General features: G+C 69.9%; 54 protein-coding genes and 2 pseudogenes (1 of these 56 running past the window's edge). 40 read left to right on the top strand and 16 right to left on the bottom strand.

Translation table 11 applies throughout. The features are described from left to right. A protein-coding gene (locus GVL03_RS10095) for a bifunctional nuclease family protein (RefSeq protein ID WP_159500867.1) crosses the window boundary here: on the top strand, positions 1-362 show its 3' portion. The gene continues 172 nt to the left of window position 1, outside the view; only the last 362 of its 534 coding nucleotides appear in the window; the start codon falls outside the window, past its left edge; the stop codon is at positions 360-362. 206 nt (positions 363-568) lie between these two features. Continuing rightward, positions 569-2,029 (top strand): 30S ribosomal protein S1, encoded by a 1,461-nt coding sequence (gene rpsA, locus GVL03_RS10090; protein ID WP_159500866.1) that lies wholly within the window; start codon positions 569-571, stop codon positions 2,027-2,029. 160 nt (positions 2,030-2,189) lie between these two features. Here the strand turns inward: rpsA and GVL03_RS10085 are convergent. After that, positions 2,190-2,630 (bottom strand): annotated as a pseudogene (locus tag GVL03_RS10085) (ClpP family protease); the annotation flags it as partial. After that, positions 2,606-3,302 (bottom strand): annotated as a pseudogene (locus GVL03_RS10080) (ClpP family protease). The pseudogenes GVL03_RS10080 and GVL03_RS10085, both read right to left, overlap by 25 nt. Positions 3,303-3,825: 523 nt before the next feature. Between GVL03_RS10080 and GVL03_RS10075 the strand changes: the two are divergent. The 6 genes from GVL03_RS10075 (at position 3,826) to uvrB (ending at position 12,562) form a co-directional block, all read left to right on the top strand. Next, positions 3,826-5,613, top strand: coding sequence for a cell wall metabolism sensor histidine kinase WalK (locus GVL03_RS10075; protein WP_159500864.1), 1,788 nt, complete (start codon positions 3,826-3,828; stop codon positions 5,611-5,613). Then, the gene (locus GVL03_RS10070) at positions 5,610-6,821 is read left to right on the top strand and encodes a hypothetical protein (protein ID WP_159500863.1); all 1,212 of its coding nucleotides are present in this window, start codon (positions 5,610-5,612) and stop codon (positions 6,819-6,821) included. The genes GVL03_RS10075 and GVL03_RS10070 overlap by 4 nt, the downstream gene beginning before the upstream one ends. An 81-nt stretch (positions 6,822-6,902) precedes the next feature. Next, positions 6,903-8,624 carry a PAS domain-containing sensor histidine kinase gene (locus tag GVL03_RS10065; protein ID WP_159500862.1) on the top strand — a complete coding sequence of 574 codons (1,722 nt, stop codon included), beginning with the start codon at positions 6,903-6,905 and terminating at the stop codon, positions 8,622-8,624. Continuing rightward, complete coding sequence (locus GVL03_RS10060; protein ID WP_159500861.1) at positions 8,621-9,808, top strand: diguanylate cyclase; 1,188 nt, start codon at positions 8,621-8,623, stop codon at positions 9,806-9,808. The genes GVL03_RS10065 and GVL03_RS10060 overlap by 4 nt, the downstream gene beginning before the upstream one ends. Before the next feature lie 36 nt (positions 9,809-9,844). After that, positions 9,845-10,441: a dephospho-CoA kinase gene (gene coaE, locus GVL03_RS10055; RefSeq protein WP_159500860.1), complete on the top strand. Its 597-nt coding sequence runs from the start codon at positions 9,845-9,847 to the stop codon at positions 10,439-10,441. A 54-nt stretch (positions 10,442-10,495) separates the two neighbouring features. Next, entirely contained in the window at positions 10,496-12,562 is a 2,067-nt protein-coding gene (gene uvrB, locus GVL03_RS10050) for an excinuclease ABC subunit UvrB (protein ID WP_159500859.1), read from the top strand. 2 nt (positions 12,563-12,564) lie between these two features. Here uvrB and GVL03_RS10045 read toward each other — a convergent pair whose 3' ends face one another. Continuing rightward, complete coding sequence (locus GVL03_RS10045) at positions 12,565-12,807, bottom strand: hypothetical protein (RefSeq protein WP_159500858.1); 243 nt, start codon at positions 12,805-12,807, stop codon at positions 12,565-12,567. A 39-nt stretch (positions 12,808-12,846) separates the two neighbouring features. Between GVL03_RS10045 and GVL03_RS10040 the strand changes: the two genes are divergently transcribed. The 16 genes from GVL03_RS10040 to GVL03_RS09965 all read left to right on the top strand — a co-directional run bounded on the left by GVL03_RS10040 (position 12,847) and on the right by GVL03_RS09965 (position 30,474). Beyond that, complete coding sequence (locus tag GVL03_RS10040; protein WP_159500857.1) at positions 12,847-13,278, top strand: MarR family winged helix-turn-helix transcriptional regulator; 432 nt, start codon at positions 12,847-12,849, stop codon at positions 13,276-13,278. A 110-nt stretch (positions 13,279-13,388) separates the two neighbouring features. After that, entirely contained in the window at positions 13,389-16,286 is a 2,898-nt protein-coding gene (uvrA, locus tag GVL03_RS10035) for an excinuclease ABC subunit UvrA (protein ID WP_159500856.1), read from the top strand. Between the two features lie 2 nt (positions 16,287-16,288). Further along, positions 16,289-18,214, top strand: coding sequence for an excinuclease ABC subunit UvrC (gene uvrC, locus GVL03_RS10030; RefSeq protein ID WP_159500855.1), 1,926 nt, complete (start codon positions 16,289-16,291; stop codon positions 18,212-18,214). A 403-nt stretch (positions 18,215-18,617) separates the two neighbouring features. Next, a complete protein-coding gene (gene rapZ, locus GVL03_RS10025) occupies positions 18,618-19,499 on the top strand; it encodes an RNase adapter RapZ (protein ID WP_159500854.1) in 882 nt (293 codons plus the stop codon). Between the two features lie 44 nt (positions 19,500-19,543). Then, positions 19,544-20,521, top strand: a complete 978-nt coding sequence (gene whiA, locus GVL03_RS10020; protein ID WP_159500853.1) for a DNA-binding protein WhiA — start codon at positions 19,544-19,546, stop codon at positions 20,519-20,521. Between the two features lie 159 nt (positions 20,522-20,680). Beyond that, a complete protein-coding gene (locus tag GVL03_RS10015; RefSeq protein WP_159500852.1) occupies positions 20,681-21,307 on the top strand; it encodes a superoxide dismutase in 627 nt (208 codons plus the stop codon). A gap of 147 nt (positions 21,308-21,454) precedes the next feature. After that, positions 21,455-22,462, top strand: a complete 1,008-nt coding sequence (gene gap / locus GVL03_RS10010) for a type I glyceraldehyde-3-phosphate dehydrogenase (protein ID WP_159500851.1) — start codon at positions 21,455-21,457, stop codon at positions 22,460-22,462. A 9-nt stretch (positions 22,463-22,471) separates the two neighbouring features. Beyond that, on the top strand, positions 22,472-23,689 hold the full coding sequence (pgk, locus tag GVL03_RS10005) for a phosphoglycerate kinase (RefSeq protein WP_159500850.1): 1,218 nt from the start codon (positions 22,472-22,474) through the stop codon (positions 23,687-23,689). Continuing rightward, positions 23,677-24,468: a triose-phosphate isomerase gene (gene tpiA / locus GVL03_RS10000; RefSeq protein ID WP_159500849.1), complete on the top strand. Its 792-nt coding sequence runs from the start codon at positions 23,677-23,679 to the stop codon at positions 24,466-24,468. Before pgk ends, tpiA begins: the two co-directional genes overlap by 13 nt. Positions 24,469-24,575: 107 nt before the next feature. Further along, a complete protein-coding gene (secG, locus tag GVL03_RS09995) occupies positions 24,576-24,827 on the top strand; it encodes a preprotein translocase subunit SecG (RefSeq protein ID WP_159500848.1) in 252 nt (83 codons plus the stop codon). Positions 24,828-24,829: 2 nt separating this feature from the next. Continuing rightward, positions 24,830-25,186 carry an RNA polymerase-binding protein RbpA gene (locus GVL03_RS09990; RefSeq protein WP_159500847.1) on the top strand — a complete coding sequence of 119 codons (357 nt, stop codon included), beginning with the start codon at positions 24,830-24,832 and terminating at the stop codon, positions 25,184-25,186. A 75-nt stretch (positions 25,187-25,261) separates the two neighbouring features. Then, positions 25,262-26,230 (top strand): phosphodiester glycosidase family protein, encoded by a 969-nt coding sequence (locus GVL03_RS09985; protein ID WP_159500846.1) that lies wholly within the window; start codon positions 25,262-25,264, stop codon positions 26,228-26,230. Beyond that, the gene (locus GVL03_RS09980; protein WP_159500845.1) at positions 26,227-27,351 is read left to right on the top strand and encodes a bifunctional glycosyltransferase family 2/GtrA family protein; all 1,125 of its coding nucleotides are present in this window, start codon (positions 26,227-26,229) and stop codon (positions 27,349-27,351) included. The genes GVL03_RS09985 and GVL03_RS09980 overlap by 4 nt, the downstream gene beginning before the upstream one ends. Beyond that, a complete protein-coding gene (locus GVL03_RS09975) occupies positions 27,348-27,953 on the top strand; it encodes a DUF4956 domain-containing protein (RefSeq protein ID WP_159500844.1) in 606 nt (201 codons plus the stop codon). Before GVL03_RS09980 ends, GVL03_RS09975 begins: the two co-directional genes overlap by 4 nt. Next, the gene (locus tag GVL03_RS09970) at positions 27,950-28,768 is read left to right on the top strand and encodes a polyphosphate polymerase domain-containing protein (RefSeq protein ID WP_159500843.1); all 819 of its coding nucleotides are present in this window, start codon (positions 27,950-27,952) and stop codon (positions 28,766-28,768) included. The genes GVL03_RS09975 and GVL03_RS09970 overlap by 4 nt, the downstream gene beginning before the upstream one ends. Then, positions 28,750-30,474 carry a carbohydrate-binding domain-containing protein gene (locus GVL03_RS09965; protein ID WP_159500842.1) on the top strand — a complete coding sequence of 575 codons (1,725 nt, stop codon included), beginning with the start codon at positions 28,750-28,752 and terminating at the stop codon, positions 30,472-30,474. Before GVL03_RS09970 ends, GVL03_RS09965 begins: the two co-directional genes overlap by 19 nt. Before the next feature lie 77 nt (positions 30,475-30,551). On the opposite strand, the gene pgl is transcribed toward GVL03_RS09965, so the two are convergent. The 6 genes from pgl to tkt all read right to left on the bottom strand — a co-directional run bounded on the left by pgl (position 30,552) and on the right by tkt (position 38,764). Beyond that, positions 30,552-31,334 carry a 6-phosphogluconolactonase gene (gene pgl / locus GVL03_RS09960; RefSeq protein ID WP_159500841.1) on the bottom strand — a complete coding sequence of 261 codons (783 nt, stop codon included), beginning with the start codon at positions 31,332-31,334 and terminating at the stop codon, positions 30,552-30,554. A gap of 2 nt (positions 31,335-31,336) precedes the next feature. Beyond that, positions 31,337-32,278: a glucose-6-phosphate dehydrogenase assembly protein OpcA gene (locus GVL03_RS09955; RefSeq protein WP_159500840.1), complete on the bottom strand. Its 942-nt coding sequence runs from the start codon at positions 32,276-32,278 to the stop codon at positions 31,337-31,339. Continuing rightward, positions 32,275-33,825: a glucose-6-phosphate dehydrogenase gene (zwf, locus tag GVL03_RS09950; protein ID WP_159500839.1), complete on the bottom strand. Its 1,551-nt coding sequence runs from the start codon at positions 33,823-33,825 to the stop codon at positions 32,275-32,277. Before zwf ends, GVL03_RS09955 begins: the two co-directional genes overlap by 4 nt. Before the next feature lie 14 nt (positions 33,826-33,839). Then, on the bottom strand, positions 33,840-35,459 hold the full coding sequence (locus GVL03_RS09945; RefSeq protein ID WP_159500838.1) for a glucose-6-phosphate isomerase: 1,620 nt from the start codon (positions 35,457-35,459) through the stop codon (positions 33,840-33,842). Positions 35,460-35,561: 102 nt separating this feature from the next. After that, a complete protein-coding gene (tal, locus tag GVL03_RS09940; protein WP_159500837.1) occupies positions 35,562-36,668 on the bottom strand; it encodes a transaldolase in 1,107 nt (368 codons plus the stop codon). Continuing rightward, on the bottom strand, positions 36,665-38,764 hold the full coding sequence (tkt, locus tag GVL03_RS09935) for a transketolase (RefSeq protein ID WP_159500836.1): 2,100 nt from the start codon (positions 38,762-38,764) through the stop codon (positions 36,665-36,667). Before tkt ends, tal begins: the two co-directional genes overlap by 4 nt. A gap of 145 nt (positions 38,765-38,909) precedes the next feature. On the opposite strand from tkt, the gene GVL03_RS09930 reads away from it, so the two are divergent. Beyond that, positions 38,910-39,836 carry a heme o synthase gene (locus GVL03_RS09930; RefSeq protein WP_159500835.1) on the top strand — a complete coding sequence of 309 codons (927 nt, stop codon included), beginning with the start codon at positions 38,910-38,912 and terminating at the stop codon, positions 39,834-39,836. Positions 39,837-39,998: 162 nt separating this feature from the next. Here GVL03_RS09930 and GVL03_RS09925 read toward each other — a convergent pair whose 3' ends face one another. Further along, entirely contained in the window at positions 39,999-40,418 is a 420-nt protein-coding gene (locus GVL03_RS09925; RefSeq protein ID WP_159500834.1) for a hypothetical protein, read from the bottom strand. Between the two features lie 86 nt (positions 40,419-40,504). After that, the gene (locus GVL03_RS09920) at positions 40,505-41,446 is read right to left on the bottom strand and encodes a heme A synthase (RefSeq protein ID WP_159500833.1); all 942 of its coding nucleotides are present in this window, start codon (positions 41,444-41,446) and stop codon (positions 40,505-40,507) included. Positions 41,447-41,699: 253 nt separating this feature from the next. Between GVL03_RS09920 and sufB the strand changes: the two genes are divergently transcribed. The 10 genes from sufB to GVL03_RS09870 all read left to right on the top strand — a co-directional run bounded on the left by sufB (position 41,700) and on the right by GVL03_RS09870 (position 50,755). Next, positions 41,700-43,118, top strand: a complete 1,419-nt coding sequence (gene sufB / locus GVL03_RS09915) for a Fe-S cluster assembly protein SufB (protein ID WP_159500832.1) — start codon at positions 41,700-41,702, stop codon at positions 43,116-43,118. Between the two features lie 34 nt (positions 43,119-43,152). After that, a complete protein-coding gene (gene sufD / locus GVL03_RS09910; RefSeq protein ID WP_159500831.1) occupies positions 43,153-44,337 on the top strand; it encodes a Fe-S cluster assembly protein SufD in 1,185 nt (394 codons plus the stop codon). After that, positions 44,334-44,663, top strand: coding sequence for a non-heme iron oxygenase ferredoxin subunit (locus GVL03_RS09905; protein ID WP_159500830.1), 330 nt, complete (start codon positions 44,334-44,336; stop codon positions 44,661-44,663). The genes sufD and GVL03_RS09905 overlap by 4 nt, the downstream gene beginning before the upstream one ends. A 14-nt stretch (positions 44,664-44,677) precedes the next feature. Beyond that, positions 44,678-45,448: a Fe-S cluster assembly ATPase SufC gene (gene sufC, locus GVL03_RS09900; RefSeq protein WP_159500829.1), complete on the top strand. Its 771-nt coding sequence runs from the start codon at positions 44,678-44,680 to the stop codon at positions 45,446-45,448. Between the two features lie 9 nt (positions 45,449-45,457). Next, positions 45,458-45,787: a metal-sulfur cluster assembly factor gene (locus tag GVL03_RS09895; RefSeq protein WP_159500828.1), complete on the top strand. Its 330-nt coding sequence runs from the start codon at positions 45,458-45,460 to the stop codon at positions 45,785-45,787. A gap of 88 nt (positions 45,788-45,875) precedes the next feature. Then, on the top strand, positions 45,876-46,808 hold the full coding sequence (locus tag GVL03_RS09890; protein ID WP_159500827.1) for a siderophore-interacting protein: 933 nt from the start codon (positions 45,876-45,878) through the stop codon (positions 46,806-46,808). Beyond that, positions 46,805-47,833 carry an iron ABC transporter permease gene (locus GVL03_RS09885; protein ID WP_200847133.1) on the top strand — a complete coding sequence of 343 codons (1,029 nt, stop codon included), beginning with the start codon at positions 46,805-46,807 and terminating at the stop codon, positions 47,831-47,833. Before GVL03_RS09890 ends, GVL03_RS09885 begins: the two co-directional genes overlap by 4 nt. Next, positions 47,830-48,882 (top strand): iron chelate uptake ABC transporter family permease subunit, encoded by a 1,053-nt coding sequence (locus GVL03_RS09880; RefSeq protein ID WP_235038107.1) that lies wholly within the window; start codon positions 47,830-47,832, stop codon positions 48,880-48,882. The genes GVL03_RS09885 and GVL03_RS09880 overlap by 4 nt, the downstream gene beginning before the upstream one ends. Further along, positions 48,879-49,727, top strand: a complete 849-nt coding sequence (locus tag GVL03_RS09875) for an ABC transporter ATP-binding protein (protein ID WP_159500826.1) — start codon at positions 48,879-48,881, stop codon at positions 49,725-49,727. Before GVL03_RS09880 ends, GVL03_RS09875 begins: the two co-directional genes overlap by 4 nt. Beyond that, entirely contained in the window at positions 49,724-50,755 is a 1,032-nt protein-coding gene (locus GVL03_RS09870) for an ABC transporter substrate-binding protein (RefSeq protein WP_159500825.1), read from the top strand. Before GVL03_RS09875 ends, GVL03_RS09870 begins: the two co-directional genes overlap by 4 nt. A 50-nt stretch (positions 50,756-50,805) precedes the next feature. Here GVL03_RS09870 and GVL03_RS09865 read toward each other — a convergent pair whose 3' ends face one another. After that, complete coding sequence (locus GVL03_RS09865; RefSeq protein ID WP_235038106.1) at positions 50,806-51,456, bottom strand: TetR family transcriptional regulator; 651 nt, start codon at positions 51,454-51,456, stop codon at positions 50,806-50,808. Positions 51,457-51,536: 80 nt separating this feature from the next. Between GVL03_RS09865 and GVL03_RS09860 the strand changes: the two genes are divergently transcribed. The 5 genes from GVL03_RS09860 (at position 51,537) to GVL03_RS09840 (ending at position 55,550) form a co-directional block, all read left to right on the top strand. Beyond that, positions 51,537-52,163 carry a biotin transporter BioY gene (locus GVL03_RS09860; protein WP_159500823.1) on the top strand — a complete coding sequence of 209 codons (627 nt, stop codon included), beginning with the start codon at positions 51,537-51,539 and terminating at the stop codon, positions 52,161-52,163. Beyond that, positions 52,147-52,887: an energy-coupling factor ABC transporter ATP-binding protein gene (locus tag GVL03_RS09855; RefSeq protein WP_306770328.1), complete on the top strand. Its 741-nt coding sequence runs from the start codon at positions 52,147-52,149 to the stop codon at positions 52,885-52,887. The genes GVL03_RS09860 and GVL03_RS09855 overlap by 17 nt, the downstream gene beginning before the upstream one ends. Then, positions 52,884-53,477, top strand: coding sequence for an energy-coupling factor transporter transmembrane protein EcfT (locus GVL03_RS09850; RefSeq protein ID WP_159500822.1), 594 nt, complete (start codon positions 52,884-52,886; stop codon positions 53,475-53,477). The genes GVL03_RS09855 and GVL03_RS09850 overlap by 4 nt, the downstream gene beginning before the upstream one ends. 1 nt (position 53,478) lies before the next feature. Continuing rightward, on the top strand, positions 53,479-53,835 hold the full coding sequence (locus tag GVL03_RS09845) for a CHY zinc finger protein (protein WP_159500821.1): 357 nt from the start codon (positions 53,479-53,481) through the stop codon (positions 53,833-53,835). A 116-nt stretch (positions 53,836-53,951) separates the two neighbouring features. Beyond that, on the top strand, positions 53,952-55,550 hold the full coding sequence (locus GVL03_RS09840; RefSeq protein WP_159500820.1) for an ABC-F family ATP-binding cassette domain-containing protein: 1,599 nt from the start codon (positions 53,952-53,954) through the stop codon (positions 55,548-55,550). An 89-nt stretch (positions 55,551-55,639) separates the two neighbouring features. Here GVL03_RS09840 and GVL03_RS09835 read toward each other — a convergent pair whose 3' ends face one another. The 4 genes from GVL03_RS09835 to GVL03_RS09820 form a co-directional block, all read right to left on the bottom strand. Next, positions 55,640-56,545, bottom strand: coding sequence for an SURF1 family protein (locus GVL03_RS09835; protein WP_159500819.1), 906 nt, complete (start codon positions 56,543-56,545; stop codon positions 55,640-55,642). After that, the gene (locus tag GVL03_RS09830; protein WP_159500818.1) at positions 56,542-56,748 is read right to left on the bottom strand and encodes a hypothetical protein; all 207 of its coding nucleotides are present in this window, start codon (positions 56,746-56,748) and stop codon (positions 56,542-56,544) included. Before GVL03_RS09830 ends, GVL03_RS09835 begins: the two co-directional genes overlap by 4 nt. Beyond that, positions 56,745-57,110: a DUF3099 domain-containing protein gene (locus GVL03_RS09825; RefSeq protein ID WP_159500817.1), complete on the bottom strand. Its 366-nt coding sequence runs from the start codon at positions 57,108-57,110 to the stop codon at positions 56,745-56,747. Before GVL03_RS09825 ends, GVL03_RS09830 begins: the two co-directional genes overlap by 4 nt. A 170-nt stretch (positions 57,111-57,280) precedes the next feature. After that, on the bottom strand, positions 57,281-57,671 hold a 391-nt coding region (locus tag GVL03_RS09820; RefSeq protein WP_200847132.1), incomplete at its 5' end, for a DUF4190 domain-containing protein.

The following is a 57,671-nucleotide window of genomic DNA, read 5'->3' as shown; positions in this document are numbered from 1 at the left end:
CGCTCGCGCACGACCTCATGGTGTCGCTGTTGCAGTCGCTCGAGGGGACCGTGACACGCGTCGAGGTGACGCGGATCGAGGACGGCACCTATTACGCGGAGATCACGCTGGTCACGCCGCGCGGCGTGCGCACGATCGACGCGCGGCCCTCCGACGCGATCGCCCTCGCGTCGCGCACGGGATCGACCATCTGGGTCGCCGACGACGTGCTCGAGCGCGCCGGCATCCTCGACACGATCTCGGACCGCGATGTGCTCGGCGACGACGATGCGGATGCGGAGAGGGAGGGCGATGCCGAGGAGGAGGTCGAGGAGTTCCGACGGTTCCTCGACGACGTCGACCCGGAGGACTTCCAGGGGTGAACGCGCCCCCGCGCGGAAGCGTGGTCTGCTAGCCTTGGGTGTCACTCGTCTGCATCCGTTCTTCGGTGTGCGTGCGTGACAACGCAAGAACAATCCGCTTCGCCTCGGCTCGAAGCATCTGTCCGCTCCGGCGGACACGACACCGCGAAACGTGCGAACGCACGTGCCGAGGCCTGACACCCAACCCAACAAGGACAACCCACTACATGACTACCGCAACGACCGCCCCGGCCACCAAGCAGGTCGCCATCAACGACATCGGATCTGCTGAGGACTTCCTGGCCGCGGTCGAACTGACCCTCAAGTTCTTCAACGACGGCGACCTCATCGAAGGAACCGTCGTGAAGATCGACCGCGACGAGGTGCTCCTCGACGTCGGCTACAAGACCGAGGGCGTCATCCCCTCCCGCGAGCTCTCGATCAAGCACGACGTCGACCCCAACGAGGTCGTCAAGGTCGGCGACCCGGTCGAGGCCCTCGTTCTCCAGAAGGAGGACAAGGAAGGCCGCCTCATCCTGTCGAAGAAGCGTGCGCAGTACGAGCGCGCCTGGGGCGACGTGGAGAAGATCAAGGAGAACGACGGTGTCGTCACCGGCTCCGTGATCGAGGTCGTCAAGGGCGGTCTGATCGTCGACATCGGTCTGCGCGGGTTCCTCCCCGCCTCGCTCATCGAGCTGCGCCGCGTCCGCGACCTCACCCCGTACCTCGGCCAGGAGCTCGAGGCGAAGATCCTCGAGCTCGACAAGAACCGCAACAACGTGGTCCTGTCGCGCCGTGCCCTGCTCGAGCAGACGCAGTCGGAGTCCCGTTCCAACTTCCTCAACAACCTCCACAAGGGTCAGGTCCGCAAGGGCACGGTGTCGTCGATCGTCAACTTCGGCGCGTTCGTGGACCTCGGCGGCGTGGACGGCCTCGTGCACGTGTCCGAGCTGTCGTGGAAGCACATCGAGCACGCCTCCGAGGTCGTCGAGGTCGGCCAGGAGGTCACCGTCGAGATCCTCGAGGTCGACCTCGACCGCGAGCGCGTGTCGCTCTCGCTCAAGGCGACCCAGGAGGACCCGTGGCAGGTCTTCGCCCGTACCCACGCCATCGGCCAGGTCACCCCGGGCAAGGTCACGAAGCTCGTCCCGTTCGGCGCGTTCGTCCGCGTCGCCGACGGCATCGAGGGACTCGTGCACATCTCGGAGCTCTCGGGCAAGCACGTGGAGCTCGCCGAGCAGGTCGTGTCGGTCGGCGAGGAGGTCTTCGTCAAGGTCATCGACATCGACCTCGAGCGTCGCCGCATCTCGCTCTCGCTCAAGCAGGCGAACGAGTCGGTCGACCCGTACGGCACCGAGTTCGACCCGGCCCTGTACGGCATGGTCACGGAGTACGACGAGAACGGCGAGTACAAGTACCCCGAGGGCTTCGACCCGGAGACCAACGCCTGGAAGGAAGGCTTCGACGCTCAGCGCGAGGCCTGGGAGCAGGAGTACGCCGCTGCTCAGGGTCGCTGGGAGGCGCACAAGGCCGCCGTCATCAAGGCAGCCGAGGCCGAGGCCGCGAACCCCAGCACGGTCGACGCCGGCACCGGCTCGTCCTCGTTCTCGAGCGACTCGAGCTCGGGCGGCACCCTCGCCGACGACGAGGCTCTCGCGGCGCTCCGCGAGAAGCTGTCGGGACGCTGATCGTCAGGCGTTAGCACCTCTTCACGAGAGGGCCGGGACCTGCGGGTCCCGGCCCTCTCGCCGTTGTTCTGCGTGGAAGCGGCGGACCGGCGGTCTCGGGGCGCTCCGTCGGGCGGGGAAATGCGGTTCACCTGCCGCGTCCGGTCGCCGGCACGACGGACTGCTCCACCGAGCGTCCCGTGTGCCGCGCCAGGATGCCCTCGACGTCGCCGCGGACGCGCACGAGCTCGTCGACCCGGAGGATGAGATCGGGGATGGCACCGCGTGCCTGTGCCGCCGGCTGATGCAGCACGACCCTCGCATGAGGCAGCACGGCGCGTTTGCCGGGCGCGCCCGCGGCGAGCATGACCGCACCGACGCCGATCGCCTGTCCGACGCAGGTCGTCGCCACATCCGGTCGTACGTGCTGCAGCGTGTCGTACACCGCGAGCATCGCCGATGGATCACCGCCCTCGCAGTTGATGTAGAGCTGGATGTCGCGGTCGGGGCCGTCGGCGTCCAGGTGCAGGAGCTGCGCGATCAGCGCGTTCGCGACGCCGGCGTCGATGCCCGTGCCGAGATAGACGACCCGCTCGGTCAACAGCTGCGAGTAGACGTCCATGATGCGATCGCCGCACGTATGCTGCGCGACGACGTTCGGGATGCTGCATCCGCCGCCCCCTCGTCCTCGCCGAGGCCGGCGGGCCGGCGTCTGCGTGGGGTCAGCACGCCGACATCGGTCACGATGCCGTCGATGAAGACGTAGTCGACGGCCTCCTGCGCCGTGTACCACCCGGTCGTGCAGTGAGTCCTCGAAGACCCGCGTGGTCGGCTGTCCGGTGTCGTCGGCGATCAGGCCCAGCACCGTGTCGCGCATGTGCCGCAGGTCGTCGGCCTGCGCGGCGACCTCGATCGCGGAGCCGCCGATGCCCGCCGATCCCTGATGCAGGAGGACGCGGGCGTGGGGGAGGGCATGGCGCTTGCCGGGCGTGCCGGCCGAGAGCAGGAACTGCCCCGCGCTGCAGGCGAGGCCGAGAGCGACGGCGGCGATGTCGTTCGGGATCAGCCGCATGACGTCGCGGATCGCGAGCATGCTCGGCACCGAGCCGCCCGGGGAGTGGATCCAGAGGGCGATGTCGGATGCGGCGTCCTCCGCCGACAGCGACAGCAGCTGCGTCGCGAGCAGGATGCCGTTGTCGTCGTCGAGCGGGCCGTCGAGCACCAGCACGCGGCGGCCGTAGAGCTCGCGGCGTGCGTCGGGTCCGAAGCGGGAGGTCTCGTGGTCGTCGGTCATGCCCCCAGCCTCGTCCCGCCTCGCCTGCGCCCTCGCCCCGTTCCGCCCCGGGCGGATCCGTCGACAGCGGGACGAGACCTCGCGAACGCCGCGTCAGCGGCCCTCGTCCGGTGGCGCCGCGTTCGTGGGATCCGGCGCGGGGGCAGCACGGGCATGCATTCGATCCGGCCGGCACGTCCAGGAGGGTACGGCGCGACGAGGCGGTGCAGACGACCTCATCGGGCGCCGTGGCGGAGGAGATCGGCCCGCGCGTGCGACGAGCGTGGACGTGTACGGGACCGGGTCGCGCTCGCACGGGAGCAGTCCGCCTTCGCGCCGTCGCGGGCTGCGCGAGGTAACGTGTCGAAGCGAGCACCCCACGCATGACGGGGTCGCTCGACCCGCGACCCGGCGACCGCCCCGTGCCTCAGAGACTCGGAGCAGACCCGGACGGCGGCGATTTCGGATTCTGAGTGTCCCCTTTTCGGGGGACGAGCGCGCGTACGAATGACCTCGTCCGCGCGCGGGACGGTAGCGTCAGCGTATGAGCCACCAGGACACGACGGAGGTCCCCGTCGCGGACCGCGTTGTCGACTCACGGGGGCTGCGCACGCGCATCCGCGATCTCGGGCGATTCTTCGCGCTGCCGCCGTTCCTCGAGAGCGGGCGGGCTCGCACGACGGCCATCCTCCAGCTCTCGCTGTGCGCGGTGGTGCTCGTGTTCGTGGTGGCCTCGGGGGTCTTCTCGTTCACAGGAGACCTGGGCATCTTCTGGATCGGCGCCATCATCGTGCTGGGCGCGGGCGGCGCGGCGATCCTCGTGCCGTGGGCGAGCGTCTCGGCATGGTGGGTCATCACCATCCCGCTGATCGACATCGTCGGCATCACGCTGCTGCGTCAGGCGAGTCCGACCGCGGGATTCGGCACGCTCTTCTTCCTCCCGGTGATCTGGCTGGCGATCTTCTACGGCCTGGGCGGGTATCTGCTCGGAATCCTGCTGATCCCCGCGATCATGCTCTCGACGACACTGCTCGACGATCGTCAGAGCATCAGCTATTTCACGATCGCCCTCCCGCTCATGGTGATCGTCGTCGCCTCGATCAGCGTCGTCCTCGCCCGGCAGATGACCGCGCAACGGGTGCTGTTCACCCGTCAGACTCGCACGATGGCGCGCACGCTGCGCCGCGCTCAGAAGCAGGAGGAGCTGCTCGCGGAGGTGCTCGACACGATCGACTTCGGAGTCATCCGCATCGCCGCCGACGGGTCCACGACGGTCGCCAACGAGGCCCACGCGCGACTGCAGCGTGCCGCGCGCACGGCCGACACGACCGGGAGCGAGCGCGGTGCCTCGTTCGCCTCCGACGGCGTGACGCCCTTGGCACGCGCGGACATCCCCTTCGCGCGTGCGGCACGAGGCGAGGTCTTCGACAACCAGATCGTGTGGTTCGGGGGCGAGGGCGCACGACGGCGGGCGCTCAGCGTCACCGCCCGCCGCACGCGCGCCGTGGACGGCGCCGACAGCGGTGCCGTGATCGTCTCGCGCGACGTCACGAGCGAGCTGACCGCGCTGCGCGCCCGTGACTCGCTCGTCTCCTCGGTCTCGCACGAGCTGCGCACCCCGCTGACCTCGATCATCGGATACCTCGAGCTGGCGGTCGACGATCCCGCCGTTCCGGAGCGGGCCCGGAAGAATCTCGAGGTCGCCGAGCGCAACGCGGCGCGGCTGCTCGGGATCGTCTCCGACATCCTCACCGCGTCGAGCCGTTCGGAGATGTCGGCCGACCTCACGATCTCCCAGCAGGACATCGACATCGCCGACGTCGTCCGCGCGAGCGGTGAGTCCTGGGAGCCGACCGCGTCCGAGCGCGCGATCGAGATCGAGATGTCCGGCATCCGGCCCGCTCACGCCTACGCCGACCCGCTCCGGATCCGGCAGGTCATCGACAACCTCGTGAGCAACGCGGTCAAGTACAACCGCGATGGCGGGCAGGTCGTGCTCACCACCCAGTCCGACGGTCTCTCGACCGTCATCACGGTCCGTGACACCGGGATCGGGCTGTCGCGCGACGAGCTGTCGCGGGTGTTCGAGCGGTTCTTCCGCGCCGACGACACCTTCGCAGGCACGGGGCTCGGCCTCTCGATCAGCCGCGAGCTCGTGCGCGCCCACGGCGGCGACATCGCCGTCACCAGCACGCCCGGGGTCGGGACCTCGTTCAGCGTGCACCTGCCGGCATCCGCCGACAGCCTCGACGACCGCGATGGCGGAGACCAACGCGCCTCGGGCGCCGCTTTCGACGGAAGCGCCGATCCGGCACGGGGGAGGGACGCGTGACGTTCGACGAGCAGACCGCGGCCGTCATGGCCGTCATCGTCACGGTCTCCGTCAGCCTGACGTTCATCGCGACGTCCCTGTCCTCGCGGTACGGCTCGGCCGGAGCGCGCCTGTGGGGCCTGACATATCTGCTGGGCATGGTCGCGGTGCTCTGCAACATCGTGTCGTACCTCGCCGTCTCGTCGGTGTGGGGGACGGGCTGGGCGATCGCGCTCGGCAACGGCGCCGGCGTCGCGGCGATCGGCTGTCTGCTGCTCGGACTCCGCGCGTACAACGGCAGCCCGGTGCAGGGTCCCGCGCTCATGGTCGTGGCACTCGCGTTCCTCACCGTCGCCGCGACCGTGGTGGACGCTCCGCGCCCGGGCGGGGCGGGCGGCACGATCGTGACGTACCTGTCGCTCGTGCTCGTGTCGGTGGGCGCGGCGCTCCACGCCGCCATCGGGCGTACCCGCCGCTACGTGATGGCGTGGGTGCTGGCCGGATGCATGACCGCGCAGGCGCTGTTCTATCTCGGCCGCGCCGTCGTGTCCGTGTGGGAGGGCACGGAGAGCACGGCGTTCGTCACCTGGTTCGGTGCCGTCCCCGGTTACCTCATGCTCGTCAGCATCGGCCTCGTCGCGACCATCGCGATCTTCGTCCTGCGCAGCGTCCTCGCCGGCGAGTCGGCCGCGGGCGCTGCGTCCCCCGATCCCGATGCGGTGCTCGACGCGGATGCCTTCCTCAGCACGCTGCGCGGCGTCCTGCGACGAGCGAGCTCGCGCACCGAGCTCGTGGTCGTGGTCGCGGTTCTGGTGGAGGACGTGGGCACGATCACGGCCTCGTTCGGACACGAGGTCGCCGATGCGACGACCCGGGTGCTCCGTTCCGCGGCGCGCGAGTACGCCTCGCCGGTGGCCGTGGTGGGCGAGAGCGCGGACAGCACGATCGTCCTGGTCGCGACGACCGCCTCGAGCCCTGCCGATGCACGACGTCAGGCGGGTCTGCTCTATCGCGGGGTCGTGCAGCGTTTCGTCAGCGCGCGCGGGATCGTCGTCCCCGGGGTGGGCGTGGGCGTGGCCCTCAGCCAGACGCTCGGCTACTCCCCGGAGACCCTGGTCGAGGGTGCGACGATCGCGGCTGTGGACGCGGGCGGGAGCGACGAGACGTCGGTGGTCTTCGCCACCGCGCGTAGCTTTCCGGTGAGCCCGTTCCCCGCCGAGACGGAGTGACCGGAGCGCTCGTGGCCCTCGGCCCCGCCGGATCACGCTAACGTGCACGGTATGCACAACGGGGGGAGTGGCGAGGCGACGATGCTATCCCGCACCCGCGGGCTCCTGCGCGAGACGTTCGTCGGAACGCCCGAGACCCGCCTCGCAGCCGCACGCGGTCGTACCGCCGTGCTCAATCAACTCCTGCTGTGCGCGATCGTGCTGCTGGTCTCCGTCCTCTCGCTGTTCATCGGCGAGAGGATGGATCGCCCCCTGTTCCTCGTCGGCGTCCTCGGCGTGTTCCTCGGCGGGGCCGCGACCCTGCTCATCCCGTGGGCACTCATCCCGCGCGGGTGGATCCTGCTCGTGCCACTCGCCGACATCGTCGCCATCGCCGCGCTCCGCCACGCGGAGCCCGACGGCGGCCTCGGTCTGCTCTGGGCGTTCCCCGCGATCTGGCTCGCCGCGCTCGGGACCCTCGCGTTCGTCGCCCAGTTCCTCGTGATCACCTCCCTGTACTGGACGGTCGTGGCGATCGGCCCGAACCAGGGCGTCGTGTATGCGACCTTCCTCCTGCCGATCGTCATCCTCGCGATCGCCACGACGATCTTCGTCAGCACCCGTCGCTACCAGGCGCAGCAGTCCCTCCTCGACAAGCAGGCGGTGCTCCTGTCCGGGGCGCTGCAGCGCACGCAGCGCCAGGAGGAGCTCGTCACCGAGGTGCTCGACGCCGTCGACTTCGGTGTGCTCCGTGTCTCTCCGGAGGGCACGGTGGCCGTCGTCAACGAGGCACTCGGCCGCTTCCAGCAGTCGATCCCCGGATTCGGCGTGAGCGACCGGGAGCTGCGCAACGCCTACCGCGCCGATGGCACGACGCCCTTGACGCAGGCGGAGCGCCCGCTCGCTCGCGCGATCCGCGGGGAGGTGTTCGACAACCAGGTCGTCTGGTTCGGCCACCCGGACGAGCGCCGTACGGCGATGAGCATGACGGTACGACGGATGCGGGACGCCTTCGGCGTGGACGCCGGTGCGGTGCTGATCGCCCGGGACATCACCGCCGAGCTCACCGCCCTTCGCGCGCGGGACCGGCTCGTGGCCTCGGTGTCGCACGAGCTCCGGACGCCTCTGACCTCCGTGCTCGGCTACATCGATCTGGCCATGGACAATCTCGATCGCCCCGATCTCGCGCGCAAGGACCTCGAGATCGCCGGCCGCAACAGCGAGCGCCTGCTGGAGATCGTCTCCGACATCCTCGCCGCGTCGAGCTCGTCGCGACTGTCGGTCGATATGACGATCTCGCCCGAGAACGTCGATGTCGCCGAGATCGTGCGCGCATCGGCGGAGGCCTGGCGCCCGCGCGCCGCCGAGCGGACCGTGACGATCGTCACCGCCGGCGTCGAGCCGGCGCGAGCGTTCGCCGATCCGCTGCGCCTGCGTCAGGTCATCGACAACCTCGTCAGCAATGCGGTCAAGTACAACCGCGACGGCGGCGAGGTGTCGCTCGGGTGCACGACCGACGGAGTCGAGACGTGGATCCTCGTGCGCGACACCGGATCGGGCATTCCGGCCGCGGACCAGGAGCGCCTGTTCGAGCGCTATTTCCGTGCGCGCACCGATGTCGGGGGCACGGGGCTCGGACTGTCGATCAGTCGTGACATCGCGCGCGCGCACGGCGGCGACATCACGGTCCGCAGCGACCGCGGGGTGGGCTCGACGTTCATGGTGCAGCTGCCGGCCACCGCCGACGGCCTGTCGAGCGGAGCCCCCGAGCCCCGGGACGGGATCGGGGATCCGCAGCTCGACGCCGACGAGGAGTCCGCATGAACGTGGATCTCGCGACCGTGTCGCTCATGACCGCGCTGGTGGCCAACGTGGCCGGTGCCGTGTTCGTGATCGACACCGTGCTGCGCCGTGACGACGGGGCGGGGCGGATCTGGGCGGTCGCCTTCCTCAGCGGGATGGCGACGACGATCGCCTATTCCATGTGGGCGGCCGGACTCGGCGGCCCGATCGCGATCGCGGTCGGCAACGCGTTGTTCGTGAACACGACCGGCTGCATGTGGCTGGGATCGCGTGCGTTCAACCAGCGTCGGCTCGTGATCGCCGCGCCGTTCGTCGTTTTCGTCGACCTCCTCGTGGCCGCGGCCGTCCTGGTCGAGGGCGCGGAGGGCGGGGATTGGGCGGGATGGCTCACCATGGGGTTGTCCCTGGTGGCGTTCTCGGTGTGCGCGGCGGCCGAGACGCTGCGCCGGCCGATGGGACGCATCGGCACGGCGTGGGTGCTGTCCGCCGTCTTCGTCGTGGAGGCCGGGTTCTATCTCGTCCGGTCCGTCGTCTTCGTCGTCGCAGGCGCGGAGAGCGAGTACTTCCTCACGTGGTTCGGGTCGACGGTGGCCAACTACGTCACCGTCGTCCTCACGATCGTCGCGGTCGTGGTGCTGTCGGTGCTCCGCGCTGCGCGCGCGGACCTCCGCGGCTACGCCTGGATGAGCCAGGTCGGCGTCACGACGGACGGCATCATGCTCGCCCCCACCTTCCGGAGCGCCCTGAACGACGTCGTCGAACGCGCGAGCTGGCGGAGCGAGATCGTGGCGGTGCTGTCGGTGCGTGTCGAGGATCTCGTGCAGATCCGCACCGCCTTCGGCGCCGACATCGTCGGCGACGTCATCCACGCGTGGCGTCAGGGCGTGCGGCGGTTCGCGCCGTCCACCGGCCTCGTGGGCGAGGACGGCGACGACGGCCTCCTCGTCGTCACGCGCTCGGCGACCGCGGCGGACGCCCGGCGCCAGGCGGCTGCCGTCTACCGCGGGCTCTTCGAGTCGTTCGCGGCGGTCACCAGTGCCGTGATCCCGGCGGTGGGCGTCGGCGTCGCTCTGACCGAGACCGTCGGGTACGACCCGCAGACCCTGCTGCTCGCCGCCCGGGAGGCCTCGGCGAAGGCGGCGACGAGCATCGAATCGTCCGTGCTGTTCGGCGGCACCGGGGCCGTCATCGACGATCTGGCCTGAGCCGGTCCGCCTGCCGCGGCGTGGCATGCTCGGAGCATGCCACTCATCGCGCTCACCGGAGGCATCGCCTCCGGCAAGTCCACCATCGCCCGTCGTCTCGCCGAGCACGGAGCCGTCGTCGTCGACGCGGATCAGCTGGTTCGCGACGTGCAGGAGCCCGGGTCGGCCGTGCTGGACGAGATCGTGGCGGCGTTCGGCGAGGGCGTCCTCCGCGCGGACGGATCGCTCGATCGCGCCGCGCTCGGCGCGATCGTCTTCGCGGACGAGGGCGAGCGCCGCCGTCTCAACGCGATCGTGCACCCCGCCGTCCGCGCCGCGTCGGCCGAGCGGTTCGAGGCGGCGTTCTGCGCGGATCCGGATGCCGTGGTCGTGTACGACGTGCCGCTGCTCGTGGAGACGCGCGTCGACGACCCGTGGGAGCTCATCGTCGTCGCGCACGCCCCCGCTTCGGTGCGCAGCGGTCGCCTCGTGGATTCCCGCGGCATGTCGGCATCGGATGCGGACGCCCGGATCGCCGCGCAGGCCGGAGACGACGCCCGCCTCGCGGTGGCCGACGTGGTGATCGACACCGCGGGAACGCTGGAGCACACCCTGGCACAGGCCGACGCCCTGTGGGAGCGTCTGAGCGTCTGACCCGGGCGCACGCGGCACGGCCCCGATGTCGGAGGGGCCGCCTACGCTGGACGGGTGCAGACCACACGATCCGTCCGACCCTTCGAAGTCGTCAGCGAGTACATGCCCTCCGGGGACCAGCCGCAGGCGATCGCCGACCTCGCCGCCCGCATCAACGCCGGCGAGACCGACGTGGTGCTGCTCGGCGCGACCGGCACGGGCAAGTCGGCCACGACCGCCTGGCTGATCGAGCAGGTGCAGCGCCCCACTCTCGTGATGGCGCACAACAAGACGCTGGCCGCGCAGCTCGCGAACGAGTTCCGTGATCTCATGCCGCACAACGCGATCGAGTACTTCGTCTCGTACTACGACTACTACCAGCCAGAGGCGTACGTGCCGCAGACCGACACCTTCATCGAGAAGGACTCCTCCATCAACGCCGAGGTCGAGCGCCTGCGCCACTCGACGACGAACTCGCTGCTGAGCCGGCGCGACGTCGTCGTCGTCTCGACCGTGTCCTGCATCTACGGGCTCGGCGCGCCCGAGGAGTATCTGCGGGCGATGGTCGCTCTGCAGGTGGGCGAGCGCTACGACCGCGATGCCCTCATCCGTCAGTTCATCGCGATGCAGTACAACCGCAACGACGTCGACTTCTCCCGCGGCAATTTCCGCGTGCGGGGCGACACGATCGAGATCATCCCGGTCTACGAGGAGTACGCCATCCGGATCGAGCTGTTCGGAGACGAGATCGAGGCGCTGTACATGCTGCATCCGCTCACCGGCGACATCGTGCAGAAGATGGAGGCCGTGCCGATCTTCCCCGCCTCGCACTACGTCGCGGGAACCGATGTCGTGCAGCGTGCGATCGGCACGATCGAGGCCGAGCTCGCGGAACGCCTGGCCGAGTTCGAACGCCAGGGCAAGCTGCTCGAGGCGCAGCGGCTGCGCATGCGCACGACCTTCGACCTCGAGATGCTGCAGCAGCTCGGGTTCTGTTCGGGCATCGAGAACTACTCCCGCCATCTCGACGGGCGCGAACCGGGCGAGCCGCCGCATACCCTGCTCGACTTCTTCCCCGACGATTTCCTGCTGGTCATCGACGAGTCGCACGCCACGGTGCCGCAGATCGGGGCGATGTACGAGGGCGACGCCTCGCGCAAGCGCACCCTGGTCGAGCATGGTTTCCGCCTGCCGTCGGCGATGGACAACCGGCCGCTGCGCTGGGATGAGTTCAAGAACCGGATCGGCCAGACCGTCTACCTCTCGGCGACGCCGGGACGCTATGAGATGGGTATCGCCGACGGCATCGTCGAGCAGATCATCCGTCCGACGGGTCTCGTCGACCCCGAGATCGTCGTGAAGCCGTCCAAGGGGCAGATCGACGATCTGCTGGAGGAGATCCGCATCCGGGTCGAGCGCGACGAGCGGGTGCTCGTCACGACGCTCACGAAGAAGATGGCCGAGGAGCTCACCGACTTCCTCGGCGAGCACGGCGTGCGGGTGAGGTACCTGCACTCCGACGTCGACACCCTGCGCCGCGTCGAGCTGCTGTCCGAGCTGCGCGCCGGTGTGTACGACGTCCTGGTCGGCATCAACCTGCTGCGCGAAGGCCTTGACCTGCCCGAGGTCTCGCTCGTGTCGATCCTCGACGCCGACAAGGAGGGCTTCCTCCGCAGCGGCACATCGCTCATCCAGACCATCGGCCGCGCCGCGCGGAACGTGTCGGGCCAGGTTCACATGTACGCCGACAGGATCACCGACTCGATGCGTGCGGCGATCGACGAGACCGATCGCCGCCGCGAGAAGCAGGTCGCGTACAACACCGAGCACGGCATCGATCCGCAGCCGCTGCGCAAGAGGATCGCCGACATCACAGACGCGCTCATCCGCGAGGGTGCCGACACGAAGGCCATGCTCGCGCGGGACCCCGGCCGCAAGGGCAAGGCCCCGACGCCGAATCTCCGCCGGGAGGGGATCGCGGCCGAGGGTGCCGCGCAGCTCGAGTCGACGATCGCGGATCTGTCGGACCAGATGCTGGCCGCGGCGTCCGAGCTGAAGTTCGAGCTCGCCGGACGGCTGCGGGACGAGGTGCAGGACCTGAAGAAGGAGCTGCGCGCCATGGAGCGTGCGGGGCACGCCTGACGTCACGGGCAGTGCATGAGGGGCTTCGGGCCGGAGCGGTCGAACGTGTGCGCCGACATCGGCGCGCTGCACAGCGGACAGGGCTGCTCGGTGCGTACGGGTTCGGGCGTCGTCTCGTACGGCCCGACCGAGGCCGGGCCCGCCGCACGGATGAGCGATGCGTTGATCCAGGCGTACCATCCGCCCGCCGTCCGCACGCGCTCCCGCAGAGGAGGCCGGGAGGAGTTCGAGTCGGTTCGCGCCATGAATATTAGTGTACTAATGAAATCTGATAGAATCGACCCGTGTCCGACGATCTGCTCCGTCTCGAGAACCAGGTGTGCTTCGCGCTCGTGACGGCGGCGCGCAACGTCGTGTCGATCTATCGCCCCGTGCTCGAGCCACTGGGGCTCACGCACCCGCAATACCTCGTCATGCTCGCGTTGTGGGAGCGCTCGCCCCGGGCGCTGGGCGAGCTCGCCGGCGAGCTCGCGATGGAGCCGGCCACCCTGTCGCCGCTGGCCAAGCGCCTCGAGGCGCAGGGGCGGGTGACCCGTGCGCGGCGGGCGAGCGACGAACGCGTCCTCGAGATCGGTCTCACCGACGAGGGTCGGCGGCTGCGTGCGAGGGCAGTCTCGGTTCCGGAGCAGATCATGGCGCGGGTCGGTCTGGATGCTGCCGCGCTCGCGGCGCTCCGAGACGGCCTGGCCCCCTTCGCCGGACGCCTCGACGCCTGAGCCTCCTCCCGCTGAGCACCTCCTCCCTCGGAGGCGTGCGAACGGCGCACGCGGAGCACGAGAAGGGCAAGCCCGGAGCCGGTGTCGGCGGTGCTGCCTACACTTGACGGGTGCCCATTCTTCCCGTGTCCGAACTCGCCCACAACGCCGGAACTCTCAGCGTTCGCGGCGCTCGCGTCCACAATCTCAAGAACGTGGATCTCGACATCCCGCGCGACTCCATGGTCGTCTTCACCGGCCTGTCCGGGTCGGGAAAGTCGAGTCTCGCGTTCGACACCATCTTCGCCGAGGGGCAGCGCCGCTACGTCGAGTCGCTGAGCTCCTACGCCCGCCAGTTCCTCGGCCAGGTCGACCGCCCCGACGTCGACTTCATCGAGGGCCTGAGCCCTGCCGTGTCGATCGACCAGAAGTCGACGAACCGCAACCCGCGCTCGACCGTGGGCACGATCACCGAGATCCACGACTACATGCGCCTTCTCTGGGCGCGCATCGGCGTGCCGCACTGTCCCGAGTGCGGCGAGGTGATCCAGCGTCAGACCGTGCAGCAGATCGCCGACCAGCTCATGGAACTGCCCGACCGCACGCGGTATCAGATCGTGGCGCCGGTCGTCACGCAGAAGAAGGGCGAGTTCGTCGACCTCTTCAAAGAGCTGAGTGCGAAGGGCTATGCGCGTGCCGTGGTCGACGGCGACCTGGTCCAGCTCGCCGAGCCGCCGACGCTCAAGAAGAGCTACAAGCACGACATCGCGGTCGTCGTCGACCGTCTGGTCGCGAGCCCCGACATCCTGTCGCGCGTGACCGACTCGGTCGAGACCGCACTGGGCCTGGCCGGTGGCGTCATGCAGGTGAACTTCGTCGACGAGGAGGGCGACGACGCCTGGCAGAACTTCAGCGAGAAGCTGGCGTGCCCGAACGGGCACCCGCTGCAGCTGACCGAGATCGAGCCGCGCACGTTCTCGTTCAACGCGCCGTTCGGGGCCTGCCCCGCGTGCTCGGGACTGGGAACCCGGATGTCGGTCGATGTGGAGCTGATGCTCGGCGACGAGGATCTCTCCATCCGCGAGGGCGTCATCATCCCGTGGACGACGCAGGGCAAGGGACTCTTCCAGTACTACGAGCGGCTGCTCGAGGGGCTGTCCGACGATCTCGGATTCTCCTTGGACAAGCCGTGGGTGAGGCTGCCGCAGCATGTGAAGGATGCCGTGCTGCACGGCGATAACTTCAAGGTCTCGGTGAAGTGGAAGAACCGCTACGGCCGTGAGATGCGTTACACCTCCGGCTTCGAGGGCGTGGTGCCCTACATCGAGAGGCAGTACCAGCAGGCCGAGTCCGACAGTGCCCGTCAGCGCTGGGGCGAGTACCTGCGCGAGGTGCCCTGCCCGGTCTGCGACGGCGCTCGCCTGAAGCCCGAGGTCCTCGCCGTGCTCGTCCACGGCACCTCGATCGCGGACGCCTCGCGCCTGAGCCTCGCGGACGCCCAGCAGTTCTTCGCGAAGCTCGACCTCACCGAGCGCGAGGCGAAGATCGCGGCGGCGGTGCTCCGCGAGATCCGCGTGCGCCTCGACTTCCTCATCCAGGTGGGGCTCACCTACCTCAGCCTGTCCCGTGCGGCCGGCTCCCTCTCCGGCGGCGAGGCGCAGCGCATCCGGCTCGCGACCCAGATCGGGTCGGGCCTGACCGGTGTGCTCTACGTGCTCGACGAGCCCTCGATCGGCCTGCACCAGCGCGACAACCGACGGCTGATCGAGACGCTGGTGGCGCTGAAGAACCTCGGCAACACGCTCATCGTGGTCGAGCACGACGAGGAGACCATCCAGGCGGCCGACTGGATCGTCGACATCGGACCGCGGGCGGGCGTCGACGGCGGCAACGTCGTGCACTCCGGGCCCTATGAGCGGCTGCTCGCCGACCCCGACTCGCTCACGGCCGCATATCTCTCCGGGCGTCGCAGCATCCCGGTGCCGGCCACGCGCCGCCCGATCGACAAGAAGCGGCAGATCTCGGTCGTGGGGGCGCGCGAGAACAACCTGAAGAACGTCACCGCGACCTTCCCGCTGGGCGTGCTCACCGCCGTCACCGGTGTGAGCGGCTCCGGCAAGTCGTCGCTCGTGAACGGCATCCTCTACGAGGTGCTCGCGTCCCGGCTCAACGGCGCGCGCCGGGTGCCCGGCAAGCACACCCGGGTCACCGGTCTCGACAATCTCGACAAGGTCGTGCACGTCGACCAGGCGCCCATCGGCCGCACCCCGCGCTCGAACCCGGCCACCTACACCGGCGTCTTCGACCGCATCCGCACCCTCTTCGCCGAGACCCCCGAGGCCAAGGCGCGTGGGTACCAGGCCGGTCGGTTCAGCTTCAACGTCAAGGGCGGCCGCTGCGAGGCGTGCTCGGGAGACGGCACGATCAAGATCGAGATGAACTTCCTGCCCGACGTGTACGTCGATTGCGAGGTGTGCCACGGCAAGCGGTACAACCGCGACACCCTGTCGGTGCACTACAAGGGCAAGAACGTCGCGGAGGTGCTCGAGATGCCGATCTCGGAGGCGGCCGACTTCTTCGAGCCGATCCAGGCGATCCATCGGTACCTGCGCACCCTCGTCGACGTGGGACTCGGGTACGTGCGCCTCGGCCAGTCCGCCACCACGCTCTCCGGCGGTGAGGCGCAGCGCGTGAAGCTCGCCACCGAGCTGCAGCGCCGCTCGAACGGACGCAGCGTCTACGTGCTGGACGAGCCGACGACGGGACTCCACTTCGAAGACGTCGCGCGGCTCCTCGAGGTGCTGAACAGCCTCGTCGACAAGGGGAACACCGTCATCGTCATCGAGCACAACCTCGATGTGATCAAGTCGGCCGACTGGGTGATCGATCTCGGTCCCGAAGGCGGCTCGGGCGGCGGTACGATCATCGCGACCGGCACGCCCGAACGGGTGGCACGGACCGAGGGCAGCTACACCGGGTCGTTCCTCGCGGAGGTGCTCGACCTCGGCGAGCGGCGCAAGGCCGGCTGACCGTGCCCTCCGTTCTGCCGTATCGGCCGAAGCAGGGGGAGATCCCGACCAGTCCCGGCGTCTACCGGTTCCGCGACGCCGAGGGCCGCATCCTGTACGTCGGCAAGGCGAAGAACCTGCGTGCCCGGCTGTCGAACTACTTCGCACCGCTGCACACCCTCCACGAACGCACCCGGCGGATGGTGACGACCGCCGCATCCGTCGAGTGGACTGTGGTCGGCAGCGACGTCGAGGCTCTCCAGCTCGAGTACATGTGGATCCAGGAGTTCACGCCGCCCTTCAACGTCCGGTACAAGGACGACAAGTCCTACCCGTACATGGCGATCACCCTCGCCGATGAGGCGCCGCGCGTGATCGTGACGCGCAACCGCCGGATCCGGGGCGCGAAGTACTTCGGCCCGTACCCGAAGATCTGGGCCGTGCACGACGTGATCGACCTGATGATCAAGGTCTTCCCCATCCGCACGTGCTCGGACTCCTCTTACAAGAAGGCGATGGCGACCGGGCGTCCCTGCTTCCCCGGGCAGATCGGGCGGTGCGGCGGTCCCTGCTCGATGAAGGTGACGATCGATGAGCACCGTGCCATGGTCGACGACTTCGTCGCCTTCATGTCCGGGGGCGATCAGCGGTTCGCCCGCGCACTGACGGCACGGATGCGGGAGTCCGCCGCCGCGATGGACTACGAGTCCGCAGCGGGCTACCGCGACAAACTGCAGGCGATCGAGGCCGTGCTGGGCAAGAGCGCGCTCGTGCTGCCCGACGACACCGACGCGGATCTCTTCGGGATCGCCGAGGACGAGCTCGCCGCCGCGGTCCAGCACTTCGTCGTGCGGGGCGGACGTGTGCGGGGGGTGCGGGCGACCACGATCGAGAAGGAGCTCGACATCTCGGGGGCCGACCTGGTCGATCAGGTGGTGCAGCGCACGTACGGCGATGCGGCGCCCGCCGACATCCCCAAGCAGGTGCTCGTCCCGGTGCTGCCCGAGGATGCGGCGGAGCTGGAGCAGTGGCTCCGCGACAAGCGGGGCAAGAACGTCACCCTGCAGGTGGCCCAGCGCGGCGGCAAGGCCGACCTCATGCGCACCGCGACGATCAATGCGCAGCAGGCGCTCATGCTGCACAAGACCCGCCGCACGAGCGACTACGTCGCCCGGACGCAGGCGCTCACCGATCTGCAGGAGGCACTGGGGCTCACCGAGGCGCCCTTGCGCATCGAGTGCTACGACGTGTCGCACCTGTCCGGGACGAACGTCGTCGCATCGATGGTCGTGTTCGAGGACGGTCTTCCCCGCAAGGACCAGTACCGCACGTTCGGCATCCCCGAGACCACCGACGACACCGACTCGATCCATCAGGTGCTGACGCGGCGCCTGGCCCATCTCGACCGACCGGAGGACCGTACGGATGCGGAGATAGCCTCGGCATCGGTCGATGCCGCGATCGCGGCGGACGGCGAGGAGGTCGTGGCGACCGTGCGCAAACGCCCGCGGTTCGCGTACCCGCCGCAGCTGCTCGTGGTCGACGGCGGTCAGCCGCAGGTCGCCGCGGCGGCACGGGCGCTGGAGGACTCCGGACACACCGAGATCGCCCTGTGCGGCATCGCCAAGAGGCTCGAGGAGGTCTGGCTTCCGGGGGAGGACTACCCGGTGATCCTGCCGCGCACCTCTGAAGCCCTGTACCTGCTGCAGCGGCTGCGCGACGAGGCCCACCGCTTCGCGATCACCCACCAGCGCAAGCGCCGTGGACGCGACATCACGAGTGTCCTGTCCGAGGTGCCGGGCCTGGGCGATGCGCGTATCAAGGCGCTGCTGCGGCATTTCGGCTCGGTGGCGGCGCTGCGACAGGCCGCGCCCGAGCAGATCGCGGAGCTGCCCGGCATAGGTCCGAAGCTCGCGGCGTCGGTGCACGAGCATCTGACCCGGGGGTGACTTGTTTGCAGGGTCCCGGAATGCTGAAGCTTCGGTTGACTCCGGGACTGCTGTGATCTGATCGATCGGGGCGGGAAGGATGTAGTCATGCCGGCGAAGTATTCGGAGGAGTTCACGCGCGACGCGGTCGCGTTCGTGCTCGTGCAGGGGATGTCGCAGAAGCAGGTGTACGTGGATCTGGGGATCTCGAACCGACAAACCACCCCACCATACGATTCACCCCACACAACGACACGCCACCCTTCTGAACGCCCCGCGACCCCGATATCGGGTCGCGTCCCGAGACCAGCCCACCGGCCCGTTCCGCACGCCCGGCGGGGGATCGTCGCCTCATCCGGCGGAGTCGGCGGCACGGACCCGTTGACGAGTCGATAGGGTGGAGGCCACGACGACAGGGGTGGACATGCCGGATCCCGCGGTGACGACCACCGGTGAGGTGCTGATCGTCACCGGCATGTCGGGCGCAGGGCGCTCAACCGTCGCGAACGCGCTCGAGGACCTCGACTGGTACGTGGTCGACAACCTGCCGCCGACGATGCTGCGGCCCCTGCTCGAGCTCTCCGACCTCGCCGGCGGTGCCGTCCCGCGGGTCGCAGTGGTCGTCGACGTGCGCGGTCGCGAGCTGTTCGGCAGTCTGCCCGAGGTGACCCGGTCGCTGCGCGACGGTCGCCAGCTGCGGATCGTGTTCCTCGACGCGAGCGACGACGTGCTGGTGCGGCGGTTCGAGGCGGTGCGGCGTCCGCATCCGCTGCAGGCCACGGGAACCATCGTCGACGGCATCCGCCGCGAACGCGCACGCCTGGCGCCCGTGCGCGAGAGCGCCGACCTCATCATCGACACCTCGTCGTACAACATCCATCAGCTGACCAGCAGGGTGGCGGAGCTCTTCTCGGCCGAGGGCACGGCGCCGCACACCGTGACGGTCATGAGCTTCGGCTTCAAGTACGGGTTGCCGCCGGACGCCGACCTCGTCGCCGACATGCGGTTCCTGCCGAATCCCTACTGGACCGACGAACTGCGCTCGCTCACCGGCGAGGACGACGCGGTGCGCGACTTCGTGCTCGGGCAGGAGGGGGCGCTGCCCTTCCTGGAGGCGTACACCGCCGCGCTCGAGCCGGTGCTCGCCGGCTATCAGCGGGAGAACAAGCGGCACTCGATCATCGCCGTGGGGTGCACCGGTGGCAAGCACCGCTCGGTCGTCATGGCTCGGGAGATCGCCGCTCGACTCGACCGGACACCGGGCGTGGCCGTCAGCGTCACACATCGAGACCTCGGGCGCGAGTAGGCTGGAACGTCGTTCCCCCGCCCTGATCCCCCCCGAGGAGTGCCGTGCCCCTGACCGCCGACGTCAAGGCCGAATTGATCGCCGGACGTGATCCGCGTCCCACCGCCAGAGTGGCAGAGTTGACGGCGATCCTGCGCTTCGCCGGTGGCCTGCACTCGATCGCGGGTCGGGTGGCGGTGGAGGCCGAGGTCGACTCCGAGTCCCTTGCGCGCCGCGTCGCCCGCGAGCTGGTCGAGCTGTACGGCGTGCGCCCCGAGCTCGCGCATGTGCAGGGCACGGCGGGTCGCACCGGGGGATCCTACGCGGTGCGTGTGATCGACGGGGGAGAGACCCTCGCCCGTCAGACCGGCCTGCTCGACCAGCGTCGCCGTCAGGTGCGGGGTCTGCCGAACAAGCTGACGACCGGCGCCAGACACGATCTCGCGGCCATCTGGCGCGGCGCGTTCCTCGCCGCCGGCTCGCTGAGCGACCCGGGCCGCTCGGCCGCGCTCGAGATATCCTGCCCCTCGGGCGAGGCCGCGATGGCGCTCGTCGGCGCCGCGCACCGCCTCGGGATCCCGGCGAAGGCCCGCGAGGTGCGAGGAGTACCCCGGGTCGTCGTCCGCGAGGGCGAGGCCATCCGGTCCGCGCTGCATGAGATGGGCGCGCGTAAGGCCGCTCAGGACTGGGAGCAGTTGCGCCAGCGGCGCGAGGTGCGTGCGGGCGTCAACCGGCTGGTGAACTTCGACGACGCGAACCTCCGCCGCTCGGCGCAGGCCGCGGTGGCCGCGTGCGCCCGCGTCGAACGGGCGCTCGAGATCCTCGGCGACACGGTCCCCGATCACCTCCGTGCGGCCGGCGACCTGCGTCTCGCACACCGCGATGCGAGCCTGGACGAGCTCGGCCACCACGCCGACCCGCCGATGACGAAGGATGCGGTGGCGGGCCGCATCCGTCGTCTGCTCGCCATGGCCGACAAGAAGGCCGAGGCCGAAGGTCTGCCGGGCACCGAGTCCGCCGTCCCCGTCGGCGCCGAGGACTGAGACCTGCGGGGGCGGATGCAGGGCGCGACACGCGCGAGCGTCTAGCGGCGTCATACACGGGAATCAAGCCTTCGGGTGCGCAGTTGCCCCTCACTAGGATGAGATCCTCCCCTCGCCGCGTCGGGGAATTCTGCGCGGCGCCGACAGGAAGAAGAGAACATGGCGAAGTACACCCTGCCCGACCTGCCCTACGACGTCGCCGCGCTCGAGCCGCACATCAGTGCGACGATCACCGAGTTGCACCACGACAAGCATCACCAGGCGTACGTCACGGGTGCGAACACCGCGCTCGAGCAGCTCGCGGAGGCCCGTGACACGGGCAACTTCGCGAACATCAACAAGCTCGAAAAGGATCTCGCCTTCAACCTGGGCGGGCACACGAACCACTCGATCTTCTGGACGAACCTCTCGCCGAACGGTGGCGACAAGCCCACCGGAGACCTCGAGTCCGCGATCGACGACAACTTCGGCTCGTTCGACAAGTTCCAGGCGCAGTTCACCGCCGCCGCCCTCGGCGTGCAGGGCTCCGGCTGGGCGGGCCTGTTCTGGGACTCGATCGGCGAGAACCTCATCGTCCAGCAGTTCTTCGACCAGCAGTCGCAGTTCGCCGCCGGCACGGTGCCGCTGCTGCTGCTCGACGTCTGGGAGCACGCGTACTACCTCGACTACAAGAACGTGCGCGCCGACTACGTCAAGGCGTTCTGGAACATCGCCAACTGGGCCAACGTCCAGGAGCGCTTTGTCACGGCCCGGGAGAAGACGGCGGGCCTGCTGGTAGGGTCATGATCAGGTGAGGATGCCGCGGAGCCCTCGCTTTCGGGGGCTCCGGCATCCTCTTCTTCCGAGCCGACGTACCGACGTGCGCGGCTCTGCCCGGGGGCATGTCTCGGGACGGGAACGGCGCTGCGGCGCGACGAGAAAACGGGAGACACCGTGTCTGTCAAGATCGGCATCAACGGCTTCGGCCGTATCGGACGCAACTACCTTCGCGCGGCTCTCGCGCAGGGTGCGGACCTCGACATCGTGGCGGTGAACGACCTCACCGACAACAAGACCCTCGCCCATCTGCTCAAGTACGACTCGGTCACCGGTCGCCTGGACGAGGAGGTCACCTACGACGCCGACTCGATCACGGTCGGCGGCAAGACCATCAAGGTGTTCGAGGAGCGCGACCCCGCGAACCTGCCCTGGGGCGAGCTCGGCGTCGACATCGTCATCGAGTCCACCGGCCGTTTCACCAAGGCCGAGGACGCCAAGAAGCACATCGCCGCGGGCGCAAAGAAGGTGCTCATCTCGGCTCCCGCCACGGGCGACGACGTGACGATCGTCATGGGCGTCAACGAGGGCGACTACAACCCCGAGACCGACGCCATCATCTCGAACGCGTCGTGCACCACGAACTGCCTCGCGCCGCTCGCGAAGGTCTTCAACGACAACTTCGGCATCGTCACGGGCCTCATGACGACGGTTCACGCGTACACGGCCGACCAGAACCTGCAGGACGGCCCGCACAGCGACCTGCGTCGTGCCCGCGCCGCCGCGATCAACATCGTCCCCACCTCCACGGGCGCGGCCAAGGCCATCGGCCTGGTCCTGCCGGAGCTCAAGGGCAAGCTCGACGGCTTCGCGCTGCGCGTTCCGATCCCCACCGGCTCCATCACCGACCTGACCGTCGAGGCGTCGCGCGAGGTCACCATCGACGAGATCAAGGCCGCCTACAAGGCCGCCGCCGAGTCCGGCCCCCTGAAGGGCATCCTCAAGTACACCGAGGACGAGATCGTCTCGAGCGACATCGTCACCGACCCGCACTCGTCGATCTTCGACGCGGGCCTGCTCCGGGTCATCGGCACCCAGGTCAAGCTCTCCAGCTGGTACGACAACGAGTGGGGCTACTCGAACCGCCTCGTCGACCTCACCGAGTACGTCGCCGAGCGGCTCTGAGCGATCGTCATGTCTCTGCGCACCCTCGATTCGCTGGGTTCGCTCGCCGGCAGGCGCATCATCGTCCGTGCCGACCTCAACGTACCCCTGCGGGACGGGGTCATCACGGACGATGGTCGCGTACGGGCGACGCTTCCCACCCTCAACGCCCTGATCAATCAAGGCGCTCGCCTCGTCGTCGCCTCGCACCTGGGCCGGCCCGGCGGCGCCCCAGACCCGACGTACAGTCTCGAGCCGGTCGCGCAGCGTCTGTCCGAGCTGCTCGGCAAGCCGGTCGCGTTCGCACGCGACACGGTGGGGGAGTCGGCCCGTGAGGCGGCCGCATCCCTCGCCGACGGTGACGTCACGGTCATCGAGAACCTGCGCTTCAACGCGGGCGAGACCTCGAAGGACGCCGACGAGCGTCACGCGTTCGCGCAGCAGCTCGCGGCACTCGGCGACGCGCTCGTCTCCGACGGCTTCGGCGTCGTCCACCGCAAGCAGGCGAGCGTCTACGAGCTGGCGGAGATCCTGCCGTCCGCCGCGGGACTCCTGATCGAGACCGAGGTCGACGTGCTCGACCGGCTCACCGAGAGCCCGCAGCGCCCGTATGCGGTCGTGCTCGGCGGGTCGAAGGTCAGCGACAAGCTCGGCGTCATCGAGCACCTGCTGCCCCGCGTCGACCGGATTCTCATCGGCGGAGGGATGCTGTTCACGTTCCTCAAGGCGCAGGGGCACGCCGTCGGCTCGAGCCTTCTCGAAGAGGACCAGCTCGAGACGGTGCGCGGGTACCTGGCCGACGCGGAGGAGCGGGGCGTCGAGATAGTCCTGCCCACGGACGTCGTCGTCGCCGCGTCGTTCGCGGCGGACGCGGCGAACGAGATATCCCCGGTCGACGGGATCGAGCGCACCGCTGCCGGCGCCTCCGGCATCGGCCTCGACATCGGTCCCGAGACGGCAGCGCGCTTCGCCGAGCTGATCCGGGAGTCGACGACGGTGTTCTGGAACGGTCCGATGGGCGTGTTCGAGTTCCCCGCGTTCGCGAACGGCACCCGCACCGTCGCCCAGGCGCTCACCGCCGTCGACGGTCTCTCGGTCGTCGGCGGCGGCGACTCCGCGGCGGCCGTGCGCCAGCTCGGCTTCCGCGACGACCAGTTCGGTCACATCTCCACCGGCGGCGGAGCCAGCCTGGAGTTCCTCGAAGGCAAGAAGCTCCCCGGACTGGAGGTCCTCGGATGGTCGCAGTGACCAGAACCCCGTTCATCGCCGGCAACTGGAAGATGAACCTCGACCATCTGCAAGCGGTCGCGCTGGTGCAGAAGCTGCACTGGACCCTGAGGGACGCGAAGCACGAGTTCGACAGCGTCGAGGTCGGGATCTTCCCGCCGTTCACCGACCTGCGCACGGTGCAGACGCTCATCGACGCCGACAAGATCCCTTTCGCCCTCGGTGCGCAGGACGTGTCGGTGCACGACTCGGGTGCGTACACGGGTGAGATCTCCGGCGCGTTCCTCGCGAAGCTCGACGCGGCGTACGTGATCATCGGTCACTCGGAACGCCGCGAGTACCACACGGAGACCGACGAGGTCGTGGCGGCGAAGGTCGCGGCGGCGCTGAGGCACGGGTTGCGCCCCGTCATCTGCGTCGGGGAGACGGCGGCGGACCTCGAGGAGTTCGGCGCGAGCGCTGTTCCCGTGGGGCAGCTGCAGACGGCGCTCGAGGGTGTGGCGTCCGACGCCGACATCGTCGTCGCCTACGAGCCGGTCTGGGCCATCGGGTCCGGCCAGGCGGCGACGCCGGAGCAGGCGCAGGAGGTCGCGGCCAAGCTGCGTCAGGTCGTCGCCGAGAGGCTCGGCGAGGATGCGGCGGCCCGCACCCGTGTGCTGTACGGCGGCTCCGTGAAGTCGAGCAACATCGCGAGCTTCCTGCGCGAGCCCGACGTCGACGGCGCGCTCGTGGGCGGAGCCAGTCTCGTCGCGGACGAGTTCGCCGCCATCATCCGCTACCAGAAGCACGTCGGCGTGTGACGCGCCGGGAGGCCGGGTTCGCCCGGCCTCCCGGACGCCGCCGCGCGGCTGGCTATACTTGATCCTCGTGTGCTCCCTCGGAGCGCACGGAAAGGGCGACGACCACAGTGCAGATCCTCGAGTTCGTGCTCCAGGTGCTCCTCGGCATCACGAGCCTTCTGCTGACCCTCCTCATCCTGCTGCACAAGGGTCGCGGCGGCGGGCTGTCCGACATGTTCGGCGGCGGCATGAGCTCCACGATGGGCTCCTCGGGTCTCGCCGAGCGGAATCTCAACCGCTTCACCGTCGTGCTGGCGCTTCTCTGGTTCCTCTCGATCGTCGCCCTCGGGCTCGTGACCAAGTTCTCCGGGCTGGTGTGACGATGGCGACCGGAGGAAACGCGATCCGCGGCACCCGTGTCGGTGCCGGACCCATGGGCGAGCAGGACCACGGCTACCACGCCGACCGCGTCGCTGTGTCCTACTGGGACGCCCTCGGCAACGAGACCGTCCGCTACTTCGCCGCCGGCATCCCCGACGAGGAGATACCGGAGACGATCGACTCCCCGCATTCCGGTCTTCCGGCCGGCCGCGACAAGGCGAACCCGCCGGCCGTCGCGAAGAGCGAGCCCTACAAGACCCATCTCGCGTACGTGAAAGAGCGTCGCACCGACGACGAGGCCGAGCAACTGCTCGACGAGGCGCTGCAGAAGCTGCGCGAGCGGCGCGGCCAGAGCTGACGACACGTCCACGGTCATCGCTCGGACATAGCCGGGGGAGATCGGGTGGACAGGTGCGGTGCGTATCCATGACGCATGGAACCGCACGAACCGCCCCGCCGTCGTCGGCACCGTCTCCGTAACACCGTCGTGTCCGCCACCGTCGTGGTGGTCCTCGCCTGCGGCGGGACGGCCGCCTGGGCCGCGGACCGCTTCCTCGTGGAGCACGTGCAGATCTCCGACGTCTCCGCCTACGAGGCGGAGAACAGCACGATCACGAGCGACGACACCGATGGCGCGACGGCGACCCTCACGGGCTCATCGTATACGGACGGCGAGACCTCCGTCACCGTCTCGACCGTCACGACGGGCACCGGGGACGAGACGGTCACGTACTACGTCGCCGATGTCGTCCTGGGCGACGCGACGGAGCTGCGCTCCGCGTTTGCGAAGGATCAGTTCGGCGAGAACATCATCGAGCCGACCAGCGAGATCGCCGCCGACAACGGAGCGATCTTCGCGATCAACGGCGACTACTACGGGTTCCGCGACAACGGGATCGTCATCCGGAACGGCGTCGTGTACCGCGACGAGCCGGCCCGGACCGGGCTGGCCTTCTACACCGACGGTACGGTCACCGTCTACGACGAGACGACGACGAGCGCCGCCGAGCTGCTCGCTGCAGGCGTCTGGAACACCCTGAGCTTCGGTCCGGCGATCGTCGAGGACGGCGCGGTGGTCGACGGCATCGAGGACGTGGAGATCGACACCAACATCGGCAACCACTCGATCCAGGGGGACCAGCCCCGCACCGCAGTCGGGGTGATCGACGAGAACCACCTGGTGTTCGTCGTCGTCGACGGGCGCGATGAAGGGTACTCGGCGGGCGTCACCCTGACCGAGCTCGCCGAGATCATGACGGGGCTGGGAGCGACGACCGCGTACAACCTCGACGGCGGCGGATCCTCCACGATGTACTTCGACGGAGAGGTCGTGAACCAGCCCTCGAACGGCGGGGAGCGGGGCACGAGCGACATCCTCTACATCGAGGACGCCCGGTCGTGATCGTCCTCGTCCCGGCGTACACGCCGTCCGTGAGCCTCGTGCGACTCACCCGCGAGCTGATGGCGGCCGATCCCGACGTGTCGGTGGTGATCGTGGACGACGGCAGCGGCGGCTCCTCCGTCGCCGTGTTCGCCGAGGCGGTCGAGGCGGGCGCCGTGTTGCTGCGGCATCCGGCGAACCGGGGGAAGGGCGCCGCGCTCCGCACCGGATTCGCGTACATCGTCGCGGAGCACCCCGGCGAGGATGTCGTCACGGCCGACGCCGACGGGCAGCACACCGTTCACGACATCCTGCGGATCGCCGAGGGGATGCGTGTGGACGCGGCCGCGGGGGATCCGAGACTCATCCTCGGCTGCCGCGGTTTCGACGGCGACGTGCCGTGGCGCAGCCGGGCCGGCAACGCGCTCTCGCGCCTGCTCTTCCGGGCTGTCGCGGGGTGGCCCCTGAGCGATACGCAGACGGGGCTGCGGGGCCTTCCTGCGGGCGTCCTGCCGTGGATGCTGACGGTGCCGGGCGACCGCTTCGAGTACGAGCAGACGGTGCTGCTGCGCGTGCACGCCGCGGGATACGCGACGCGCGAGATCCCGATCGACACCGTCTATCTGGACGACAACCGATCGAGCCACTTCCGACCCGTCGTGGACTCGCTCCGGGTGCTCCGCCCGGTCGTGGCGTTCGCCGGCTCGTCGCTCCTGGGCTTCGCCGTCGACACCGTCGCCCTCCTCCTGTTCACCGCGGTGACCGGGTGGCTCGTGCCCTCGATCGTCGCCGCGCGGCTGCTGAGCGCCGCAATGAACTTCGCGGTCAACCGCCGGATCGTCTTCGGGCGTCGCGGCACGGCCGGCCGGGCGCGGGAGGCCGCCGGGTACACCGTCCTCGCCACGGCGCTGCTCGCGTCCAACATCGTGTGGATGGCGGGGCTGACGTCTCTCGGAGTGCCGCTGCTGCTCGCGAAGGTCGTCACCGAGCTGGTGCTGTTCGTGCTGAGCTACCGGGTGCAGCGCGGCGCGGTGTTCCGCGAGCGCAAATTCGAACCCGTCGCAGAGCCCGCGCAGAGACGACGCATAGCGAGCCCCGGTGACATGGTCTCATCCGCATCCGAGTTCAGGAGAGCCCCATGACCGCAATCGCCCTGCTGATCATCGCCGTCGACCTCATCGCCGCGATCGCGCTCAGCACCCTGTACTACGTGCGTCACCGTCGCCGCGACCTCGTCGTGGCGTATCTCGGCGTGAACGTCGGCGTCCTGGCGGTGGCGACGATGCTGGGCTCGGCGGAGGTCGCACTGGGGCTCGGGCTCGGCTTGTTCGGCGTGCTGTCGATCATCCGACTGCGCTCCTCGGAGATCTCGCAGCGCGAGGTCTCCTACTACTTCTCGGCGCTGGCGACCGGACTCATCGCCGGTCTCGGCGAGGCGTCGCCGTGGGTCGCCATCGGTCTGATCGCCCTCGTCGTCGCGGTGATGTGGGCGGCCGACCACCCCCGACTGCTCAGCCGCAGCCGGCACCAGGTCGTGCGGCTCGACCGGGCCATCCCCGACGAGGCCGCGCTCCGCGCCGAGCTCGAGGGGCGCCTGCGGGCCGAGGTCACCGCGTTCACCGTGCAGGAGCTCGACCTCGTCAACGACATCACGGTCGTCGACGTGCGGTTCCGTACCGCCGCCGGCGGCCACCGCGCCGAGGCCGGCACACGGGCTCGGCAGCGCATCGGAGCCGGCGCATGAGCACATCCGTCGCCCTCGACCGGTTCGCCCCCATCGCGCTCGACACGCTGGTCGCCGAGGCGGCGCTGCTGACCCGCGTCGATCGCAAGTACACGGTGCCGCGCTCGGCGCTCGGCGACATCCTCTCCTCGCTCCCGCAGGGCATGCAGGTGCTCGAGATCGACGGTGAGCGTGCCTTCTCGTACGAGTCGGTGTACTTCGACACCCCCGATCTGCTGAGCTTCCGGATGGCGGCGCAGCCGCGGCGACGCCGCTTCAAGCTGCGCACCCGCGCCTATCTCGACACCTGCACCGCCTACCTCGAGATGAAGACACGAGGCGCACGCGCGACCACCGTGAAGGAGCGGATCTCGTACGACCCCGCGCACACCCGTCGGCTGACCGCGGAGGGGCGCGAGTACGCGGCGCTCGCGTTCGAGGGGATCGGGGTCCCGCGCGGGCGGGCGGAGGATCTCGAGCCGGTGCTCACCACACGGTATCGGCGCGCGACCCTGCTGCAGCCCGACGGGGTGGGACGGGCCACGATCGACGTCGGGCTGGAGTGGGAGCAGAATCCTCGACGGCGCATGCTGCTGCCTGAGCTCGCGATCGTCGAGACGAAGTCGGCGACACGTGCGTCGGAGCTCGACCGCACGCTCTGGCGGTGGGGCTTCCGGCCCGCGACGGTCAGCAAGTACGCCACCGGGCTCGCCGCGATGAATCCCGAGCTTCCCCGCAACCGCTGGTCGCGCGTCCTGCGCGACGCCTTCGATCCCGCGATCCCACCGACCGACACCGACCGAGCTGAGGAGCCGACATGTCCCGTCGCCGCTTGACCTTCACCGCCCTACCGATCGTGCTCGCCGTGACCCTGGCGGGATGCACGACGACCGCGGTGTCCGGCGCCTCCCAGGAGAGCACCACGACGTCGGTCGTGTCGACATACGAGGGCGAGCTCACCGCCGACGCGGTGCTCGCCGCGAACGAGGACGCCACGGTCGTCCAGGACGACGAGTGGTCCGCGGCGGATGCGGTCGACATCGCCCTGTCCCGCGACACGGCGACGACCGACGCCGATGGTGTGGAGGTCGCCGACGCCACGGTGACGATCACCACGGCCGGCGTCTACCGTCTGAGCGGCGACTACTCGGGATCGGTCGTGGTCGACGCGCCCGAGGACGCCCTGGTCGTGCTGATCCTCGACGGCGTCGACATGGACACCACCGCGGGGCCCGCGATCCAGGTCGTCTCCGCGGACGACGTGGCGATCTCGCTCGCGAGCGGCAGCGTCAACAGCGTCGCGGACGCGGAGTCGTACGCGGAGGATGCGGAGGCGAACGCCGCCATCCACAGCACTGCGGACCTCACGATCACCGGATCCGGGACGTTGACGGTCGACGGCCGTGGATCCGACGGCATCTTCTCCCAGGACGACCTCGTGGTGCTGTCCGGCGACATCACGATCGACGCCGCAGACGATGCGCTCCAGGGCAAGGACTCGCTGCTCGTCGAGGGCGGCTCCCTCGCGATCACCGCGGGCGGCGACGGGCTGAAGAGCGACAAGGACGACGACGAGACCCGGGGGTACGTGTGGGTCTCGGGCGGCACGATCGAGGTGGACGCCGCCGACGACGGCATCGACGCGGCGACCGATGTGGTGGTCACCGGCGGCACGATCGAGATCACCGCCGGCGGCGGGGCGGGGGCGAGCGCCGGTGAGGAGTCCTCGTCGAAGGGAGTCGCGGCCGGGGCGGTCGCCGTCGTAGACGGCGGTGCACTCACGATCGACGCGGCCGACGACGGGCTCCACTCCAACGGCTCGATCGGCATCGGCGCGGCCACCGTGACGATCGCCGCGGGCGACGACGGCGTGCACGCCGACGCGACGCTCGACGTGCACGACGGGGAGGTGACGGTGACCGCCTCCACCGAGGGACTCGAGGGCGTCGACATCGTGATCAGCGGCGGTGCGGTCGACATCACCGCCGACGACGACGGGATCAACGCGGCCGGGTCGTCCACGTCGTCCGGCGGCGGGATGGGCGACTCGGGGGAGACCCTCCTCATCAGCGGCGGCACCGTGCTGATCGATGCCGGCGGAGACGGGCTGGACTCGAACGGCTCGCTGACGATCACCGGCGGCGACACGGTGGTCTACGGCCCCACGAACGACGGGAACGGTGCTCTGGACGCGAACGGCGAGTTCATCGTGAGCGGCGGCACCCTCCTCGCGGTCGGCAGCTCCGGCATGGCCGTCGCCCCCGGGTCGTCGTCGACGCAGTCGTGGATCTCGGCGACCGCGAGCATCGCGGCGGGCTCCACGGTTCAGATCGTCGACTCCTCCGGCACCGTGCTGGCGGAGACGACGCTGCCCAAGAGCGCCGCGTCGGTCGTGTACTCCTCGGCGGCACTGACCGACGGGGCGACCTACCGTGTCGTCGTCGACGGCACGGCGGCGGCGGAGGTCGTCGAGGGCACGGCGAGCGCGGGTCAGGGCGGCATGGGCGGGGGCGCACCCGGTCAGGGCGGCGGCCGCCGCTGACCGACGCGGGAGAGCGCGGCTCACCTGTCGCATCCGGTCGCTGAGACCTGCAGGACGCGACAGGTGAACCGCCGAGATCAGTAGTCGCTGTCGATGAGTTCCGGCGGAACCTTGCCCGCCGCCGCCTCGTCCACGAAGAAGACCGTGCGCTTGCGGCCCTTCGCTCCGGCAGCCGGGACGCTCTGATAGCTGGCCCCTGCCAACGCGAGCCCGAGTGCCGAGGCCTTGTCCGCGCCGGCGAGCACCATCCAGACCCGCTTCGACGAGTTGATCACCGGACGCGTCACCGTGATGCGCTCGGGCGGGGGCTTCGGGGAGTCCCGCACCGGCAGGGTCGCGCGGTCGGTGACCGTGATCTCGGGCCGGTCGGGGAACAGCGACGCGATGTGCGCGTCGGGCCCGACGCCGAGGAAGCAGACGTCGAACGACGGCCATTCGCCGACGGACGGATCGGCGAAGCGGGCGAGCTCGGCCGAGTACGCATCCGCGGCGGCCTCGAGGTCGACGCCGTCCTCGCTGCCGGCGATGGAGTGGACGTTCTCGTCCGGGATGTCGATGAGGTCGAACAGCGCTGCGTAGGCGTCGACGTCGTTGCGGTCGGCGGATCCGCGGGGCACGAAGCGCTCGTCGCTCCACCAGAAGTGCACGAGCGACCAGTCGATCTCCGCGCAGCGCGGATGGCGGGCGACGGCCGACAGCACCCGGCCGCCCATCGAGCCGCCGGTGAGCGACACGTGGGCGAGCTTTCCCTCCACGACGCGCTTGGCGAGGCGACTGAGCAGCCGGGTGGCGACCGCCTGTGCGAGCCGGTCGGGGTCGGCTCGGATGACGACCTGCTTCTCGCCTGCGCTGTCGCTCATGCTCACTCCTCGGAGGTGGCGGGTTCGATCAGGTCGCACCCATCGGTCACGACCCGACCGTACAGCACGTCGGGATCGAGACGGCGCAGCTCCTCCGCCAGGCACTCCCGCAGAGAACGTCGCGGGAAGGCGAGCTCGTGGCTCGGCTGACCGGACTGGGTGAGCACCGCGATCGCCGCCGAGGGACGCTCCAGAAGGATGTCGCCGCCGGCGCGGACGAGACGCACGGACTTGATGCCGTGCTCCCACTCGACGGCGTCGAGGTAGCGCCAGGACACGTCGATCTTCAGCTGCAGGGAGAGCCATGCGGCCAGCAGCGGCGTCGACGGGGAGTCGGACGCACCCAGGACCTCGGCGGCGGTGACCTGCTCGTACGGCGGCTGATCGAGCACAGCGGCGAGCTGCTCGCGCCATCGTGTCAGACGTGTCCACGCGAGGTCGGTGTCGCCGGGGGAGTAGTGGCTTCCGAGCGCGCGCACCCAGGCGTGCGGGTCGGTCTGCGTGCCCGCATCCGTGATCCGGCGCTGCGCGATCCTGCCGATCGCGGACTGCGACGGCACGGGTGGGGTGTCGGCGGGCCACCAGGCGACCACCGGCGCGTCCGGCAGGAGAAGACCCGTCACGAGGCTCTCCGAGTTCGATCCGGCGGCGCCGTAAGCGTGCAGCAGCACGACCTCGCTCGCCCCGGCGTCGCCGCCGACGCGGATCTGCGCGTCGAGGCGTGGATCACTGTCCGGGTCCTTCTCCATGAGCACGATCACACGCATGGGATGCTCGCGCGAGGCGTCGTTCGCGGCCTCGATCGCCTCTTCGTCCACCCCTTGGTGGCTCACGATGATGAGGGTCAGCACGCGGCCGAGGGCGACCGCGCCGCCCTCTTCGCGCACGTCGATGAGTGCCCGCGAGATCTTGCTGACGGTGGTGTCGGGCAGGTCGACGATCACGGGCGCCTCCAGGTGCGTCCATCGCGGGCCAGCAGCTCGTCTGCCGAGCGCGGACCCCACGAACCGGGGGAGTACTGTTCGAGCGGTCCGCCCTGCTCCTCCCAGAACTTCTCGATCGGATCGAGGATCTTCCAACTGAGCTCGACCTCCTCGTGGCGCGGGAAGAGGGGCGGGTCGCCCAGGAGCACATCGAGGATGAGGCGCTCGTAGGCCTCAGGGCTCGCCTCGGTGAAAGCGTGCCCGTAGCCGAAGTCCATCGTCACATCGCGCACCTGCGTGTCGGCGCCGGGCACCTTGGAGCCGAAGCGGATGGTCACGCCCTCGTCCGGCTGCACGCGGATCACGAGCGCGTTCTGGCCGAGGCCGGAGGTCGCGCTCCGACCGAACAGCAGCTCCGGCGAGCGCTTGAAGACGACCGCGATCTCGGTCACCCGACGCCCGAGGCGCTTTCCGGTGCGCAGATAGAACGGCACCTCCGACCAGCGGCGCGTGTTGATCTCGAGCTTCACGGCGGCGTAGGTCTCGGTGGTCGAGTCCGGGTCCATGCCGTCCTCCTCGAGGAAGCCGAGCACCTTCTCGCCGCCCTGCCATCCCCCCGCGTACTGACCACGGGCGGTGGCATGGTGCAGGTCCTCGGGAAGCGTCACCGCGGCGAGCACCTTCTCCTTCTCCGCGCGCAGCTGCGTCGCGTCGAAGCTGATGGGCTCTTCCATCGCGGTGAGCGCCAGCAGCTGCAGCAGGTGGTTCTGGATGACGTCGCGGGCCGCGCCGATCCCGTCGTAGTATCCGGCGCGACCGCCGACGCCGATGTCCTCGGCCATCGTGATCTGCACGTGGTCCACGTAGTTTCGGTTCCAGATCGGCTCGTACAGCTCGTTCGCGAAGCGCAGCGCCAGGATGTTCTGGACCGTCTCCTTGCCGAGGTAGTGATCGATCCGGAAGATCGAGTCGGTCGGGAACGCGGTGCGCAGGGCGTCGTTGAGCGCTCGCGCCGACTCGAGGTCGTGGCCGAAGGGCTTCTCGATGACGACGCGGCGCCAGCGGTCCGGGGCGTCGGCGGTGTCGTCGACGAGGCCCGACGCCTTCAGCTGCTGCGCGACGATCGGGAAGTCCTTCGGCGGGATCGAGAGGTAGTAGGCGTGATTGCCCATCGTCCCGCGTTCCACGTCCAGCTTCTCGACCGTCTCCCGGAGCCGTCGGAAGGCGTCCAGATCGTCGAACTCTCCCTGCACGAAGCGGATGCCCTGGAGCAGCTGTGCCCACGTCTCCTCGCGGAACTCGGTGCGCGCGTGCTGCTTCACCGCCTCGTAGACGACCTGCGCGAAGTCCTCGTCCGCCCAGTCCCGGCGCGCGAAGCCCACCAGGCCGAAGCCGGGGGGGAGCAGACCGCGGTTGGCGAGGTCGTAGACGGCGGGCATGAGCTTCTTGCGCGACAGGTCCCCTGTCACGCCGAAGATGACCAGCGCGCTCGGACCCGCGATGCGGTTCAGGCGCCGGTCGTCGGGATCGCGCAGCGGATTGTGCGTGCGCGAGATCTCGGCAGTCATCGGGTGAGTGTCTCCTATTGAGCGGCTTCGAAGAGCGCGAGGACGTCGGCCTGCGGATCGGTGAGCGTGAGGGTCACGACCGGGCGGCCGAGGCCGGCCAGGACCGCGGCGTCGCCCGCTGCCTGTGCCTCGAGAAGCTCACCGAAGGTGAAGGGACGACCGGGGATCTCCACGTCGACGTCGCCGCGCTGCAGGATCTGCAGGTACACGCCGTGGGCGGGGCCTCCCTTGTGGTATTGGCCGGTCGAGTGCAGGAACCGCGGTCCCCATCCGAATGTGGTCGGCCGACTCGAGTCGGCGGCCACCAGCTCGCGGATCCCCTGCAGCGGCGCAAGTCCGTGCCGGTCCACGTAGGCCTGGATCGACACGTATCCCTGCGCGGGCAGGCGTGCCCACAGCGCGTCGAGGACGCCCCGCAGGGTGCCGGATGCGGCCAGCTCGGGGTCGGAGACGCGCACCTCTATGCCGTCGCGGGCGAAGGCGGCGGAGGGCGCCTCGGGCCGGGCCTCCAGCAGGCCGCGCGTCGCGGTCTTCGCGGACTCGACATCGGGCTGATCGAACGGGTTGATCCCGAGGAGGCGGCCCGCGATCGCGGTGGCGTACTCCCAGACGACGAACTGCGCGCCGAGCGATCCGCTGATCAGCACCTCGTCGCGGTGGCGCTCGAACAGGTGGGCGTGATGGACGTCGTCGACGAGCCGCACGAGCTGGAGGTCGGCGGGGACGCGCTCGACCTCCGGCGAGACCGGCAGCAGCACGACCGGAAGGATGCCGGTGCCGTTCTTGCCGGTCGACTCCGCGACGAGCTGCTCGATCCAGTCCGGCAGACCGACGATGTGCGTGCCGTCGGTGATGAGGCCGAGCTTGTCGCGTCGGGGCGAGCCCCCGACGATGGCCGCGGCGAGCACGAGGGCGGGGTTGCGCGGATCGTCGATCGCCACCTCGAGCAGGGTGGCCTCGGCCTCGTCCAGCAGCTCGGTCAGATCGACACCGGCGAGCCCGGTCGGCACGAGGCCGAACGCGGTCAGGGCGGAATAGCGTCCGCCGACCGTGGGGTCCGCGGTGAAGACCGCGTAGCCGTCGGCGTGCGCGGACGCCTCGAGCGGCGAGCCGGGGTCGGTGACGACGACGATGCGTGACGCCGGGTCGATCCCGATGTCGTGATATGCCGCCTCGAACGCGCGCTTGGCCGAGTCGGTCTCGACGGTCGACCCGGACTTCGATGACACGACGAGCGCGGTCTGGGCGAGACCACCCGACTCGGCGTCGCCGTCGATCGCTGCGAGCACCTGCTCGGGAGCCGTGGAGTCGAGGATCACCAGCGGCACGCCGGCGGTCCGGGCGATGACCTCGGGGGCCAGCGACGATCCGCCCATGCCGGCCAGCACGATCCGGGTGACCCCGTCCGCGCGCAGCACGTCGCGCAACGTCTCGATCTCACTCACCAGGGGGCGCGAGACCGAGACGGCCTGCACCCACCCGAGACGCACGGCGGCATCGGCGGCGGCCGCGGGACCCCAGAGGTCGCCGTCGCCCGCCGTGATGCCGGAGGCCACGAGGCTCTCGACCAGTCCGGGAAGCGTCTCGTCGACCACGTCGCGGACGTGCCCGCTCACACGGATGTCGAAGCTCATCGGATCGCCCCCTTCGGGCGATCTGCGCGCTGATGCGCGCGGGACGCGTACCGCGTGCTCATCGGATCGCCCCCTTCGGGCGATCTGCGCATTTGCGCGCGCTCATCGGGCTGCCTTCAGGGCCTCCGCGACGGTGCCCTGCAGCTCGTGCCAGGACACGATGAACTTCTCGACGCCCTCGTCCTCGAGCACCTGGGTCACGTCGTCGACGTCGACGCCGACCGCGGCGAGGCGGTCGAACACCTCGTGCGCCGCGTCGTAGTTGCCCGTGATGGTGTCACCGGCGATCTCGCCATGGTCGAAGGTCGCCTCGAGCGTCTTCTCTGGCATCGTGTTGACGGTGCCCGCCGCGACGAGCTCCGTGACGTAGAGCGTGTCGGGCAGCGCCGGGTCCTTCACTCCGGTCGAGGCCCACAGCGGTCGCTGCACGGTCGCGCCGCCCTCGATGAGGGCCTTGGCGCGGTCGGTGGCGAACTCGCGCTCGAACAGCTCGTAGGCCAGACGCGCGTTCGCGACACCGGCCTGCGCGAGCAGCGCGGTGGCGGCGTCCGTGCCGATGGCCTTCAGACGGTTGTCGACCTCGGTGTCCACGCGCGAGACGAAGAACGAGGCCACCGACTGGATCGTCGAGACGTCGTGACCGGCGTCGCGCGCCTTCTCGACGCCGGCGAGGTACGCGTCGATGACGGCCGCATAGCGTTCGAGGCTGAAGATCAGGGTGACGTTGACCGAGATGCCTGCGCCGACCACCTCGGTGATGGCGGGCAGCCCCGCCTTCGTCGCCGGGATCTTGATGAGCGCGTTGGGGCGATCGACCTTCGCCCACAGCTCCTTCGCCTGCGCGACCGTCGCCGCCGTGTCGTGGGCGAGGTCGGGGGAGACCTCGATCGACACGCGGCCGTCCACTCCGCCGGTGGCGTCGTAGACGGGGCGGAAGATGTCGGATGCCGCCTGCACGTCGTCGGTCGTGATCTCGAAGATCGCGGTGTCGACGCTCGCGCCGGCGGCGGCGAGGGTCGCGACCTGCTCGGCGTACGCCTCGCCCTTGGCGAGGGCGCCGGCGAAGATCGTCGGGTTGGTGGTCACGCCGGAGATGTTGCGGTCGGTGATCAGCGCCGCCAGGTTGCCGGTCGTGATGCGCTCGCGGGACAGATCGTCGAGCCAGATGCTGACGCCGGCGGCGGACAGCTGTTCGGTGGGGGTGCTCATGCGTTGTTCTCCTTGATCGTCTCGCGCGCCGCGGCGACGACGGCCTCGGCGGTGATGCCGAACTTCTGGAAGAGGGTCTTGTAATCGGCCGACGCGCCGAAGTGCTCGATCGACACGGAACGCCCGCGGTCGCCGACGATGCCTCGCCACGGCAGCGCGATGCCGGCCTCGACCGACACTCGCGCGGTGACGGCGGCGGGGAGGACGCTCTCGCGGTACGCCTCGTCCTGCTCGGCGAACCACTCGAGCGACGGCGCCGACACGACGCGGGCGTTCACGCCCTCGGCGGCGAGCGTCTCGCGGGCGGCGACCGCCAGCTGCACCTCGGAGCCGGTGCCGATGAGGATGACGTCCGGTGTGCCGCCCGGCGCCTCGGCGAGGACGTAGGCGCCCTTGGCGGCGAGGTCGGCCGAGGCGAACTCGTCACCGGATGCGGCGCCCGTGCCGCGCTCGAACACCGGGATGTTCTGGCGCGTCAGCGCGATGCCCGTCGGGCCGTCCTGACGGCGCAGGATCTCGAGCCAGACGGCGGCGGTCTCATTCGCGTCGGCCGGACGGGCCAGCGTGAAGCCCGGGATGGCGCGCAACGTGGCGATCTGCTCGATCGGCTGGTGCGTCGGGCCGTCCTCGCCGAGGGCGACGGAGTCGTGCGTCCAGACGAAGATCGTCGGGATGTTCATCAGCGCGGCCAGTCGCACCGGCGGACGCATGTAGTCGCTGAAGATCAGGAACGTGCCGCCGAACGGACGGGTCGGTCCGTGCAGCTTGATGCCGTTGAGGATCGAGCCCATCGCGTGCTCGCGGATGCCGAAGTGCAGCACGCGACCGTACGGCGAGCCACTCCACTCGTGGGTGGACCACTCGGCGGGGATGAAGGACTTCGCGTCCTTGATCGTGGTGAGGTTCGACTCGGCCAGGTCGGCCGACCCGCCCCAGAGCTCGGGGAGCTCCGCGGCCAGCGCGTTGATCACCTGGCCGGACGCGGCGCGGGTGGAGACGTCCTTCCCCGCGGCGAAGACGGGCAGCGCCTCGCCGATGTCGGCGGGGAGATCGCCCGCCAGAAGCCGGTCGAGCAGGGCCCTGCGTTCGGGGTTGGCCGCGGCCCACGCCTCGAACCGGGTCTGCCATGCGGCCTTCTCAGCCTCGCCGCGCTCGACGAGCGTGCGCGTGTGCGCGATCACGTCCTCCGCCACGTCGAAGTGCTTCTCCGGGTCGAAGCCGAGCACCTTCTTGGTCGCGGCGAGCTCCTCGGCGCCGAGCGCCGAGCCGTGGATCTTCCCGCTGTTCTGCTTTCCCGGGGAGGGCCAGCCGATGATCGTCTTCAGGATGATGATCGACGGCTTGTCGGTCTCGCCCTTGGCCGCCTCGATCGCCGCGTGGAGCTCGGCGACGTCCTCGACGTACTGGCCGGTCTTCTTCCAGTCGACCGTCTGCACGTGCCAGCCGTACGCGTCGTAGCGCTTCGCGACGTCCTCGGTGAAGGCGACGTTCGTGTCGTCCTCGATCGAGATCTGGTTGGCATCGTAGATGACGACGAGGTTGCCCAGCTGCTGGTGCCCGGCCAGCGAGGACGCCTCGCTGGTCACCCCCTCCTCGAGATCGCCGTCGGAGGCGATCACGTAGACGAAGTGGTCGAACGGGGACGTGCCCGCGGGCGCCTCGGGATCGAAGAGGCCGCGCTCGTAGCGGGCGGCGTAGGCGAAGCCGACCGAGGACGCGAGGCCCTGGCCGAGCGGGCCGGTCGTGATCTCGACGCCCTTGGTGTGCCCGTACTCCGGGTGGCCGGGGGTCAGCGAGCCCCAGGTGCGCAGCGCCTGGAGGTCGGAGAGCTCCAGGCCGAAGCCGCCGAGGTAGAGCTGCACGTACTGCGTCAGCGACGAATGCCCGGCCGACAGGATGAAGCGGTCGCGACCCAGCCAGTGCGGGTCCGCCGGGTCGTGGCGCAGCACGTGCTGATACAGCAGGTACGCGGCCGGCGCCAGGCTCATCGCGGTGCCGGGGTGACCATTGCCCACCTTCTCCACGGCGTCAGCCGCGAGGATCCGGGCCGTGTCCACGGCGCGCTCGTCGATCTCATCCCAACGCAAATCGGCCACAGGACCGCCTTTCCAGAAAGAGGGGGTGCGCCGGCATGCTCCGGCCCGAGGTCCACCGCGGTGCGGGGGAGGGAGCCGGCGCCAGGCGCGCGTGTGGTTTCAGCATAGACTGGAGGGACCTTCCGGCGGGGCGATTGCGGGGCAGATGGACATCACGACGAGTGCGGCACTCGGAGCATCGGCCGTACGTCCGACCCTCGGCCGCACCGTGCGCGCCTACATCATGCTGACCAAGCCCCGGGTGCTCGAGCTGCTGCTGGTGACGACGGTCCCGGTGATGATCCTCGCCCACGGTGGTCTGCCCGATCTGTGGCTCGTCCTCGCGACCGTGATCGGCGGATCGCTGAGCGCTGGCTCGGCGGCGGCCTTCAACATGTACCTCGATCGCGACATCGACGCGCACATGCAGCGCACCGAGAACCGGCCGCTCGTCACGGGCGAGGTGTCGCCCCGCGGCGCGCTGATCTTCGCGTGGACTCTCGCCGTCGCCTCGACGGGGTGGCTGCTGCTGACGACCAACTGGCTCGCGGCGGCGCTCTCGGCGGCGGCGATCTTCTTCTACGTGGTGATCTACACGATCATCCTCAAGCGCCGCACCGAGCAGAACATCGTGTGGGGCGGCATCGCCGGCTGCTTCCCGGTCGTGATCGGCTGGTCTGCGGTGACGGGCTCGCTCTCGTGGGCGGCCGCCATCCTGTTCGTCCTGGTGTTCCTGTGGACGCCGCCGCACTACTGGCCGCTGTCGATGAAGTACAAGGCGCAGTACGACGAGGTCGACGTGCCGATGCTCGGCGCCACCCGGTCGGGCTCGCAGGTCGGGCTCCAGGTCATCCTGTACGCGTGGGCGACCGTCGCCTGCTCTCTCCTGCTCATCCCGGTCGCCTCGATGGGACTGGTCTACTCGGCGTCCGCGATCGTCTTCGGCGGATGGTTCGTCTACGAGTCCCACCGCCTCTACAACCGCGCGGTGCGTGGCACCGAGCCGCGTCCGATGCGCGTGTTCCACGCATCCATCACCTACCTGACGCTCCTGTTCGTCGCGATCGCGGTCGATCCGCTGCTGCCGTTCTGAAGCAAGCCTCCCCGGAGGGGGACTCGCATCCTTCGTCGGTCGTCAGCGACCCGGCCCGCTGATCCGTCCCGGCACCACGAGAAACCACATCCGCGTCGACACGCCACGCGATGCGTGGAGTCTCGGTTCGGACGTGGTTTCTCGCGTGATGGACGCGACGAGTCAGCGCGTCGCGGGAGCGGGCTCGACCTCTGCCTCGGGCAGGTCCGCCGGCTCGGAGGTCGCGGTCGCGGTCTCGGCGGCCGCCGGCTCGTCGGCCAGGGCCTCGATGTCCGGCTCCTCCTCCTGCCAGGAGATCGCCTCGACCACCTCGACGGGGCGGGAGACCAGCGAGCGGGCGGCGGCCAGAGCGAGGGCGGCGACGAGCCCGACGAGCCCCGCCGCGACGAAGGCGGCGCCGAAGACGATCCACGACTGTCCGCCGTAGACCTGGGCGGTCGTCGCGGTCCCGTCGTCCAGCCCGGCCGTCATGGTTCCCAGCGTGTCGACCGTCAGCCAGACGCCGAAGCCGACGCTCGCGGCCGATCCGACGACCAGGCCCCAGTACGGGATGCTGCGGGTCAGGCGGGGACGTGTGTTCATGTGCGGTCACTCCTCGGGTGCACGACAACGGTTGCCGCGACATCCGACACCCTGCCCGTCCGGTCGGAGCGGAACCGATGTGCGGCCTATGCGTCCGCTGTGGATGTGCGCTTGAGTCGCAGGACGACGACCGTCATGGTCGCGGCGGTGAGCGCGGCGAGCACCATGTGCACGCCGACCGCGAGCTCCGGCAGGCCGTTGCGCGCCTGGTAGAGACCGACGAGGATCTGCACGATCTCGACGCCGAGGAGCGCGGTGATCCACGCGCGCACCGGCAGGCGGCGCGCCCACGCGACGGTCGTCAGCATCAGGGTGAGGGCGAGCAGAGCGTACCCGGGCCACGCGTGCAGGTGCTCGAGGACCTCCGCATCGAACCCGTTGCGTCCGGCGTCCGCGTCGCCCGAGTGCGGGCCGGCGCCCGTCGTCAGCACGCCGACCACGATCGTCAGCGCGAGCACGAGGGTCGTCGTGTGCGTCGTGGCCGCGTACCAGCGCGGCGCGGCGAGCACGCGCGGGCCGGGCGTCGCGTCCATCCGCACGAGGAACGCCGCGCAGACGCAGACGAGCGTGAGCGAGGCCACGTAGTGGAAGCCCACGATGAAGGGGTTGAGCCCGGTCAGCACGGTGATCCCGCCGACGACGGCCTGCGCGGCCACGCCCAGCAGCACGACCAGGGCGAACGCGAACAGGTCGCGGCGTTCGCGCCGCATCCGCCAGACGAGGACGACCACGATCACCGCGAGGATGCCGACGAGACCGGTCAGCGTGCGGTTGCCGAACTCGATGACGCCGTGGATGCCCATCTCGGGAGTGTTGACGAGCGAGTCCGCGGTGCAGGTGGGCCAGGTCGGGCAGCCCAGCCCGGAGCCGGTGAGCCGCACTGCTCCGCCGGTGGCGATGATCAGCACCTCCGCGACGAACGAGAGCCACGCGAAGATGCGGACACGGCGGTCGACGCGATCGGGGAGCCACGCGGCGAAGCGCGCGGCGACGCCGGGGGTGCTGGTGGTCTGGGTCTCGGCAGCCATGCTGCGCGCCTCCTGGGAATGGCCGCGATCCGGGGCGCGACGCGGCTCACGCCGCCCGGCGGGGAGGCGGAACCTGTAGAATCGGAAGGGTCCGGGATGCGGCGCCTGCGCGTTCCGCATCACTGACAGTTTAGGTGCATGCCTGCGCCTTTGATCGGGCCGGAAACGGCAATCCCCCTCGCGAACTCCGACGAGGGATACGGAATGCCGGCACGGATGACACCGTTGGGCCCAACGAGGAGAGTGACACACCATGTCGGATGTGCTGATCGATCGACCAGAGCTCGAAGGGCTCGGCGTCTACGAGTTCGGGTGGCACGACCCGGACGCCGCCGGGGCGAGCGCGAGACGCGGACTCACGGAGGCCGTGGTGCGCGACATCTCGGCGCTCAAGGCCGAACCCGAATGGATGCTGAAGACGCGCCTGAAGGGCTACCAGCTCTTCGGCCGCAAGCCGATGCCGACGTGGGGCGCGGACCTCAGCGACATCGACTTCGAGAACATCAAGTACTTCGTGCGCTCGACCGAGAAGCAGGCGCAGTCCTGGGAGGACCTCCCGGAGGACATCCGCAACACGTACGAGAAGCTCGGCATCCCCGAGGCGGAGCGCTCCCGTCTGGTCTCCGGCGTGGCCGCCCAGTACGAGTCGGAGGTCGTCTACCACCAGATCCAGGAGGACCTGGAGGCCCAGGGCGTCATCTTCATGGACACCGACACGGCGCTGCGCGAGCATCCAGAGTTCTTCCAGGAGTACTTCGGCACCGTCATCCCGGCGGGCGACAACAAATTCGCCGCGCTGAACACCGCCGTGTGGTCGGGCGGCTCGTTCGTCTACGTCCCGAAGGGCGTGCACGTCGAGATCCCGCTCCAGGCGTACTTCCGGATCAACACCGAGAACATGGGACAGTTCGAGCGGACGCTGATCATCGCGGACGAGGGCTCCTACGTCCACTACATCGAGGGCTGTACCGCGCCGATCTACAAGAGCGATTCGCTGCACTCGGCCGTCGTGGAGATCATCGTGAAGAAGAACGCGCGGGTGCGCTACACGACGATCCAGAACTGGTCGAACAACGTCTACAACCTCGTGACCAAGCGTGCGGTCGCGCACGAGGGCGCCACGATGGAATGGGTCGACGGCAACATCGGCTCGAAGGTGACGATGAAGTACCCGTCGATCTACCTGGTGGGCGAGCACGCCAAGGGCGAGACCCTGTCGGTAGCCTTCGCGGGGCCCGGACAGCACCAGGACGCCGGCGCGAAGATGATCCACATGGCGCCGTACACGCAGTCCTCGATCGTCTCGAAGTCGATCGCGCGCGGTGGCGGACGGGCGGGCTACCGCGGCGAGGTGCGCGTCGACGCGAACGCGCACCACTCGGCCAACACGGTGCGCTGCGACGCGCTGCTGGTCGACACGATCTCGCGCTCCGACACGTACCCCGCGATCGACATCCGCGTCGACGACGTGCAGCTCGGTCACGAGGCGACGGTGTCGAAGGTCAGCGAGGAGCAGCTGTTCTACCTGATGAGCCGCGGCATGGCCGAGGACGAGGCGATGGCGATGATCGTGCGCGGCTTCATCGAGCCGATCGCTCGTGAGCTGCCCATGGAATACGCGCTCGAACTCAACAAGCTCATCGAGATGGGCATGGAAGGCAGTGTCGGATGAACCGTCATCTCTCGGCGAACGGACCTGTCGCCTGATGAGCTCACTCGCCCAGGCCCCCGCGGACCCGACCGCGGAGGGCCACATCGACCCTGCCGCGGCGTTCGTCCCCGTGCAGACCCGATCGGAGCGCTTCCGGTCGACCGACCCCACCGCATTCGGTGTGCCGACCGGCCGCGAGGTCAACTGGAAGTACACACCGCTCGAGCGCGTGCGTACGCTCTTCGAAGACGTCGCCGGCGACGAGGGCGCGGTCAGCATCGCCGTCAGCGGCCCGCTCGCCGCCTCAGGGCTCCGCGCGGGCGAGGCGCCCCGAGGCGAGGTCTTCGTGCCCGAGGACCTGCCCGCCGCGATCGCCTGGTCGCGTAGCGTGGAGGCCCTCTATCTGTCGGTTCCCGCGGGCGTCGAGCTCGACGATCCGTCGTTCGTGGACGTGCGCGGCTCCGGAGGGCGCGCGCACTCCCACCTGGTGATCGAGGCGCAGCCGAACTCGCGCGCCACGGTGATCCTGCGTCACGCGGGCTCCGCCTCGCTTGCGCAGGACGTGGAGATCGTCGTCCGCGACGGCGCGTCGCTGACCGTCGTCACCCTGCAGGAATGGGACGACGACGCCGTCCACCTCGCCGCGCACCAGGCGCGGGTGGCTCGCGATGCGAGCCTCCGCCACGTCGTCATCAGCTTCGGCGGCGGCGTCGTGCGGGTGAACCCGAGCGTGGAGCTCGACGGGGCGGGCTCCCACGGGGAGCTCTACGGCCTTTCCTTCGCGGATGCCGGCCAGCACCTCGAGAGCCAGGTGTACCTCTTCCACAAGGGGCCGCAGACCAGCGGTGACGTGCTCTACAAGGGCGCGTTGCAGGGCGACACGGCGCACTCGGTCTGGGTCGGGGACGTGCTGATCGGCAGGGACGCGACCGGCACCGACTCCTACGAGGCGAACCGCAACCTCGTGCTCACCGACGGCGCGCGCGCCGACTCCATCCCGAACCTCGAGATCGAGACGGGAGACATCCGCGGCGCCGGTCACGCCAGCGCAACGGGACGCTTCGACGACGAGCAGCTGTTCTATCTGCAGGCTCGGGGCATCGCCGAGGACGAGGCGAGGCGCCTGGTCGTGCTCGGCTTCCTGATGGAGATCGTCCAGAAGATCGGCATCCCCGACCTCGAGGAGCCTCTGATGGCCCGCATCGAGGCGGAGCTCGCGCAGCAGGGCGACGCCCGATGACGGCGACCCGAGTGTGTGCGCTCAGCGAGCTCGAGCAGGACACGGCGCGACGCGTCGAGATCGACGGTGTCGCGATCGCGGTCGTGCTCGACGGCGACGGCGAGGTGCATGCGATCGGCGACGTCTGCACGCACGGCGACATCTCGCTGTCCGACGGGTTCGTCGAGGGCGACACGCTCGAGTGCTGGGCGCACGGATCGGCGTTCTCGCTGCGCACCGGCCACCCGCTGAACCTGCCGGCCTACGAGCCGGTGCCCGTATTCGAGGTCACGATCGACGGGGACGACATCCTCATCGACCCCGCCGTGACCAAAGTCGTCAACTGAAGAAGGAAGTCCGCATGTCTGTTCTCGAGATCCGCGACCTGCACGTGACGGTCGAGACGGATGAGGGAACCACCCCCATCCTCAACGGCGTCACCCTCACCATCCGCACCGGTGAGACGCACGCCATCATGGGCCCGAACGGGTCGGGCAAGTCGACCCTGGCCTACACGATCGCCGGGCATCCCAAGTACACGGTGACGGGGGGTTCCATCACGCTCGACGGCGAGGACGTCCTGGAGATGACGGTCGACGAGCGCGCTCGGGCGGGCTTGTTCCTGGCCATGCAGTACCCGGTGGAGATCCCCGGTGTCACTGTCACCAACTTCCTGCGCACCGCCAAGACGGCGATCGACGGCGAGGCACCCTCGATCCGCACGTGGACCAAGGACGTCACGTCCGCGATGAAGAACCTCCGCATGGACGGCAAGTTCGCCCAGCGCAACGTCAACGAGGGCTTCTCCGGGGGCGAGAAGAAGCGGCACGAGATCCTGCAGCTGGAGCTCCTCCGCCCGCGCATCGCGGTGCTCGACGAGACCGACTCCGGGCTCGACGTCGACGCACTGAAGATCGTCTCCGAGGGCGTGAACCGCGCCAAGGAGGCGACCGATCTCGGCGTGCTCCTCATCACGCACTACACGCGCATCCTCAACTACATCAAGCCCGACTTCGTGCACGTGCTCGTCCGGGGTCGCGTCGCGGAGGAGGGTGGCCCCGAGCTCGCGGATCGCCTCGAACGCGAAGGCTACGATCGCTTCCTCGAGCCCGTCGCCGACGCCGACGCGTAGACTCCCGTCATGACCGCGACGCTCACGAACGAGAAGTACGACGAGGTCACCGAGGCCCTGAAGGACGTCATGGACCCGGAACTCGGGATCAACGTCGTCGACCTCGGTCTCATCTACGACCTCGCCTGGGACGACGAGAACGATGCTCTCGTGATCCACATGACCCTGACCTCGGCCGGCTGCCCGCTCACCGACGTGCTTGAGGAGCAGACGGCGCAGGCGCTCGACACCGTCGTCGAGCGGTTTCGGATCAACTGGGTCTGGATGCCGCCGTGGGGTCCCGAGCGGATCACCGACGACGGGCGCGACATGATGCGCGCCCTCGGCTTCGCGATGTGAGCTGCGGGCGCTCCGGGGTGAGCGGTGCGTCCACGACGCGCCCGACTCCCGCTTTGCCTCCGGGACATGGTAAGGCTACCCTTATGCAGTGACATCCCCCCTTGCCACCCGTCCCTCCTACCGTCCGTACGTCGCGGCGGTGCGGCGCGTCGAGCGATTGAGCCCGCATTTCGCGCGCATCACCTTCACCTGCCCCGATTTCGCCTTCCTCGGAACGGCCGGGCTCGATCAGCGTCTGAAGGTGATCTTCCCCGGTGCCGACGGGACCGTCTGCGATGTGGGACAGACCGACCCGGAAGCGATCGCCGAGGCGAACTGGTACACGCGGTGGCGGGAGCTGCCCGTCGACGCGCGGACGCCGTTTCGCACCTACACCGTGCGCCGGGCGGCCCCCGAGCTGCTCGAGCTCGACATCGACTTCGTCCTGCACCACGAGCCGGGGCCCGCCGGAGCGTGGGCCGCGGCGGCCGCCGAGGGCGAAGAGGTGGTCATCGTGGGCCCGGATCAGCGCAGCGCGGACTCCCGTGCCGGCATCGACTGGCACCCGGGCACCGCCCGGCGTCTTCTCCTCGCCGGCGACGAGACCGCCGCTCCCGCCATCTGCGCCATCGTCGAGTCGCTCGGGCCCGGGTTCACCGTCGACGCGTTCGTAGAGGTGCCCACGGGCACCGACGCGTTGCCCGTCCTCTCCGATGCGCGCGTGACATGGCTCGCACGCGACGACCGGTCGCACGGCGAGACGCTGATCGCCGCGGTGACGGACTGGGCCGCGGGCTCGGCCGATGTCCTGGCGCGTGCCGCGGCAGCCCGGCCGCAGCAACTGGACGAGATCGACGTCGACGTGGACCTTCTGTGGGACAGCCCCCTCGACACGGAGGGCGAGTTCTACGCGTGGATCGCGGGGGAGTCGCAGACCGTGAAGACGCTGCGCCGTCTGCTCGTCCAGGGCCACGGAGTGGACCGCAAGCGGGTCGCGTTCATGGGCTATTGGCGCGCGGGCCAGTCCGAGCGCACGGAGTGAGCGCTGTCGTCCGCCGCGGGGTTCGCCGTCGTGCCGTCTTCCCGTTGGCCGTGGGGGGAGCGATCCTCCTCCTGCTGCTCGCCGTCGCGCTGAGCCTGACCGTCGGCGCGCGCGCCGTCGATCCCTCCGTGGTGCTGGACGCGCTCCTGCGTCCGGATCCGACCGACAACGATCACGTGGTCGTGCTGACCCAGCGCGTGCCCCGCACGATCATCGGCCTGGTGGCGGGGGCGGCATTGGCGCTGGCGGGCACGGTCATGCAGGGACTGACCCGCAACCCGTTCGCCGACCCGGGCCTGCTGGGCGTGAACGCGGGCGCAGCTCTCGGCGTCATGCTCGCGGTGTCCGTGCTGGGGCTGACGCAGAGCTCCTCGTTCGTCTGGTTCGCGTTCGTCGGGGCCGCCCTTGCGGCCGTGCTGGTGGCCCTCATCGGCTCGGCCGGTGCCGACGGCGCCAATCCGGCGAAGCTCGCGCTCACGGGCGCAGCGGTCACCGCGGGACTCACGGCGGTGACCTGGTTCGTGCTCGTCACCGACGACGCCGCGCTGGACGCCTACCGCTACTGGTCCGTCGGCTCGCTCACCGGGCGAGACCTGGACACCGTGTGGATGGTGATCGCGCCCATCGCGGTCGGCGGGGTGCTGGCCCTGGCCGGAGGCCGCGGCCTCGACCTGATCGCGCTCGGCGAGGACACCGCCCGGGGTCTCGGGCACAACGTCGAACGCACCCGGATCGTCGGCATCGTCGCCGCGGTCCTGCTGTGCGGCGGGGCCACGGCGATCGCCGGACCGATCGTCTTCCTCGGGCTGATGATCCCGCATGCACTGCGCGCTCTGATCGGCGACGCGTACCCGCGACTGCTGACGGTCGGCGTCTTCGTCGGCGCCGCCGTGCTGCTGGTCGCCGACGTGGTCGGGCGTCTCATCGCGCCTCCCGGCGAGGTGCAGGCGGGTGTCGTGGTGGCGATGATCGGGGCGCCCGTGCTCGTGGCGCTCGTGCTCCGACAGCGGCAGGTGACGCTGTGACGGGCGTCCAGGGCACGGCGACCGTCGCCCCGATCGCATCCGGGGTCGAGCGGGTGCGCGCGCGATCCCGCCGCCGCCGCGCGATCGTCGTGTCGAGCGTGCTGGTGGTGCTCGTGGCGCTCGTGCTGCTCGGGCTCGCCCTGGGCGAGTATCCCCTGTCGCCCTCCGATATCGTCCGTACGCTCACCGGGGGCGGCAGCACGCGCGAGGACTACGTGATCTACCAGGTGCGACTGCCGCGCGTGGTGATGACGGTGCTGGTCGGCGCCGCCCTCGCGGTGGCGGGCGCCCTGTTGCAATCGATCCTGCGAAACCCGCTCGCCAGCCCCGATCTGCTGGGGATCAGCGGGGGCGCCAGCTTCGTCGCCGTCGTGCTCATCCTCGTGCTCGGGGTGACCGGGCCGCTGCTGGCCGTCGGTGCCTTCGTGGGCGGCATGCTGGTGGCAGCGCTCCTGCTGACGGCGGGGGCGCGCAGCGGAGGCCGCTACCGGCTGATCCTGGCGGGCATCGGCGTCGCCTTCCTGACGACCTCGCTCACGTCGTTCGTCATGGTGCGCACCGACCTGAACAAGGCGCAGTCCGCGCTGGTGTGGCTGACCGGCAGCTTCTCCGCGACACCCTGGTGGCAGGTCGCGACGGTGGCTGCGGTCGCCGTGCTGCTGCTGCCGGCCCTGCTGGGTGTGGTCCGTCAGCTGCCGATCACGCAGCTGGGCTCGCCCACGGCGACGGGCCTCGGCGTCGAGGGGTCCCGTGTGCGCTGGGCGGCCGTGCTCGTGGCGGTGCTGCTGACCGCGACGACCTGCGCGTTCGTCGGCCCGATCTCGTTCGTCGCCCTCTGCGCCCCCGCCATCGCCCGCTCGTTGCAGGGTCGTGGCTCCGCGGCGGTCGGCACGAGCGCGGCGGTCGGCGCGGCGCTGATGATCGCGGCCGACCTGACCGCACAGTTCGCCTTCCCCGTGCGGGTTCCCGCCGGCATCGTCACGGGCGGCATCGGCGCCGTCTTCCTCCTCTGGCTGCTCGCGACCTCGAAAGGACGGGATCGACTGTGACCGTCACCACTCCGCGCCTGACCGTCCACGGCCTCGCCGCCGGGTATCCCGGCCGTCGCGTCATCGAGTCGCTCGATCTCGAGATCGCGCCGGAACGCATCACGATCGTCATCGGCGCGAACGCCTGCGGAAAGTCGACGCTGCTGGGCACCCTCGCTCGTCTGCACAAGCCGCTCGGCGGCCGTGTCGAGCTCGACGGCGTCGACATCCACTCCGTGCCCCGCCGGCGGTTCGCGCGCACCGTCGGCCTCCTGCCGCAGCATCCGCTCGCCCCGGAGGGGACGCCGGTCGCGGAGCTCGTCGCCCGCGGGCGGCACCCCCACCGGGGGGTGTTCCAGCGCTGGAGCGCCGAGGACAGCGCGCGGGTCGATGACGCCATGGCCCGCGCCGACGTCGCCTCGCTGGCGGAACGCCCGATGGGCGATCTGTCCGGTGGTCAGCGGCAGCGGGTCTGGATCGCGATGGCGCTCGCCCAGGATCCCCGCATCCTGCTGCTCGACGAGCCGACGACCTTCCTGGATCTCAGCCATCAGATCGAGGTGCTCGATCTGCTCCGCGACCTCAACCGTCGCTCGGGCACGACGGTCGTGGCGGTGCTCCACGATCTCAACCTGGCAGCCCGCTACGCCGACGACCTCATCGTGATGAGCGAGGGTCGGGTGGTCGCCCATGGCCTGCCCACCGATGTGCTCACGAGCCGGATCGTGGCCGAGGCGTTCGGGCTGGAAGCGCTGGTCATCCCGGATCCGCTCACCGCCACGCCCCTCGTCGTCCCCGTCCCTCGCGCCGTCGGCGCGGAGGCCGGGGTCGAATCACTCGTCCATCGAGAAAGGAAGATCACATGATCCGAAAGAACAGGCCCGTCCCCGCAGTCGTCGGCGCACTCGCTCTCGCGGGCTTGCTCGCCGGCTGCGCCGGCGGTGCAGACAGCACGGGAGAGGCCACCGGCGGCTCCGGTTCCGGTGCGTTCCCCGTCACCATCACCAGTGCGCTGGGGGACGCGGTCATCGAGTCGGAACCGACCCGTGTCGCCACCTGGGGCTGGGGCGCGACCGACGCCGTGCTCGCGCTCGGCATCGTGCCCATCGCGATCGGCTCCGACGATTACTCCGGCGGCGACGACCTCGTGAACCCGTGGAACGCGGACAAGATCGAGGAGCTCGGCGGCGAGGCCCCCACCATCCTCGACCAGTCGACGTACGAGCTGTCCGTCGAGGAGCTGCTGGAGACCGAGCCGGACGTGCTGCTGGCCCCGTACTCCGGGCTCACGCAGGAGGAGTTCGACACGGTGACCGCGGCAGGCGTGCCGGTGGTCGCCTATCCGCGCGTCGCCTGGGACACCACCTGGGAGGAGACGATCGCGCTCGTCGGCGAGGCACTGGGCCAGACCGAGGAGGCGGCGGATCTCGTCACGGGCATGAAGGCGGAGATCGCCGAGGCCGCCGAGGCGCACCCGGAGTTCGCGGGAACCTCGATCGCGTTCCTCGGACCCTCGACCGACGGCAGCTACTACGCGTACACGGCGGCCGACCCGCGGGTGCAGATCCTCGAGGGCCTCGGCTTCGTGACCCCCGACTCGATCACCGCGCTGGATCCGGGCGACGGGTCGTTCTACGTCACCCTGAGCGCCGAGAACCTCGACGCGATCGACGCCGACGTGATCCTCACGCAGGCCGAGTCGCAGGACGTCGTGGACAGCTTCGTGTCCTCGGATACCGGGCAGCTGATCCCGGCCGTCAAGGCGGGAGCCGTGGCATCGATCGTCGGCGCTGAGGAGACGTCTGCGCTCACGCCGACGCCGCTGGCGCTGCCGTGGATCCTGCCGACCCTCGTCGCTCAGCTCGCCGACGCGACCGCGGCCGCGCAGGGCTGACCCTGCCCTTTCGGACCGCGAGACTGCACGTGGGCGCCGAGGCTGTGGTGTTACCCCGCTGTCTCGGCGCTCCGTTGCAGTCTCGCGGGTGAGGCCGGACGGCTCCGCTGCAGTTCGGCGAGACCGCCGAGCAGAAGCTCGATCCCGACGTCGAACACCCGGTCGGGACCGGCGAGCTGCTCGTCGAGGCCGACACCGGGCGCCGCCGCCCCGACGCTGTCGGCCTGCATCCGCTGCTGCACGAGCGAGGTATGGCCGAGCACGAAGTGGAGCACGGCGGTCGCGGCGGTCGCGGCGACCGCGGGCTCGTGGCCACGGGCGAGCGCGTCGGCCAGAAGCCGACGCGCAGCGTCGGAGCCCAGTCCGAGCGCGTGCGTGCTGAGCACGACCTCCGCCCCGTCGCGGTAGGTCAGGAGGGCGTCGTGGATCCGGCTCGCCGCCTGGGACGCGGCGAGGCGCCAATCGCCCTCGGACGGCGGAGGAGTCAGCGCCGCGCCGACGATCCGGTCGGCGACGGCGGCGAGCAGCGACTGCTTGTTCTCGAAATGCCAGTAGAGGGCGCTGGGCTGCACCTCCAGCTCAGTGGCGAGCCGCCGCATGGTCAGATCGGCGAGCCCGTGCTCGTCGAGGATCGTCATCGCAGCGTCGACGACGCTGTCCCGGTCGTGTCGGGCGGGACGCGGGTTGCGTGCGGTCGTCACTCCGCCACTATACTGAACGCCGTTCACCTGAACGATGTTCATGTGCCGTGTTCCCCAGGCGGCGGCGAGGAGAGGCAGCCATGGTGGCCAGCGACCGTTTCGACACCCGTGACATCGCCCGCATCGCGGTGTTCGCGGCGATCATCGCCGCCCTAGGGCTGATCGGGCCGATCCCGGTGCCGGGGCTGGTGCCGATCACGGCCCAGACGCTCGGGGTGGTCCTCGCCGGAGCGGTGCTCGGGCCCAAGCGAGGAGCCGCGGCGGTGGGAGTGCTGCTGCTGCTCGTCTTCATCGGCCTTCCGCTGCTGTCGGGCGGGCATGGCGGCGCCGGCGTCTTCGCCGGGGCGACCGGCGGCTACCTCATCGGGTGGATCGCGGGCGCGTACGTCGTCGGGCTGATCGTCCACCGCGGTGCGCGCCGGATCGTGTGGTGGCGGGTCGCCGTGGGCGGGCTCGTCGGCGGGATCCTGGCGATCTACTTCTTCGGCATCCCGGTGCAGTCCGCCGTCACCGGGCTGTCGATCCCCGAGTCCCTGTTCACGAGCCTCGCCTTCCTGCCGGGGGACCTGATCAAGGTGGCGGTCGCCACCGTGCTGACCGTGACGCTGTGGCGCGCCTACCCGCCGGCGTTCGCGCTGGAGGACTCACCCGCTCCCGCCGTGGAGCCGCACCCCGATCGCGAGGCCGCGAGTGACCGGACGGACTGAGCGGGAGAGCGGTGCAGGACGCGGGGCGGGATCCGGACTCTCGACCTCGATCGAGATCGACGACGTCGAGGTCCAGCTGAACGGACGCCGCGTGCTCCACGACGTGTCGGTGCGGCTGGACCAACGTCGGATCGCCGTGATCGGCGCGAACGGCTCGGGGAAGTCGACGTTCGCGCGGCTGCTGAACGGCCTCGTGGCTCCCAGCCGTGGGCGCGTCGTCGTGCACGGGATCGACGTCGCCCGGGACCGCCGGGCGGTGCGCGATCGCGTGGGATTCGTCTTCACCCACCCGGACGCGCAGATCCTCATGCCCACCGTGGTGGAGGACGTCTCCCTGTCGCTGCGTGGACTCGGTCTCTCCCGTGCCGCGATCGCCGAACGAGTCTCGGCCGTGCTGGGCGAGTACGGCCTGTCGGGGCACGCCGATGCGCCGGCGTACAGCCTCTCCGGTGGGCAGAAGCAGTTGCTGGCGCTGGCGGCGGTGCTCGTGCGCGAGCCGCAGCTGGTCGTGGCCGACGAGCCGACGACCCTGCTCGACCTCGGCAACGCGCGGCGCATCTCGGATCTGCTGGTGGACAGGCTCGCCGCGCAGACGATCATCGTGACGCACGACCTCGACCTGGCACGTCGGTGCGAGATCGCCCTGCTGTTCGACGCGGGCCGACTCACCGCCGTCGACGAGCCGGGAGCGGTCGTAGAACGCTATCGGCGGCAGCAGGCGTGATCGCGCTCTACGTGCCGGGACGGAGCATCCTGCATCGGCTGCCCGCCGGGGTGAAGCTGGCCGCGATGGTCGTGCTGGTCCTCGCCGTCTCGCTCTACCCGCACGACGTGGTGAGCGCCGGCGCCGTGCTGCTGACGGTCGTGGCCGGGTACGCGGTGGCCGGGCTGTTCCCACGGGTACTGGTGGGTCAAGTGTGGATGGCGCGCTGGATCATCCTGTTCCTCGCGGTGAGTCAGGTGCTGTTCCTCACCCCCACGGAGGCGCTCGTGAACACGGTTCGCGTGCTCGCGATCGTCCTGTTGGCGGCGCTCATGACGCTGACCACGCGGTCGGCGGACCTGCTGGACGTGCTCGTGCGCGCGCTCGGGCCGTTTCGTCGCTTGGGCGTCGACCCGGAGCGGGTGGCGTTGACGGTCTCAATGACGATCAGCATGGTCCCGGTCGTCACCGATTTCGCGCGCCGGGTGCGCGAGGCGCAGCACGCCCGGGGGGCACGCCTCGGCTTGCGTTTCGTGGTGCCCCTGCTGGTGATGTCTCTCCGCCACGCGGACGAGGTCGCCGACGCGCTGTCCGCCCGGGGGATCGACTGAGATGACCGACGCACAGCAGCAGGCGGGGAGCGACATCGTCGTCGGCGCCGTGCGCGTGCACGGCCTGCTCGTGGACGAGCAGACCCGTTGCGTCCACTACCACGGAGACCGGGATGTGATCGCGATCCGGTTCATCTGCTGCCACCGCTACGTCCCCTGTTTCGCCTGCCACGAGGCCATCGCAGACCATGCGCCCCGGCGGTGGCCCGCTCACGAACGCGACGCGCATGCCGTGCTGTGCGGCGTGTGCGCACACGAGCTGACCGTTGCGGAGTACCTCGCGGTGGAGGCGTGCCCGCGCTGCGAGGCCGCGTTCAATCCGGGCTGCCGGCTGCATCACGACCTCTACTTCGACTGATCTCCCGCCGAGTCGCTGCGGGCAGCCCTGCCGCCGGGGGAGCGCGGCCCGGCCGTGCCCGTAGAATCGTTCTGGCCCCTCGGCCACCATCCACCCCGAAGGAACGGACGTCCCCTGTGCTCGCCGTGCACGATCTCGAGATCCGCGTGGGCGCCCGTGTGCTCATGTCCGGCGTCGACTTCCGCGTCAGCCGCGGCGACAAGATCGGGCTCGTCGGTCGCAACGGGGCGGGCAAGACCACGCTGACGAAGGTGCTGGCGGGGGACATACTGCCGGCCGGGGGATCGGTGGATCGCAGCGGCGAGCTCGGCTATCTGCCCCAGGACCCCCGCGCCGGGGATCCCGAGATGCTCGCGCGCACCCGCGTCCTCGATGCCCGCGGTCTCGGAACGCTGGCCCTCGGCATGCACGAGGCCTCGCACGCGATGGCGGATGAGGACGCCGCGGTCGCGGAGAAGGCGATGCGCCGGTACGGGGCGCTGACCGAACGGTTCGAAGCGCTCGGCGGTTACTCGGCAGAGGCGGAGGCGGCATCGATCGCGCACAACCTGTCGCTGCCCGACCGCATCCTGGATCAGCCGCTCAAGACGTTGTCGGGTGGTCAGCGTCGCCGCATCGAGCTCGCCCGCATCCTGTTCTCGGACGCCGACACCATGATCCTCGACGAACCGACCAACCACCTCGACGCCGACAGCGTGATCTGGCTGCGGGAGTTCTTGAAGAACTACAAGGGCGGCCTCATCGTCATCAGCCATGACGTCGAGCTCGTCGGCGAGACCGTGAACCGCGTGTTCTACCTCGATGCGACGCGTCAGGTCATCGACATCTACAACATGAACTGGAAGAACTACCAGCGGCAGCGGGTGGCGGACGAGGAGCGTCGTAAGAAGGAGCGGGCCAACGTCGAGAAGAAGGCGACGGCGCTGCAGATGCAGGCCGCGCGGTTCGGAGCGAAAGCGTCCAAGGCCGCCGCCGCGCACCAGATGGTCGCGCGCGCCGAGAAGATGCTGTCCGGACTCGACGACGTGCGACAGGAGGACCGGGTCGCGAAGCTCCGGTTCCCGAAGCCCGCACCGTGCGGCAAGACACCGCTCATGGCCCGCGGACTGTCGAAGTCCTACGGCTCCCTCGAGATCTTCACGGATGTGGACCTCGCGATCGACCGCGGGTCACGGGTGGTCGTGCTCGGGCTCAACGGTGCCGGGAAGACGACGCTGCTACGCATGCTCGCCGGCGTCGACAAGGCGGACACCGGCGTCATCGAGCCCGGACACGGGCTCAAGATCGGCTACTACGCCCAGGAGCACGAGAATCTGGATGTGAGCCGCTCGGTGCTCGAGAACATGATGTCGGCGGCGCCGGACATCAACGCCACGGAGGCGCGGAAGGTGCTGGGGTCGTTCCTGTTCACCGGCGACGACGTGCTGAAGCCGGCGGGCGTGCTCTCCGGCGGGGAGAAGACGCGTCTGTCGCTGGCGACGCTCGTCGTCTCGAGCGCCAACATGTTGCTCCTCGACGAGCCGACGAACAACCTCGACCCGGCGTCCCGCGAGGAGATCCTCGGCGCGCTCGCGCACTACGAGGGCGCCGTCGTGCTCGTCTCGCACGACGAGGGGGCTGTGGAGGCGCTCAACCCGGAACGGGTTCTGATCCTGCCCGACGGCGTCGAGGACATCTGGGGTCGCGACTACGCGGACCTGATCACTCTCGCCTGACCCGAAAGTCTCCCCGGTGCGGGGAGACTTCGCTTCCTTCGTCGGTCGTCAGCGACCCAGGCCGCTGACGCGCGGTCCCAACCGACCGTTCAGCGTTCGGCGTGATCGAGAAGGGCGTCCTCGTCGGCCATGTCGCGGTCGGGGCGGCGTTCGAACAGCGGGCGTCGGCGCACCGGTCCGGCCGGCGGGGCGGGGGACGGCGCGACGCCGGCGGACGGAGGCCCCTGCTCCGCGGAGCCTTCGTGCTCCTCGGCGTCCTCTCTGCGATAGCGCAGCTCCGTGCGGATGATGTATCCGATGAAGACGAAACCCATGATCGCGAACAGGATCCACTGGATCGCGTACGACAGGTGGGGACCGGGGTCCTCGGAGGGCGCGTCGAGCGGGAAGGGTGTCTCGGCGGCCGCGGGATCCTCCGACGCCAGCACCCCGTAGGCGTCGGTGATGGTCTCCGCCCCGGTCGTCTCCGCGATGAGCGGCAGATGGATGGTGGGGACCTGGCCCGCCGGCGCGCTCCGTCCCGACGTCGGCAGGGCCTCGCTGGGGCGCAGGCGCACCACGATCGTGACCTCGCCGTCGGGAGGAGCGGGGATGGCGGCGGTACCCTCGCCCGACTCCGCGGGAGGGATCCACCCCCGGTCGACGACGAGGATGCGGCCGTCGTCGGCGCGGAAGGGCACGAGCACCTCGAACGCGGAGGTGCCCCCGTGCGGTCTGTTGCGCACGACCAACTGGGCGTCGGTCAGGTACGCGCCCGTGACGACGACCGGGTGCCACTCGAGCGCGGGATCGAATCCGCCGGTCGGATCGACGACCTCGTCGAGCGCGATCGGAGCGGCGTCGAAGTTGCGCTCGACCAGCTCGAGCTGGGCGGTGCGGGCGTCGTTCCTCGAGAACTGCCACTGCGAGAGGAAGACGCAGGCGATCGCGAAGGCCACGGCGACGAGCACGTAGACGGTCCAGCGCACCGCGGGCGAGGCGGTCTTGAGGTTCATGCGGTGGGCTCCGCATCCGTCAGCTCTGCGACCTGGACCGGGAAGGCGCGGGACGCGAGGAAGCCGCGCAGGTAGTCGACGTGCGCGTCGCACGCGACCCAGGTCTTCCGACGGTCCACGCCGTGGATCCGGGGGTTGCGCCAATCGATCCGCCAGCGTGCGGCATCGTGGCATCCGGCTCGCGAACAGGTCGCGCTGCTCATGCGTCCGGTTCCCGCGGGGGCGTCTCGTCCACACGGATGACGAACGGACCGGGCGTGGCGTCGGCCACGGGCGCGCTCGGGGGCGGTGCGGGCCGCTCGATCATGCGCTCGGGGCTCACGGCGTCGGTCCCGCGGGTGTCCTGGCCGACGTTGGCGACGATCACCGCCACGTAGGGGAGGAAGACCGCACCCACTCCGAACAGCCACGTGTACCAGCCGTACGGGGTGACCAGAACCATGGCGACGAAGCATCCGATGCGGATACCCATCATGGTCATGTACTTGGCGAACCGCGCGCCGGCGTCGTCGCGCGGGGCGCGCGGCAGCGATGTGGCTGACTGCGGAGGAACGGACTTCTTCACGGTGCTCCCAGCCTACGCCGGAGCACCGTGAAGATCTGGCCGGCGGCCCCCGCTCGATGATCCCTCCGGATGACGCGGAGAATCCTCCCTTGGATCTTTCGCATCAGCTGCCTGGGTCGCTGACGACCGACGAAGGATGCCAAATCTCCCCCTCCGGGGAGACTCTCGCATCAGGACGAGTACTCGTAGTAGCCGGCGCCGTCGGCCAGGCTGAAGATCCAGACGAACCACACGACCAGCAGGACGCCTCCGATGATCGCGAGCGCGAGGCCAGCCCAGCCGACGATGGTGCCGGCGAGGGCCAAGCCGCGGCCGTTCTCGCCGCTCGTCTTGAGTTGCCGGAGGGAGATGTGCCCGGTGATGATGCCGGCGAGCGAGCCGATGAGCGGGAGGAACACGAAGGCGACCAGGGACGACACGAGCGAGACGATCGCCAGCGCGTTCGTCTTCGGCGGCGCCGGGTACGGCGTGTACGAGGGCGCGGCGTATGCCGGCGCCGAGCCGTAGGGCGGCTGCGTTCCATAGGCCGGGGGCGGGTACGCACCGGGTGCCGTCGGCGAC

It is taken from the genome of Microbacterium sp. 18062 (assembly GCF_902706225.1).
Classification (GTDB): Bacteria; Actinomycetota; Actinomycetes; order Actinomycetales; family Microbacteriaceae; genus Microbacterium.
Note: the sequence above shows the minus strand (reverse complement) of the source record. Positions and strands in the feature narration are given on the sequence as shown.

Coding starts and splice junctions, on each gene's coding strand:
- GVL03_RS09835 (WP_159500819.1), bottom strand. CDS start 56,545: ATGAACCTCAAGACCGCCTCGCCCGCGGTGCGCTGGACCGTCTACGTG.
- GVL03_RS09965 (WP_159500842.1), top strand. CDS start 28,750: ATGTCCCGTCGCCGCTTGACCTTCACCGCCCTACCGATCGTGCTCGCC.
- sufB (WP_159500832.1), top strand. CDS start 41,700: ATGTCGGATGTGCTGATCGATCGACCAGAGCTCGAAGGGCTCGGCGTC.
- zwf (WP_159500839.1), bottom strand. CDS start 33,825: ATGACTGCCGAGATCTCGCGCACGCACAATCCGCTGCGCGATCCCGAC.
- GVL03_RS09985 (WP_159500846.1), top strand. CDS start 25,262: ATGGAACCGCACGAACCGCCCCGCCGTCGTCGGCACCGTCTCCGTAAC.
- GVL03_RS10065 (WP_159500862.1), top strand. CDS start 6,903: ATGCTATCCCGCACCCGCGGGCTCCTGCGCGAGACGTTCGTCGGAACG.
- GVL03_RS09920 (WP_159500833.1), bottom strand. CDS start 41,446: ATGGCTGCCGAGACCCAGACCACCAGCACCCCCGGCGTCGCCGCGCGC.
- GVL03_RS09870 (WP_159500825.1), top strand. CDS start 49,724: ATGATCCGAAAGAACAGGCCCGTCCCCGCAGTCGTCGGCGCACTCGCT.
- GVL03_RS10045 (WP_159500858.1), bottom strand. CDS start 12,807: ATGGCGCGAACCGACTCGAACTCCTCCCGGCCTCCTCTGCGGGAGCGC.
- rpsA (WP_159500866.1), top strand. CDS start 569: ATGACTACCGCAACGACCGCCCCGGCCACCAAGCAGGTCGCCATCAAC.
- GVL03_RS09930 (WP_159500835.1), top strand. CDS start 38,910: ATGGACATCACGACGAGTGCGGCACTCGGAGCATCGGCCGTACGTCCG.
- GVL03_RS10015 (WP_159500852.1), top strand. CDS start 20,681: ATGGCGAAGTACACCCTGCCCGACCTGCCCTACGACGTCGCCGCGCTC.
- GVL03_RS09845 (WP_159500821.1), top strand. CDS start 53,479: ATGACCGACGCACAGCAGCAGGCGGGGAGCGACATCGTCGTCGGCGCC.
- GVL03_RS09970 (WP_159500843.1), top strand. CDS start 27,950: ATGAGCACATCCGTCGCCCTCGACCGGTTCGCCCCCATCGCGCTCGAC.
- rapZ (WP_159500854.1), top strand. CDS start 18,618: ATGCCGGATCCCGCGGTGACGACCACCGGTGAGGTGCTGATCGTCACC.
- GVL03_RS09975 (WP_159500844.1), top strand. CDS start 27,348: ATGACCGCAATCGCCCTGCTGATCATCGCCGTCGACCTCATCGCCGCG.
- GVL03_RS09830 (WP_159500818.1), bottom strand. CDS start 56,748: ATGAGCAGCGCGACCTGTTCGCGAGCCGGATGCCACGATGCCGCACGC.
- pgk (WP_159500850.1), top strand. CDS start 22,472: ATGTCTCTGCGCACCCTCGATTCGCTGGGTTCGCTCGCCGGCAGGCGC.
- GVL03_RS09895 (WP_159500828.1), top strand. CDS start 45,458: ATGACCGCGACGCTCACGAACGAGAAGTACGACGAGGTCACCGAGGCC.
- GVL03_RS09860 (WP_159500823.1), top strand. CDS start 51,537: ATGGTGGCCAGCGACCGTTTCGACACCCGTGACATCGCCCGCATCGCG.
- tal (WP_159500837.1), bottom strand. CDS start 36,668: ATGAGCACCCCCACCGAACAGCTGTCCGCCGCCGGCGTCAGCATCTGG.
- pgl (WP_159500841.1), bottom strand. CDS start 31,334: ATGAGCGACAGCGCAGGCGAGAAGCAGGTCGTCATCCGAGCCGACCCC.
- sufC (WP_159500829.1), top strand. CDS start 44,678: ATGTCTGTTCTCGAGATCCGCGACCTGCACGTGACGGTCGAGACGGAT.
- coaE (WP_159500860.1), top strand. CDS start 9,845: ATGCCACTCATCGCGCTCACCGGAGGCATCGCCTCCGGCAAGTCCACC.
- GVL03_RS10075 (WP_159500864.1), top strand. CDS start 3,826: ATGAGCCACCAGGACACGACGGAGGTCCCCGTCGCGGACCGCGTTGTC.
- GVL03_RS10060 (WP_159500861.1), top strand. CDS start 8,621: ATGAACGTGGATCTCGCGACCGTGTCGCTCATGACCGCGCTGGTGGCC.
- GVL03_RS09945 (WP_159500838.1), bottom strand. CDS start 35,459: ATGAGCTTCGACATCCGTGTGAGCGGGCACGTCCGCGACGTGGTCGAC.
- GVL03_RS09925 (WP_159500834.1), bottom strand. CDS start 40,418: ATGAACACACGTCCCCGCCTGACCCGCAGCATCCCGTACTGGGGCCTG.
- tpiA (WP_159500849.1), top strand. CDS start 23,677: ATGGTCGCAGTGACCAGAACCCCGTTCATCGCCGGCAACTGGAAGATG.
- sufD (WP_159500831.1), top strand. CDS start 43,153: ATGAGCTCACTCGCCCAGGCCCCCGCGGACCCGACCGCGGAGGGCCAC.
- GVL03_RS09905 (WP_159500830.1), top strand. CDS start 44,334: ATGACGGCGACCCGAGTGTGTGCGCTCAGCGAGCTCGAGCAGGACACG.
- GVL03_RS09990 (WP_159500847.1), top strand. CDS start 24,830: ATGGCGACCGGAGGAAACGCGATCCGCGGCACCCGTGTCGGTGCCGGA.